Here is a 56,203-nt window from a genome sequence, read left to right as displayed (position 1 = left end):
GTCGGCACCGACCTGGTCGGCGCCGGCATCCGCGCGGACCTGGACGCGCACGGGCTGCTCGGCCCGGGGGTGATCTCCGGCGAGGGCTCCTCGATGGGCGTCGTCCTGGTCGGCCCCGACGGCCGCCGCATGGGCTACCCGTACCTGGCGCCCGTCAACGACGTCGACTACCCGTTCGACGTGCTCGCCGGGCAGTGCCGGGACGCCGACCTGCTGGTGCTGACGAACGCGAAGTTCGTCCGCCCGCTGGTGGCCCGCGCGGGCGGCCTGGGCATCCCGATCGCGGTGGACGCCCACCTGATCGCGGACCCGGGGGACCCGTACAACGAGCCGTGGCTGCGGGCCGCGCGCGTGCTGTTCTGCAGTCACGAGCGCCTCCCGGTGCCACCGGAGCGCTGGATCGCCGAGATCTTCGGGCGGTATCCGCGCTGCGCGCTCGTCGGCGTGGGGCTGGGGGCGCGCGGCGCCATGCTGGGCCTGCGGGACGGGCGGCTGATCACGGTCCAGGCGGTCGCGCCGCGCGGCGTGCTCAACACCTCGGGCGCCGGTGACGGGCTGTTCGCCACGTTCCTGCATCTGTGGGTGAGCACCGAGGATCCCGTACGGGCGCTGCAGGGCGCGGTGCTCAACGCGGGCTGGAAGGTCGGCGACCGCACCCCGGCGGGCGCCTCCCTCACCCCGGCCGAGCTTCGTGCGATCCCGCCACCCCCGACTATCGTGGGGTTGTGGTGACATAACTACACAAAGGGGTTTTAACGGGATAAATCGGGTACGCGAAGTAGATGGGGGAAGGAGGGACCAATGTCTGTCCACCAGAGAGAGTCTCAGTCCACCGCGTCCACCGCCGAGCTCGTGCAGCAGGCGTCCGACCAGGTATCCCGCCTGATCAAGGATGAGATGCGCCTGGCCAGGGCCGAAGTGGTGGGTAAGGGGCGGCAGGCGCGGACGGGTGCCGCCCTGTTCGGCGGCACCGGTGTCATGGCGCTGCTCGGCGCGGGGGCGCTGGTAGCCTGCGCGATCATCGCCCTGGCGATCCCGTGGCCGGCCTGGCTGGCCGCCCTGGTCGTCGGCGCCGCCCTGCTGATCATCGCGGGGATCATGGGCGCCATCGGCAGGAACCGCGTCAAGGGGGCCATGCCGCCCAAGCCGACGCAGGCGGTGAACGGCGTCAAGAGCGACATCGACGCGGTCCGCTCCGGCGTCACCGAAGGGAGGGCGCATCGATGACCCGTCCGCACCGGACAGCGTCCGAGGACGTCGCGGCCATCGCGGAAGACGCCGAGCGGACCCGGGAGGAACTCGGCCGGACGGTGGCCGCCCTCGCCGCCAAGACCGACGTCAAAGGCAGAGCCAAGACCAGCGTCATGGCCAAGGCCCAGACGGCCAAGTCCGGGGCTCACCGGGTCGCGGACAAGGCCGGCCGGCACCCCGGCGCCGTCTTCGCGACCCTGGCCATGCTCGGGGGCGCGCTGGTCCGGGCCCTTTTCAAGCGCAGGAGACCGCAGCCCCGCGGTCGCATGTTCGGCGGGCGCCGCCGCGGCGCCATGCCCATGTCCATGCGCTCGCGGCGCCGCCGGACCAGGGGCGCGAGAGGCATGATGGCGCGCTTGATGACCGGGATCATGGGCAGATCCACGAACAAGACCATGATGGGCCGAATGCGCGCTCCCATGGGCAAGTCCATGATGGGGCGAATGCGTGCTCCCATGGGCAAGACCATGATGGGCAGAACCATGGGCAGAGCGCGTACTCCCATCGGAAAGACGATGATGAGCGGAACCATGGGCAGAGCGCGCACGCCCATCGGCAAGGCGATGGGCAAGACCATGGGATCGCCCGTCCGATATCCAGGCAGGATGACGCGCTGAGCCGCGTCATTCCAGCTGGGCGAGCAGCCGGTCCAGCCGGGTGGTGGCGGAACCCATTCCGTTCAGCACCTGGCGGGCCCGGTTGAGGAGTTCGCGCGCGTCTTCGGGCCGCCCGTGGCGCAGGGCGAGTTCGCCCAGCGTCTGGAGCGCGAACGCCTCGCCCGAGGCGGAGCCAAGCTCGCGCATCACCTGGAGTCCCCGGTTGATGTCCGGCTCGCTCCCCTGGACGCGCCCCAGCAGGATGAGCGCCCGGGTCCGGTTGTACCGATCGGACTCGGCCGCCTCATACGCCGCCGCCAGGTACGGCACCGCCTCCTCGGCCCGGCCACTCTCCACCAGCGCCCGGCCCAGATCGCATCGGGCCAGCGCCACCCGCCTGACCTCACCAGCCGCCTGGTACCCCTCGAGCGCCTCGGCGAACAGCCTGATCGCGGCCTCCGGCCGATCCCGATCCAGTTCCAGCCAGCCCAGCCGCCGATACCCGCCGGCCACCCGGTACGCGTTGCCCAGCCCTCGCCAGATCTCCAGCGCCCGCCCGAAATCCTCGGCGGCCTCGTCCCACCGCCCGAGCGCGCGTAGCGAAACCCCGGTCCTGTTCAACATCTTGGCCTCGCCGATCGGATCCCCGGCGGCCCGCGCGGCGGCCAGCCCGAGCCGATCCACCTCCAGCCGCTCGGCGTAGAAACCGCGATGCAGGAACAGCGGCCACAACGCGTCCACCAGCTGCCAGGCGGTCTCGTGCCAGCCCCGCTCGAACGCGACCTGCGCCGCCGCGCGCAGGTTGCGGAACTCCCGATCCATCCAGTCCAGCCCGCCCGCCGCGTCGGCGAACTCCATCGCCCCCGCCGCCACCGGAATCCGCCGGTACGGCGCCGCCGCGTCACTGGCCGCCCTGGCGGTGTCCAGAAACCAGCCCACCGCCCGCCGCACGCTCTCCTCCCGCGCGGTCGCGGAATCCTCCAGCTCGGCCGTCTCCCGCGCGTGCAGCCGGACCAGATCGTGAAACCGGTACTCCCCGCCGGGCAAGTCGTCGAGGAGATTCGCGTCGGCCAGCACCCCCAGCAGCCGCCGGCTCTCCTCCGCCGGCAGCCCGGCCGCCGCGGCCGCCGCCGCGCCGCCGAAACTCGCCCCGGGAAACAATCCGAGCAGCCGGTACAGCCGCGCCGCGTCCGGCGCCAGATTCTGGTACGACAACGTCAGCGCGGCCCGGATCGTCATATCGTCCTCCACAGAAAGCGCGCTGAGCCGTCGGCTCTCCTGCGCGAGAGCCGCCACCATCTCGGTCAGCGGCCAGTGCGGCCGGGTGGCCAGCCGGGCGGCGGCCACCGATACGGCGAGCGGCACCCCGGCGCACAGATCCACCAGCTCGGTGGCCGCGTCCAGTTCATCGCCCACCCGATCGTCGCCGAGCGTGTGCCGGAGCAGGTCGAGCGCCGCGTCCACGCCGAGGCGTTCCACCTGGAGTCCGCGCGCGCCGCCCACCACCAGACCGGCCAGCCGCCACCTGCTGGTCACCAAGACCATCCCGTTCCCGGAGGCGGGCAGCAGTGGACGCACTTGCGCCGCCGAGATCGCGTCGTCCAGCACCACGACGATCCGCCGCCCGTTCACCAGTGACTGGTAGAGCGCGGCCCGCTCGGCCAGGCCGCCCGGAATCCGGTCCGGTGCGATACCGAACGCGCGAATGAACAAACCCAGGACTTCGGCCGGTTCGACTGGTGGATCGGTGGCGTGCCCGCGTAGATCGGCGTACAGCTGGCCGTCCGGGAAATGGTCGTGATTCCGGTGCGCCCAAGTCAGGCTGAGGGTTGATTTCCCGACCCCCGCCGGGCCGCTCACGACCACCACGACGGGGGACCCGGACGCGGATCGGCGGGTGTTCACCCGATCCAGAAAGGCGAGCGTTTCCCGCCGGTCGATCAGGAGCCTGGCGGGCGGTAACTGACGTGGCGTGGGCAACGGAATGGACGTCTGGTGAATGTGAATACCGCCGGTCACGTTCCGCGCCTGGACCGCAGGCCCATGCACGGTACCGTCCAGGCTGTTGACGTGCTCGCTATGGGGATCTCTGCTCATCACCATGCAGGAGAAATTAATTCGTGCCGTTCGATTGCTTATCACAGAAATCCTGCCCGGCTGACTTTCCTCCCCTGATAGTAAGGATCTGTAGAGCCTGAGATCCTTTTCAGTGGTGCGGGTCCACTTTCGCTGAGAAGGTGAACCAGTTCGGCGACGTAACAATGACAGCTATGTTTCCCAGGTGATGTTCGCTCGTCAGCGTGGCATTCACCCCAGCCTTTTTGACAAGATCGGGGGTGATCTCCTCCACGCAGCACTGTGGGGTGGCGCCACCACATCACTGGATCCGCAGTGGCAGGGTTCCCCGATGCAGGCGGAAGCCGTCCAGCTCGTCGGGCTCCACCGCGAGCCGCAGCCGGCGAAGGTGGCGGGCGATGCGGTCGAACATGATGCGAGCCTCGAGACGACCTAAGGATGCGCCCAGGCAGAAGTGGATTCCGTGGCCGAAGGCGATGTGCCGATGGACGTCTGAGCGATGGATGTCGAACACGTCCGGATCGGAGAAGACCGAGGGGTCCCTGTTCGCGCCCCACAGTGACAGGCCGACGCGCTCGAACGCCGGGATCGTGCCGCCTGCGATGCCGATCTCGCGGAAGGTGAAGCGAGGCGGGACGATCTCGACCGGCCCGCGGAAGCGCAGCGTCTCCTCGACGACCGCGCTCGCCAAGGACGGGTCGGCGAGTAGATCCTGCCACTGCTCAGGATGCGTGAGCAGGAGCCGGATGCCGTTGACGAGGACGTCGACGGTGGTCTCCTGACCGGCGATGAGCAGGAGCTGCACCATGGCGACGAGCTCGTCGCGATCGAGAGCGTCGCCTTGCGCCTCCAGGGCGACGAGCTCGGAGAGCAGGTCGTCCTCCGGGACCGCTCGCCGGCGCTCGGCCAGCTCGTCGATGTAGGCGGCGAACGCCAACGTGGCCGCGGAATCATGGTCGGCCGCGGAGACGATGGTCGCCGACCACTCGCGGAACCGGGCGCGGTCCTCCTCGGGGACCCCCACGAGCTGGGCGATGACGTTGACCGGCAACGGATCGGCCAGGTCGGCCACTCCGTCGAACGTGCCCAGCTCGAGAGCACGGGCGACCAATCGGTCCGCGACGTCGGCGATCCACGGCTCCAGCCGCGCGACCGTACGGGCCGTGAAGGCCTTGCTGACGAGCCCGCGCAGCCGGGTGTGGTCAGGTGGATCGAGATCGATGAGCTGGCGCGCCGCGATTCGTTCCGCCTCACTCCGCTGGTGTGCGAGCGGCAGGTCCTGGGCCTGATGCTTGCGCACTTCGTGACCGATCGCCGGGTGCTGCAAGCCGTCGAGGACATCGGCATGGCGTGCCACGACCCAGAGCCGGTTGCCGGCCGGGTCGACCTGCGGGACGGGCCGGCCGGCGACCCGCACGCGCGCATAGAACGCGTGCGGGTCGCGGCGCGTGTCAGGCTCCCACAGCTCCGACAGCCTGAACTCGATAGTCACGTGCCACCTTCGGTGTGGTCGTGGATCCGCAAAGCCCTCCGGCCGATCAGCCGCAGGCCGCGGCCGCGTACTGCTTGACGACTTCGGACGTCACGCTTCTCCCGTCGACGGTTCCGGTGACGCGGATCGTGGCCTCTCCCGCGGCGACCTGTGGGGCGCGGACCGCGAAGGACTGGTACGCGTACTTGCCCGGAGCGACGTTGGCGAAGGAGCGCGAGCCGTAGGGCGTCTCCATCACGACGTCCACGGGCCCGTCGTGATCGTTCGTCACCCGCACCGCCACGTAGGCCGAATTGCCGATGCATCGACCCTCGGCGGTGACCGTGACCGGCACCTCCGCGTCCGGAGCCAGCTCGGCCCGCGCGCTTACGGCGGCCGCCACCACCGCGTCCTTCTGCGCGCTGGTCAGGCGCCCCGCCGCCACGAACGCCTCGGCCGTCTGGGTGACCCTGGCGACGAACGCGTTGTGGGTCGCGAACGGCGCGTTGTCCCAGACCACGTCGAGGAACGTCAGACCGTCGGTGCCGGGCGACGGAACACCGCTGACCGGGACGTCGTAGCTGGGCAGCCCGTCGTTGCGTTTCACGTTGGGAACGCCGGAGTCGATGCTCCCGAAGACGATCCGCGGCTCCACCCGGCGGAAGTACGCGGAGTGGGCCTGGGCGTCCCCGACGTACCACGGGCGCAGGGAGAACCCATGCGTCGTGAAGAGCGGGTCTCCTGCCGCGCTCGCACCGGCCGCCGTGATGGCCGCCCGCGAGTAGTCGCCGTCCCGCTTGAGGTACCGGTAGAGCGTCAGCTCGCGGTAGCTGCCGCCGCCGGGGTTGCCGACGATCGGCATGAGCAGCGGTCCCCACATGATGGACTGGGTGTCCGGCCGGTCGATGGCGCGCTCGATCCGGATGCTGAACGGCATCGAGACCTCGATGACGTCCCCGGGGCGCCAGGTGCGGCTCAGCGTCACGTAGGTGCCCGGCGCCGGGGTCTGCATCGGTGCCACGGCTCCGTTGATCCGCACGGTGAAGCCGTTCCGGACCCATCCGGGAACCCGCAGCTTGATGTCGAGGCTGCCGCTGCCATTGACGATGAGCTTTGTGCCGGCCTGGCGTGGGAAGTTCGTCTCCTGGGTCACGGCGAAGTCCTTCTCCGCCCAGGTCACGGTCGACGGCACGAAGAGGTTGACCCAGAGGCTGGAACCGTCGGCGGACTTGAAGTAGACGGCGTCCTGGTACTTCGTGTGGATCTCCAGCCCGGTTCCGCCACAGCAGGTGCCGGTGTTGCCATAGGACTTGCTCGCGCCCGGTGTCAGGGGCTGGAAATAGGTGACCTGCGGGTTGCTCGTGGTGGTCGCGTCGGCTCGCGATCCGGCGAGCTGATTGAAGAGGGCTCGCTCGTAGTAGTCCATGTAGGCCGGGTCCTGCGTATGGAAGAAGAGGTTGCGAGCCAGTTTGGACACGTTGTAGATGGAGCATGTCTCCGCGCCGCCCTGGGCGATCGCGTTGGCGATGTTGTCCCGGTTCTGGAACATCTCGATGTTGTTGTTGGAACCCGGGTAGTTTCCGCCGGTGCCCCCATGCGAGAACATGCGGTGCGGGACGACCATGCCGAAGAAGTTCTTCGCCGCCTTGAGGTAGTCCTGATCGCCGGTCTGCTCGAAGATCCGCATGTAGCCGCTGAAGTTGGGCACGTGCTGGTTGACGTGCAGCCGGGTCGGACGACGCCGGCCGATGGCGGCAGGGTCGGTCACCACGAGGATGTCCCGGTTCTCGACGCAGGCGCCGAAGAGGGACTCCCGGTTGTCGAAGCACTTCGCCGTCTCGAGGTGCTTGGCGTCACCGGTCAACGCGTAGATCTCGGGGAACACCTCGTTGGCGCCGCCGTACTCACCGGCGATGTAGGTGTCCCACATGAAGTTGAGGTTGTCCCTGGTGATGGGTCCCGGGTATTGCGGGTGGTTCTTGTCGCCGAGAGTCAGGGCGAGGTGCGCCCAATCCGCCATCTTGGTGACGACTTCGCGAGCCTTCTCGTTGCCGGTCAGGTAGTAGGCGTCCAGCAGACCCCGCATGATCTTGTGCTGGGTGTACCAGGGTGCCCAGACGTTCGTGCTGAGGTTGCCGCCATAGACGGCGAACCGAGGCGGCCCCAACCGGATCACGGCGTCCTCCGGGATGGCCCCGAGATAGCCGGGATAGACGGGCGTCCAAAGAGCCCCGGTGTTCCCCGCGACGGCGACGATGCCGGCGTCGCGGTGATTGGGTGAGGAGTCGAGCGCGGTCGCTCCGCCTTCCTCGTCGAAGCGGTACCAGGCGATGTTCCCGCCTCCCGTGGATCCCGCGGCGGAACTCTGGAGGGACTGGATCTCCGCCTGGCTAAGGGCTCGGTCGAAGATGTGGAACTCGTCGATGGTCGCGTTGAGCATCGCGTCGCCGTACTGGGATCGGCCGATCCAGACGTTGCCAGGGACGCCGAGGTTGGTCGGGTTGAGCGTCATGGCGGTGTTCGTACCGACTGGTGAACCGTTGACGTACAGCGTCCCGACAGGGCCCGAGAGGGTGACGGCGAGGTGCACCCACTGCCCGGTCGGCACGGCTGACGTGCCATTGATCTGCTGCTCCTGACCGCTGCCGCCGACGGTGATGGCGAACCGGGGCGGATTTCCGGTCACACCCGCGCGGGCGGTCAGGAACATGTTGACGGCTGTGCTCTGACCGAAGTCGAAGACTCTGCTCCAGTTCTGCGCCGCGGCGAGGTTGACCCAGGTCGCGATCGTGAAGTTGGTGAGCTGGGACACCGCCTCCTGGGGGAGACGGATGTGCTCCGCGTTGCTGCCGCCGTTGAGGCGCAGACCGTTGCCGAAGCGTCCCGCGACCCGGCCGATGACGGGCTCCTCGGGCTCCTCACCCCCGCCGGGAGCACCCATCCGCGCGGTGATGGCGGCCTGGCACGCGGCGAGTTCGTCGACCATCCAGTCGAGCTTGGTCTTGTAGACCTGCTGGCCCTGGTCCGCGTATGCCTGCGCGAGGGCGCTCATGTAGTGGCCGGCCCAGTGCCCGCTCAGCAGCCCGCCGTCCTCCCAGCCACCGGGCACCTGCAAGCCAGCGGGGTTCGGCCGGCCGGCCTGGTTGTTGAAGAGCATGAGGAAGCGGCGTTCGTCGAACGCCTGCAGGAACGCCTTCATCCGGTCGCGCTTCTCCTGCAGCAGACCGGCGTGCAAGCTGACCTCGCGCAGCCAGAACGGCCTGATCGCGGTGTTGCTTCCTGCGCCGACGTACGGGATCCCGGCCAAAGACTCAGCAACCGCGGGGGCTGTGGTCTCCGCTGCGGCCGCCGGAATGGTCTTGGCTGTCGCGGCTAACGCCACCCCGATGGCTGATGCGCGCACGAATGTGCGGCGGCTCACTCCTGGCTTCTCGGACGCTGTCATGGCCCGTCTTCCCTTCGCTTGCAAGCTTGGCTCTCGCATGAACGCGTGATCTCGAATCGTCGCGGAATGTTTGCGTTAACACGACCGGCTGGTGCTGCTCCCTTCCCGCATCGTTTCTGGGTGTGACAGGTCGTGCCTTCTGGCAACGCGCTTCGGACAGGACATTGCCGAAGCGTGGATCATGTGCCGCGTGGCTCCCGACACGGCAACTGCAGCCGCGTGAAGCCGCTCATCCGAGGGGACATCTGATGAGATTGTTAGCGTTCACATGACATCGCCGACCAGAGCTGTCAGTCGAACTGTTACCAATATGTTACGAGCGTATTGCGAATCTGGATGCGGGTTCCGCACCTGCTGGGGTTGTACATGAGCCCGCTGGGTGGGCTTGACCTGCGGGTAGGCGTGATCAGCGATGGCATGCCGTGTCTCTGGGGTCGCCGGGCCAGTGGGTGCGCCGGGCCGGCCTGGTGCGCCGGGGGCGGTTCGCCGCATGGGCCGATGGGTGCGATGCGCCGCCTGGTCGCGCGCAGCAGCCGATGCACCGCCTCGCACCGGCACCCCGGCGCACAGATCCACGCCCGTTCACCAGTGACTGGTAGAGCGCGGCCCGCTCGGCCAGGTCGCCCGGAATCCGGTCCGGTGCGATACCGAACGCGCGAATGAACAAACCCAGGACTTCGGCCGGATCGACCGGGGGATCGGTGGCGTGCCCGCATAAATCCGTGTACAGCTGGCTGTCCGGGAATGGTCGCGATTTCCTCATCACCATGCAGTAGGAAATTTATTCATACCGCTCGACCGCTTATCACAGAAATCCCGCCCAGCTGACTTTCCTGCCCCCGATGGTAAGGATCTGTAGAGCTGCGATCCCTTACTAGTAGTGTGGTGGACTTTCGGCTGAGAAGGCGGACCAGTTCGAGCGCTGGCAAATGTTCAGCCGAGTTTCTCAGGAGATGTTCGATCGTCGGAGTGGCATTCACCCCCGGCCTTCTTGAACACGGTCGGCGTGCGCCCTAAAGCCGTGGGACCTGCGTGACGGTGGGGTCGGGCGGAGCCCGGAACGAATCAAAGGGAGGGGGTGGGAGAACTCCGGTTTGGCTGCCGCCTCGTTCGGGGCGACCACGGTGCCGACGGGGCCGGGCGGAGCCCGAGAAATCAAAGGGAGGGCGGGTGGGAGAACTCCGCAACAACATATACGTGAGGAGAGCCCAAGGCCGATCTCACGCTCCGCATGCCCGGCTTCCAGCACCTCGCCGACTACTGCGATCGGGATTGGAGAGCGCTCTCCCTCCGTACGCTAGAGTTCATCACATGAGGGAAGATCGCCTGGTTTCGCCCACTCTGGAGGACGTCGCCAGGGCCGCGGGCGTCTCGCGGGCAACCGTGTCCCGCGTGATCAACGGCATCCGGAACGTGGACCCCGAAATCCAGGAAACCGTCCGCCAGGCCGTCGCCGCCGTCGGCTACGCACCCAACCGCGCCGCCCGCTCCCTGGTCACCGGCAAGACCGGCTCGATCGCCCTGGTCGTCTCCGGCGCGGGCCACTTCTTCGCCCGCGTCTTCACCGACCCCTTCTTCGGCCGCGTCGTCAGCGGCATCTCCGGCCACCTCCGCCCGCTAGGCGTGCACCTGGTCCTCATGCTCGCCGAAGCCGCCGACGCCCGCGCCCAGGTCATCGACTACCTCCGCCAAGGCCACGTCGACGGCGCCATCCTCGTCTCCACCCACGCAGAAGACCCGCTCCCCGCCCAGCTCGTCGAGTCGGGCCCGCCCGTCGTCCTGTTCGCCCGCCCCGCCCAGCCCCTCAGGATCAGCTACGTCGACGTCGCCCACAGCGCCGGCGCCCGCCTCGCCGCCGACCACCTGATCGCCCGCGGCTGCGAACGCGTCGCCACCATCTCCGGCCCCCTCGACGTTCCCGCCAGCCTGGAACGCCTCTCCGGCTTCCGCGAGGCCATGGCCCGCCACGGCCACGCCTACATCCCCAGCGTCGAAGGCAATTTCACCCAGGAATCCGGCGAACAGGCCATGGAACGCCTCCTCGCCGACCACCCCGACATCGACGGTCTCTTCGCCGGCAACGACCTGATGGCCCAGGGCGCCCTCCTCGTCGCCCAGTCCCACGGCCTCCGCGTCCCCCACGACCTCGCCGTCGTCGGCTTCGACGACAGCAGCGCCGCCCTCGCCTGCCGCCCACCCCTCACCACGGTCCGCCACCCCGTCGAAGACATGTCCGCCGAAATGTCCCGCCTCCTACTCGCCCACATCGAAGACCCCGACCGCCGCGTAACCTCAGTAATCTTCGAACCCGACCTGGTCATCCGCCAATCCGCTTAACGACCCCACCCCTCAATTCGACCGGCTCATTCCAAGCACGACCCTCCACGCACCTACCGCGTCGTCGCTTGCTCCCGCACCGGCTGGCTCTTTCCGAGCGCGGTGGACCACGCGCTTGCCGCGCCGCCGTCTGCTCCCGCATCGGCTGGCTCATTCTGGGCAGGGTGGGCCGCATGCCTAACTTGCCATCGTCCCCCTCGGCTGGCCCTTCTTGGCGCCGGGACGGTGAGGACTGAAGTGGGCGTGATCGGCGCCGGATAACGGCGAGAAACTGGGGACGCTTCGTTAGGTTTTGGCGTCCAGGATGCGGACGTTGTGTGCGCCGCGGAGGGTGGCGATTCTCGACGCTTCGGCTTCGAGGGGTTCCTGGGGGAGCGGTTCGAACGCGGTGACGGTCACGTCGAGGGTGTTCTTGCCGGCCGTCTTGGCCCGCCAGACCCCGGCGATCTCGCCGTTCAGCAGGACGGCGCCGGGATTGCCGAGCATGCGCCAGATCTCCGCGTGACGGGATTTATCCGGCACGAGGAGGGTGCGGTCCCGGGCCTGGAGGTAAGGGTCGGACGGGGGCAGGAGGCGCAGGAGCCGGGGACGGCGGGTCGCGTCCAGCAGCAGGTCGACCTGGTCGGCGGGAAGCCACGCGCGGCGGCCGTCCACCCGGATCTCCGCTAAGTCCTTCGGCCACATCCGTTTGACCTCGGTCGGCGTGGTCCCCATGAACTTGGCGGCCTCGGCGGGGGTGGCCGGGCCTAGGAGCTTCAGATAGGCCGTGATGACCGAATCGGCCGCCACCGAGTGCGCGGGCACGTCGCGCCGCCCGGGAATCGGGGCCAGCGTGGTGGCCGAACCTTTGGGCGCGAGCCGTACGCCACCGGCCAGGCCCACCTGCTGGAACAGGGCACCCGAGATGTGCTGGGCGTTGCAGCCGCGGCACCAGTAGGTCACGCCCTCCGGGACCAGGGCGCTCACCGCCGTGCTGACCTCGCCCTTCGTCATCGGCCGGGTGACCACCTCGTGCATCGCCTTGGCCGCCGCGCGGAACGCGGTCAGTCCCAGTTTCGCCCCCTCGCGGATCTGCGTGGTGGCGATCCGCGCCGTCGCGTCGGCGTCGCTGACCGGCCAGAGCGCGGCCGCCAGCGCGGGCAGGTCGGCCGTCCGGTGCAGGTGCGGCGCGCCGCGGGTCGACCAGACCAGGGTGAGCGCGTCGTCATCCGGATCCGCCGTGGTCCGCGCCGACACGGCCAGGCGCGCCGAACCATACGGCGTGTCCTGCACCCCCAGGTCGAGTACGGCCAGGCGGGCGGGCGGGAGATCAGGGCGGTCGAGCTGCTGGGCCGCGACGCGGTAGGCGAGGACCTGTAGTCGATCCACGTTCATATCTCAGACCTTAGCCGTCCGGGGTAGGGCCAGGGGTTGGGCTTGCATGAGGCGAGTGACTTCGTCTGCTGCATCATGACGGGCGCGGGCTTTCCCGGCCCGGGACAGCCGACGTGCCCGTGTCCGAGGCCATGGCCGACCTCGTGGCTGATCAGGTATTCCCGGTAGGAGGCGAGATCGCGCCCGTAGTTCGGCGTCCCCTCCGCCCAGCGAATCGCGTTGATCACCGCGCGGCTGCCGTTCCAGCAGGACAGCTCGCCGAAGGTGCGCAACGGCCGGCACAGCGCGTCGGTCGTACGCGGGCTGGACAGCGCCACCCTGACCTGGACGGGACCGGACGCCACCCGCTTGAACCGCCCCCACCCGCGATGGTCGTTCAGGATGCGATGCACCTCGTCGGCGAACTCCCCGGCCTCGAACGGCAGGCCTTTCTCCACTTCGACCAGGTAGCGGATCTCTTTCCCGCGTCCCTTGCGCGCCTTCCCGCTCCCTGCCGCGACCGAGTAGTGGCCTTTGCCCCGTTGCGGCACCTTCACCCGTGCCGGCTGCACCCGCCCGTTCACGACCAGCCTCTCGGGCTTCGCCGCTTTCGCCGTCGGTTTCGGTGCCGGTTTCGGCTTCGTCGTCGGTGTGATCGCCGGGGCGAGCATGGTGGGGATGGAGGCCTTCGCCAGCACCGCTGGCTTCGTCGGCGGCCCCGCTTGGGCCAGTACGGCGCCGCCGACCACCCCGATGACAACGATCCCCGCCGCCGCCAGCAGGAAACGATGATCCACGAGCTCTCTCCCACCACACGAACCGACACCGGGGACCCTGATCATACGGGAAAACGATCACACGATTAGGCCATCACGCTGGCGTTTCGTACTTTCTCGCCAGTCTGACTACCTACCTTTCTCGAAAAACCACCGCGAGTCCGACATTTCCGAACTACAGTCCATTGTTATCGGGCGGTTATGGAGGCAGTGTTGCTGGAACGTTCCCACGACGACACCATCACGCAGGACTTGTTATCCGTCGTCACCAGGGAACTTGGTTACCGGGAGAAGCCCGGCCAGCACACCAAGTTCGGTGCCTGGTACGCGGACCTCACCAAAGACCCGCAATACCGGAACGCTCCCTGGTGCGACATGTTCATCGCCTGGGCGGCCGACCAGGCCGGTGTCAGCGACTACGTCGGCGAGTTCGCGTGGACTCCCTCCCACGCCCGCTGGTTCGAACAGCACCAGGCCTGGACCGACCAGCCCGAACCCGGCGCCCTGGTCTTCTTCGACTGGTCAGGCGGCGACAACATCAAAGGCATAGACCACGTCGGAATAGTCGAAAAGGTCGAAAACGGAAAAATATACACAATCGAGGCGAATGTCGACCGTGTCTGGCTGAAGCGCAAGGTCCGCGACGAATCCAAGGTCGTCGGCTACGGCCTCCCCCGCAAAGTCCGCGAAACCCTCACCACATCCCCCACCACCGTCGACCTCCGCCCCGAAGCGGTCACCGCCGTCGCCAACCCCACCCGCGGCCTCGACCCCACCGCCACGATCGCCACCGCCGTCCTGGCTCTGGCCCTCGCCGCCTCCGTCATAGCCACCGGCCTCCACGTCCGCCGCTTCGCCACCTCAACCGGCCGCCACCGCCGCAAACGCCCCACCCCCACCGACACCTGACCGGCAGCTCGCTCTCCGCCCGCCACCTGACGGCCAGCACACCTTCCGCGCAACTCACCGGGCCGCTCGGCCTGCTCGCGGTGCTGGCCGGCGTGGCGATAATCGTTCAGCGGTACCGGCGCGCAACGGCGTCGCCACTCGGGTGGCCGACTTACTTTCTGCGCGTCACCTGACAGCCGGTTCACCTTCTGCGCGTCATTTGACATGAAGTTGAGGTGGGCGTGGGCGAGCCGGGCGTTCCGCAGGCTCGACTCGACGGCGGGGGTGAGCCCGGTGAGGACGTCGCCGGGGTTGTCCCTGGTGATGGGTCCTGGGTATTCCGGGTGGCTTACCTTCTGCGCGCTACTTGAGCACTGGCTCGCCCTCTGTCCGTCACTTGCCCGGCAACTCACCCCTGCCGCCCCTTCGTTGAAGGCGCGGATCCGCACTTCGCACTGGTGATAGCGCCGCGCGCCGGACCGTGCCTTCGACCGGGACGGCTGCCGACATGCGGATACGTGCTGAACGCTCTATCCGTCCGCCGCCCACCCATGAGTACGCATGAGAACAGCGGCCACCCTGACGAACCGCTCCCGATCGAGAATCGCGCCCTCACGCCGGATGTCGCCCTCATCCAGCTCGAATATCCGATCCAGCCGCAAGAACGACGGCCGCACCTCGCGATCCCACGTCCCCGCGCCCAGCGCCAGCCACTCGTCCCCGCCGCCGCCCTTGCTGGACAACATCATCCCCAGCAACCGCCGCCCATGCCGCCCCACGACCAGCAGCGGCCGATCCTTCCCTCGCCCCGGATCCTCCTCGTAGGGCACCCACGCCCAAACGATCTCCCCAGGATCCGCCATTCCATCCAAATCCGGCGAATATTCCAACGAGGCCATCCGATCCACCCGATGAACCTCACGAACCGCCCCCCGAGCCGGCCGGGGATCCTCACCTAGATCACGCACAACCAAACCTTACCCACCCGAATCCCACCAACCACCACAACAACCCCAGAACTCACATCGGCCCACCCGCCCCCGCGGACTCCGCCCCACCCCAGGCCGTGTGCTAGGTCACTCCCGAACAACTCGGCCCGCCACCCTCGGCTCCGCGCCCGGCAGAATCGACGGCGCCCGTTCTTTGATGTCGGCATCGTGGGTGAGTCCGCCTCCACGTCCAGGAGAAACGACGCATGGTGCCAACGATCAGCCGGTCAAGCCGCCGGTCACGGCACCAACGCCGAGATCTTCTTGGGCACGCACATCCGCCATGCCTCGATCACCAGCTCGCGAGCCTCCTCCTCGTCCAACGCCCCCAACCAGGCCTGAACCCACCGATAACGCTCATCAGACGGCCGAGGCATGAAGAACTTCTCCGGCTCAGCCTTGATCAGCGCAGCCCGCTCCTCCTTTGGAAACCCAAACCCCATCGACGTCTCATCCGGCGAAATAGCCACATAAACGATCGACCCCACCCGGAACTTCACCCGATCCCGGATCAGATGCTCCGTAGTCCGAGGCAGCCCCAACGCAACCGCCCTGATCAGCTCAACAGTCACCATGCCCGGGATCGTAACCACCACCACCGACAATTCCGCGCCCAGCTCACTTCACCCGGTCTCGTAGCGGTAGCCGTATCTGGTGCTGGCATAGGATCGCGCGCGGCGGCGGACGTCGACCACGGAGGTAGGACGGCGTGACGGTGTGGCACGAACCACAGCACGAGCCGATCACATGGGACATGTTCCTTGATATCGATCCGAACATTCAGCGTGATCTTGAGATCGTGGACGGCTTCGTCGTCCCGCGTGAGCAACGGAGTCGAGAGCACCAGAAGGTGGCAACGCGGCTGTCTTCGGCCTTGGAGAAGGCAGCGATTGCCGAGGTGCGGCGTTCAGGCCGGGACAAGAGTTACGAGACCAACACCGAAGTAGATGTTTTGCTCTGGGATGTGCCCCCCACCGCACGCAAGCCTGATGTGGTCCTTCATCGCTGCCTGCCCGAGTTCGAGCAACTCGCAGCCGAACACGTGGTCATTGTGGTCGAGGTGCTTTCAACCTGGTCAGCACGCCGTGATCGTGTCCACAAGATGGGCGATTACGCCGATGCTGGCATTCCGCACTACTGGATTGTGGACTTCGACAAGATCGGGGCCGTCTCGATCGATAGGTATGTGCTGGCGGGTCGCAACAGTCCGTACACACATATCGGTACGACCCATCGGGACATGGGTCCAATCGCCGTGAACATCACGGCTCCCTTCCCCATTGAGGTGCTCTGGGCGGATCTGGAAGTCGCGCCGCAGCTCTGAGCGGCATGCGGGATCAGGTGGTTCGTACCCAGTGTGGGTCGTCGTAGAGGACTACGTCGGTGCCTTGGAGGAGGCGGGCGGGGGCGGAGAGGAGGGCCAGTTCGCCTTGGGACTGGAGGTGGAGGAGGAGGTCGCGGACTCGGGGGCCTACGGGGAGGCGGCCTGGGGGGAGGCCCAGGTGGGTGCGGACCTTGTCGGATAGGTCGGAGAGGCGGAAGGGGTGGTGGGGGAGGAGGGTGCGGATCAGGGGGAGGGTGATGACGCGTTCGGCTTCGGCGTGGGCGAGTTCCCAGACGAGTTGGGGGCCTCGGCGGCCGGTGGCGGCGCAGGCCGTGCAGGGGCGGGTGTAGCCGGGGACGGGTTCCTGGCGGGTGGTGCCGAAGCAGGTGGTGCAGAGGTTGAGCTCCATGGCGTGGAGTTCGGCGGAGGTCTCGTCGGGGAGCGAGAGGCCGCAGGCGCAGGTGAAGGCACGGGCGGGGAAGCCGGGAGAGCCAGGGTCATCAGGGGTGTCCCCTGGGAGCCACTGGGCTGATATTTGGTGATTCGTCATCGCATCGCACTTTAGCTGTCGCCAGGCCGCGCGAAGGCCGTCATAGTGAGACCACGAAAGCTGGAAATTTCCGGATTTGCTCTGGGGTGGGAGCGGTCATGGTCGTGGTCGGCACGTGGAATCTGGAGAACCTCTACCGGGCGGGCGGGGAGTCCGGGCCCCGGGACGAGGCCGCGTACGAGGCGAAACTCAAAGCGCTCGCCGGGACGATCACGCAGATCGGGCCGGACGTGCTGGGCGTGCAGGAGGTCGGCGAGCCGGAGGCGCTGCTGGACCTGGTCGGGCTGCTCGAAGGGGAGTGGCACGTCGAGCTCTCCCAGCACCCGGACGCCCGCGGCATCCGGGTCGGCTTCATCAGCAGGCTCCCGCTGACCGTCCTGCACGACGTCACCACGTTCCCGCGCCCGCTCCAAGCCGTGCAGAGCACCGACGGCGGCGGCACCGTGAACAACACCAGCCGGGGCGTCCTCGCCGTCCAGGCGGGCGCCGACCTGGTCGTGGTCGCCGCCCACCTCAAGTCCAAACTGCTCTCCTTCCCCGGCGGCCGGTTCAGCCCCCGGGACGAGGGCGAACGCGCCCGCGTCGGCGCGTACGCCCTGATGCGCCGCACCGCGGAAGCCGTCACGTTACGCGGCCTGGCCGACCAGATCCTGGCCGGCGAGGGCACGAGCCGCTCACTGGTCGTCCTGGGCGACCTGAACGACGAGCCCGAGGCCGCCACCACGCAGATCCTGCTGGGCCCGCCAGGATCGGAGATCGGCACGCCGGGCGAGCGGGTGCCCGATCGGGGCGACGCCTGGCGGCTGTGGAATCTCGCGCCGCGCATCCCCGAGGCGGAACGCTTCTCCCGGGTCTACCACGGCCGCCGCGAACTGATCGACCACATCCTGATCAGCCGCGCCCTGCTCGGCAAGGTCCAGGCGGTGCGCTCGATCATCGACCACGGCCTGCCCTCCGTCGGCGACCTGCCGTCGGCGCGCCGCGACACGCCGGATTCCGACCATGCCCCCATCACCGTGACGCTCTCCTTGTGACACCATCTTTGGTATGCGCAAATCGGGGTGGTTGGCAGCGGGATTGGTGGCGGCGGGGGCCGCCTGGGCGATGCGGGACATTCCCGCCGCGCTGGGCGCGAAACCCGCCGGGGAACGGGCCGAACGGGTGCGTCGTTCGCCCCAATTCGACGGTACGGCGTTCCGGAACTCGGACCCGACGACGGTGCCGCCCGCCGGCGAGACCAAGCCGATCATGCGCGACCTCATGGAAGGCCGCGAACAGCGCAAACCGCACGGCCCGATCCCGCTGGTGACCCCCTCCGTCAAGCCCCTGAGCAGCCTTGACGCCATCTGGTACGGCCACGCGTCCACCCTGATCGAAATCGAGGGCCGCCGGGTCCTGTTCGACCCGATGTGGAGCGATCGCTGCTCCCCGGCCGCGCATCTCGGGCCGCGCCGCCTGCACGAGCCCCCGGCCCGCCTCGACACCCTGCCCCAGGTGGACGCGATCGTGATCTCCCACGACCACTACGACCACCTCGACATGCAGACCATCCGCGCCCTGGTCGGCCTGCAGTCCGCCCCCTTTCTGGTCCCGCTCGGCGTCGGCGCCCACCTGGAGCGCTGGGGCGTGCCGCCATTCCGGATCGTCGAACTCGACTGGAACGAGTCGGTCACCATCGCGGGCCTGCACCTCACCGTCACCGAGGCCCGGCACTTCTCCGGCCGCGGGCTCCGCCGCAACGGCACCCTCTGGGGCTCCTGGGTGATCTCCGGCGCGACCCGCCGCGTCTTCTACACCGGTGACTCCGGCTATTTCCCGGGCTACGCCGACCTCGGCGAGAAGCACGGCCCGTTCGATCTCGCGCTCATCCAGATCGGCGCGTACAGCCCGAGCTGGCCCGACATTCACATGACTCCGGAAGAGGCCATCGCCGCCCATCTCGACCTGCGGGCGAAACTGCTGATCCCGGTGCACTGGTGCACGTTCGTCCTGGCCTTTCACCCCTGGGGCGAGCCGGTCGACCGGCTCTGGCGCGAGGCCAAGGCCAGGGGGGTACGGCTGGCCGTACCCAAACCCGGAGAGCGCGTCGCGGTGGATCAGCCGCCGCTGGTGGACGGCTGGTGGCAATCGATCTCGTAGAACCCCAGTACGATTGCCGGGCACATGACGTCTGGTAGGGGGAGAGCGCGTGGCGGAGAAGGTCATCCTGATTGATGATCTCGATCAGTCCGAAGGCGAGGATGTGGTCCGGCGGGAGTTCCAGCTCCTGCAGCGCACGTTCGCGATCGATCTGTCGGAGGCGAACAGCGCGCGGCTGGCCGAGGCGGTCAGCCTGATCGAACTGGCGCTGGAGCGGGGCCGCGAGGTCAAGCAGGCGACCAGGGCGCGGAAGGCGGCCGAGCCGCAGCGGCTGCGCGGGCACACCAACAGCGATGTCCGGGCGTGGGCCCGGGAGCAGGGCATCGACGTGCCCGCCCGGGGCACGCCCCCGGATGAGGTGATCGACAAGTTCCTCGCGGCGCACCCGGAGCCCGGGGACGACTGACGTGCGGATCGATCTGCACGCCCACAGCACCGCCTCGGACGGGACGGAGAGTCCCGCCGAGGTGGTCCGCCGTGCCCGCGCGGCCGGTCTTGACGTCCTGGCCCTCACTGACCACGACGGCGTCGCCGGCCACCCGGAGGCGATCGAGGCCCTGCCCGACGGGCTGACCCTGGTTCCCGGCATGGAGCTGTCGTGCCGCCGGGACGGGATGAGCATCCACATGCTGGCCTACCTGTTCGATCCCGGCCATCCCGAGCTGGCGGCCGAACTGGAGCTGATCCGGGCCGCCCGCGACGACCGGGCCGCCGCCATGGTGGCCAGGATCGCCGAGCTCGGCGTGCCGATCACGCTCGACATGGTCGCGGCCATCGCCGCCGGCGGCGTGATCGGCCGCCCGCACATCGCCCGCGCCATGCTGGCGGTCGGCGCCGTCGCGACCGTCGCGGAGGCGTTCACCCCCGCCTGGATCGGCTCGGGCGGGCGCGCCCACGTTTCCCGCTACGCCCTCGACCCCGTTCGGGCGGTACGGCTCACGCTCGCCGCCGGGGGAGCGGCGGTCCTCGCGCACCCCCGCTCCGCCAAGCGCGGCCGCACCGTGCCCGCCGACTGGATCGCCGAGCTGGCCGCCGCCGGTCTGGCCGGAATCGAGATCGACCATCGCGACCACACCCCCGAGGCCCGCGCCGAACTCCGCGCCCTCGCCGCCGACCTGGATCTGATCGTCACCGGCGCCAGCGACGACCACGGCGACCTGACCGGCCACCGCCTCGGCTGCGAGACGACCAGCCCGGAGCAGTACGAGCGCCTTCTCGCGAGCGCCGCGGCCCGCACCCCGATCACCGGCTCCCTCAGCGAACCCGCCTGAGCGCCCGTTCGACGAACGTCGCCTGGTGAGCGCGGCGGCACACCTACCGGTTACGGCTCTCTCGCCGAGCCCGCCTTCAGAACAGGGACAGGGCGAATTCGTTGGTCAGGCGGTGCCAGAGCCTAGGCTGGCGGAGCATCCCGTGGCCTTCGCCTGGAATGTCCACCATCTGGACCTCGGTGGCGACCTCGCGGGCGCGCCGGGCGTAGGCGTGCGTCTCGCCGGGCTTCGTGGTCCGGTCGGCCGATCCGTGCACGAGGAGTACGCGGCGGCCTGCCAGCTGGGCGACGGGTTCCCCCTCCGGCACCCAGGGAGCCAGCGCGGCCACGCCGACCACGTTCGGGTCGCCGGCCACGCGCAGAGCCGTACGGCCGCCCATGGAGTGGCCGACCAGGATGACGGGCACGTCGTGCGCCCGCCGCAGCTTGGCCAGCACCTCGGTGATGTCGGTCACCGGCGAGGCGTCGGGGCCGTTCCAGCCGCGCACCCGGTAGCGCGCCCGCCAGACGGCCAGGCCGCGGTCGGCGCCCGCCCGGGTCAGCGCCCAGGCGAACGGGATCATCCGGAGCACCGCGAGCTGCCGCGCGCTGGTCGCCGTGCGCCCGACCTCCTGCCCGCCGTGCAACACCAGGGCCACCGCTTTGACCGCGCCATGGGCGGGGATGACGTGGACGACGGGCTCACGCATCGCGGCCGCCCCGGCGCGGCAGCCACAGGGTCAGCAGCCGGGCTCGCGGCGCCACCCGGGCGGCCAGGCTGAACAGCGCCTCGGTCCGGGACCGGTCGGCGTCCAAGTGGGTGAACAGGTTGACCCCCAGGTAGAAAGTGATCGCCGCGTACGCCAGGTCGCGCGGCGGCAGCGGTTTCGCGAGCGCGGAACCCCCGATCACCCGGCCTCGACCTCCGCCAGTTCCTCCAGGTTCCGCACCGACGCTACCGCGTCCCGATAGGTGGTCATGCGCGATCCAGTGACGGTGGACGCGTTCGGGGGAGGGTCTCCCATCAGGGAAGGGTGAGGATCCGGGGGCCGTCGTCGGTGATGGCGATCGTGTGCTCGATGTGGACGGCGCGGGTGCCGTCCGAGCTGCGCAGGGCCCAGCCGTCGCCGGCGGTGTAGTAGTGGTCGGAGCCGCCGGACAGGAACATCGGCTCGAGGGCCAGGGTGAGGCCCGGGCGCAGGACCAGGCCGCGGCGCGGGCGGCCCTCGTTGTGGACGAACGGGGGCTCGTGCATGTGGCGGCCGATGCCGTGGCCGCCGAAGCCGTCGGGGATGCCGTATCCGGCGGCGCGGCCCACCTGGCCGATGGCGTGTTCGATGTCGCCCAGCCGGTTGCCGGGGACGGCCATCTTCAGCGCCGCCTCCATCGCCTCCCAGGCCACGTCGATCAGGCGCTGGTCCTGGCCGGAGGCCACCTCGCCGACCAGGGTGCTGAACGCGGCGTCGCCCGCCCAGCCGTCCAGGTACGCCCCGAAGTCGATGGTCAGCAGATCGCCCTCGCGGACCCGGTAGCGGTCCGGGATGCCGTGCACGATCACGTCGTTCACCGACGCGCAGATCACGGCCGGGAATGGGGTCGGCGCGAAGTCCGGCTTGTAGCGCAGGAACGCCGATGTGGCCTTGCTCTCCGCCAGGATCGTGACGGCGATCTCGTTCAGTTCCGTCAGCCGTACGCCCGGGGCGACCGCGGCCTTCATGGCGGCCAGCGCGCGCCCGACGACCCGCCCCGCCTCCCGCATGGCGTCCAGCTCGCCACTCGTCTTGATCTCGACCATGATTCCTCCTACCGGTTCCTCCAATAGTTATACCGGTATTGTTATCACGGTTGCTAGGATGCGTGCATGGTGCGACCTTCGCTCTCCGAACTGGACCACGAACGCGGCCACCGCCTGGGCCGCCTCCTGCGTGAAGCCAGGGGGGAGCGCAGCATGCCGGAGGTCGCGGCTGCCGCGGGCCTCTCCCCGGAAACCCTCCGCAAAATCGAGACAGGCCGCGTCCCCACCCCGGCCTTCTTCACCATCGCCGCCCTAGGCCAGGCCCTGGGCATCTCCCTGGACGTCCTCGCCCAGGCATGCGCGGAACAACACGCCGCCTGAACCGCGCTTTAGAAGGTGAGCGTCCATCCTTCGCGTCCGGCTTGTTCTTTGGTGTACGAGACGCCGTGAACCTTGAGACCGGCGGGGTCGAGCAAGGTGATGGCTCCGCCGTTGTTGCCGAGTTGTAGACCGGCTGTCACCGGGAGGCGGAGAGTCTCGCCGGGTCCGAGGGAGCCCGCCAGGGGAAGGGTGCGTTTGGCCTGGTCGGCGAGGTGCCAGCCGGCGAGGCTGGTCGGTCCGGGTGAGGCGTTGAGGAGGGTGACGGTCTCCGCTTCCGGGGCGGGGCCGACGGGGTTGACCAGCGCGGCGACGATCCGCAACGGCAGGTCTCCCGGGGCAGGCCGGGCCGGGGCGGTGCCGATGGTGTGACCGGTGGTGTCGTCGGTGTGCCAGGCCTGGGACTGGAAGGCCAGGAAGATCGCGATCCATCGGTCCTCGCCGGGGAGGTGGATGAGGAGTCCGCCGTCCTGCCAGACGCCGTCGTCCCGGCGGAAACGCTCGCTGTTGCCCTGGTTCATGTGCACGTCGTGCACCCCGTTGCCCGGCAGGAAGCCGAAGACCTTGTCGCGAGTGGACGCTTCCGGCCCCCATCGTTCGCCGAAGACGTACACCCCCGCCGCGGCGTCATTGATGGCGCGCTGGACGTAGTGGTCGAGCTTGTCGGCGAGGTCGTTGTCGCTTCCGGGCAGCTCAGGCGGCAGGGCGCGCATGAGTGCGGGATCGAACAGGTTGCCCCGGATATAGTCCAGCGCTCCCTGCCCCGGGCTGGACGCCAGCGCCGTCCATCCGCTCCCGGCGGCGGGCAGCAGCCCGGTCAGGGGATGGGTGAAGTTCTCGTCAGCGAGATACAGCAGCTCGGAGGGCGCCTGCTGCGACTGCACGTTGACCGCGGCCCGGTAGTCGGTGCCCGCGTTATCCCGCAGATGGATCTGGTAGTGCGGAGTGTCGGTGGTTCCTTCACGACGCCGATCCACCGGACGACCGGCGAGTACACCGTAGGAGCGCAACGGCATTGGGATGAAGTCCAATCAGCACAGGGGAGCCAGGACCCGGCTCCAAACCGAATCGCGCATGAAATCGAAAGCGTGGGGCATCCGGCCGCGACGTCGATCCCCCCGGGCCGGAACTCGCTTCCGCCGCTCAGAGAATAACCTCAACGATGGTCACGCACGCGCGCTTGACCCAGCCGTGCACCTCGGGCAAGTCATCACGTCCTATCGCGCCGGGCGAGGATCACCGTGGAGGCCTCTGGCGAGAACGCGAACCAGCGACGATTCGGATTCGCGGCGCACTGATACCGGCGTCCCGGCGGGTGGGCACCTCTGCCGCCCGCCGGGGCTGTTTCACGTTGGCCCACGACCGCGAGCTTCGGCATCGCGGACAGCAGGCAGGTCCTGGATTTCAGCGGTTTCGTCGGCCCGGGTCGTTGAGGCCCGCGCGGCGGAGGGCTTCGGCCATGGAGCCGCCGCCGGAGCCGGAGTCGCGGCCGGAGCCGCCGCGGTTCTGGCGGGATTGGCCGCCGCCCTGCTGTTTGCCGCCCGCTTTGCCCTGGCGAGGTTCGCCGCGCGGGGACGGCACGGATTTCGCCGCGTCGTCCTCCAGGCGCAATGTCAGGGAGATGCGTTTGCGGGGGATGTCCACGTCGAGCACCTTGACCCGGACGATGTCGCCCGGTTTCACCACATCGCGCGGATCCTTCACGAAATTTGATGACATGGCCGAGACGTGGACCAAGCCGTCCTGGTGGACGCCGACGTCCACGAACGCGCCGAAGGCGGCGACGTTGGTGACGACGCCTTCCAGGATCAGGCCGGGCTTGAGGTCGCTGATCTTGTCGATGCCGTCCTTGAAGGTGGCCGTCTTGAAGGCGGGGCGAGGGTCGCGGCCGGGCTTTTCGAGTTCCTTGAGGATGTCGGTCACCGTCGGGAGGCCGAAGGTGTCGTCGACGAAGTCGGCGGGGTTGAGTTTCCTGAGTTTGGCGCTGTCGCCGATCAGGGATTTGAGGTCGCCGCCCGCCAGGATCCGGCGCACCACCGGATACGCCTCCGGGTGCACGCTGGAGGCGTCGAGCGGATCGTCTCCGCCGGGGATGCGCAGGAAGCCCGCGCACTGCTCGAAGGCCTTGGGCCCCAGCCGGGCCACGTCCTTCAACGCCCGCCGCGACCGGAACGGGCCGTTGGCGTCCCGGTGCAGCACGATGTTCTCGGCCAGCCCGGACCCGATCCCGGACACCCGCGTCAGCAGGGGAGCGGAGGCCGTGTTCACGTCCACGCCGACCGCGTTCACGCAGTCCTCCACCACCGCGTCCAGCGACCGCGACAACTTCAGCTCCGACAGGTCGTGCTGATACTGCCCCACGCCGATCGACTTGGGATCGATCTTCACCAGCTCGGCCAGCGGATCCTGCAGCCGCCGCGCGATCGACACCGCGCCCCGCAGCGACACGTCCAGCTCGGGCAACTCCTGCGAAGCGTACGAAGAAGCCGAATAGACCGAAGCCCCCGCCTCCGACACCACGATCTTCGTCAGGCCGGGCATCAGCTTCAGCAGGTCGCCCGCGAGCTTGTCGGTCTCCCGCGACGCGGTCCCGTTGCCGATCGCGATCAGCTCGACCGAGTGCTTGCGCGCGAGCGCCCCGAGCACGGCGATCGACTGGTCCCACTGCCGCCGCGGCTCGTGCGGGTAGATCGTCGCGGTCTCGACCACCTTGCCGGTCGCGTCGACCACGGCCACCTTCACCCCCGTACGCAACCCGGGGTCGAGCCCCATCGTCGGCCGGGTCCCCGCCGGAGCGGCCAGCAGCAGGTCGCGCAGGTTGGCCGCGAACACCCGCACGGCCTCCTCCTCGGCCGCCTGCCACAGCCGCGTCCGCAGGTCGATCCCCAGATGCACGAGCACCCGCGTCCGCCAGGCCCACCGCACCGTGTCCACCAGCCAGCGATCCCCCGCCCGGCCCTGGTCCGCGATCCCGAACCGCCGCGCGATCCGCCGCTCGAACGTGCTCGGCCCCTCCTGCGGCTCCTCCGGCTCCAGGGTCAGCGAGAGGATCTCCTCCTTCTCACCCCGGAACATGGCCAGGATGCGATGCGAGGGCAGCTTGGTGAACGGCTCGCCGAACGCGAAGTAGTCCGAGAACTTGGCGCCGGCTTCCTCCTTGCCCTCCTTGACCTGCGCCAGCAGCCGCCCGCGCGACCACATGCTCTCGCGCAGCTCGCCGATCAGGTCCGCGTCCTCCCCGAACCGCTCGATGAGAATGGCCCGCGCCCCTTCGAGGGCGGCCGCCGCGTCGGCCACCGCCTCCCCGACATAGGCGGCCGCGGTGGCCGCCGGATCCAGGGTCGGATCCCCGAGCAGCTGGTCGGCCAGCGGCTCAAGACCGGCCTCCCGCGCGATCTGCGCCTTGGTCCGCCGCTTCGGCTTGTAGGGCAGGTAGATGTCCTCCAGCCGCGCCTTGGAGTCGGCCGCCATGATCTGCGCTTCCAGCGCGTCGTCCAGCTTGCCCTGCGACCGGATCGACTCCAGGATCGCGCTCCGGCGCTCCTCCAGCTCCCGCAGATAGCGCAGCCGCTCCTCCAGCGACCGCAACTGCGCGTCGTCGAGCATCTCGGTCGCTTCCTTGCGATACCGCGCGATGAACGGCACGGTCGCCCCGCCATCGAGCAGCTCCACGGCCGCGGCCACCTGCCGCTCCCGCACACCGAGCTCCTCGGCGATCCGCTGGTTGATCGAAGTCGTCACCCGGCTATTCTGCCCGACCCCGCACGCCCTCGCCGCCTCCCTGTGGACAACGAGCGGAAGGCCCGCCGGAGAGGGGGTTCTCCGGCGGGCCAGGTATGGGCGATCAGAGGTTCGCCCGGGTCGCGGTCAGGCCAGGCCGTTCTTCATGGCCGTGATCAGTTCGCCGTTGGAGGTGTCGCCGGTGAGTTCCCAGAAGAACGCGCCGCCGAGTCCCTGATCCTTGGAGTAGGTCATCTTGCCGCCGATGGTGCCCGGCGTGTCGTAGCTCCACCAGTTGCTGCCGCACTTCGCGTACGACGTGCCGGCGATCGTCCCGGTGGGCGGGCAGGTGTTCTTGAGGACCTTGTAGTCCTCGTTGCCCGCCTCGTACGTGCCGGGCGCCGGGCCGGTGGCCGTACCACCCGGAGTGGCCTGGGTGACGCCGGTCCAGCCGCGGCCGTAGAAACCGATGCCGAGGAGCAGCTTGCTGGACGGAATGCCCTTGCTCTTCAGCTTCTGGATGGCCGCGTCGGAGTAGAAGCCCGCCTGCGGGATGCCCGTGTAGGACGTCAGCGGCGAGTGCGGAGCGGTCGGGCCCTGCGGGGCGAAGGCGCCGAAGTAGTCGTAGGTCATGACGTTGTACCAGTCGAGGTACTGGGCGGCGCCGCCGTAGTCGGCCGCGTCGATCTTGCCGCCGTTGGTGCCGTCGGCGGTGATCGCGGCGGTGACCAGGTTGCCGGAGCCGAACCGGTTGCGCAGCGCCTGCATCACGTTGCGGAAGGACGCGAAGCCGCTGGTGTCACAGGACAGGCCGCAGGCGTTCGGGTACTCCCAGTCGATGTCGATGCCGTCGAAGACGTCCGCCCAGCGCGGGTCCTCCACCAGGTTGTAGCAGGAGTTGGCGAAGGCGGTCGGGTTGGCCGCGGCCTGGCCGAAGCCGCCGGACCAGGTCCAGCCGCCGAACGAGAAGAGGATCTTGATGTTCGGGTACTGCGCCTTCAGCTTGCGCAGCTGGTTGAAGCTGCCGCGCAGCGCGCCCGCGTCCCAGGTGTCGGCGACGCCGTCCACGCTCTCGGCCGCGCTGTAGAACCGGTCGTAGTCGGCGTAGGTGTCGCCGAGGACGCACTGACCGTTGGTCACGTTGCCGAAGGCGTAGTTGATGTGGGTCAGCTTGGCCGCCGAGCCGCTGGTGACGATGTTCTTGACGTGGTAAGCGCGCTGGTAGACGCCCCACTGCACGAAGTAGCCGAGCAGCTTCTTGCCGCCACCCCCGCCACCGGTGGTGGTCGCGGTCACCGAGTTGCTCAGGCCGGACTGGTTGTTGGCCGCGTCGCGCGCCCGTACCTGGTAGGTGTAGCTGGTGTTGGCCGCCCGTCCGGTGTCGGTGTAGGTCGTCCCGGTCACCGTGGTGACGAGCGTGCCGCCACGGTAGATCAGGTATCCGGTGACGCCCACGTTGTCGGTGGAGGCGTTCCAGGCCAGCGAGACGCTGTTGCTGGTCACACCGGTGCTGCGCAGGTTGCCGGGTACGGACGGCGCGGTCGTGTCGCCCCCGCCACCGGTGGTGGTCGCGGTCACCGAGTTGCTCAGGCCGGACTGGTTGTTGGCCGCGTCGCGCGCCCGTACCTGGTAGGTGTAGCTGGTGTTGGCCGCCCGTCCGGTGTCGGTGTAGGTCGTCCCGGTCACCGTGGTGACGAGCGTGCCGCCACGGTAGATCAGGTATCCGGTGACGCCCACGTTGTCGGTGGAGGCGTTCCAGGCCAGCGAGACGCTGTTGCTGGTCACACCGGTGGTGCGCAGGTTGCCGGGCACGGAGGGTGCGGTCGTGTCGCCGCCACCGCCGCCGCCGGTCACCGCGATCGCCGACACGGTCGCGTAGTTGGCCCCGCCGTTCATGTTGAACTGCACGTTCAGCTGGCCGTCGCTGACCGTCGTGTTGTACGTCCGGTCGCAGGCGTTCAACGCCCCGCAGGAGGCGAACACGTCGAAGCCGGTGGCCACCACCGTGTTCTCGATCCGGATGTCGAACTTGCGCTGCCCGGCGGCGTTGGCCCAGTCCTCGACCATCTTCAGGGTGACCGTGTACGTGCCGTTGGCGACGTCGAACTTGTAGCCGCCCCAGCCGTTGAACAGCTGATAGTTCTGGTAGAGGGCGTCGTCGGTGGTGCCCCCGATGGCGCTGCCGGTCGAGCCGGAGCCGTAGGAGGTCTCATACCCCCAGGTGCCGCTGGTGTACGCCTTGTCGGCGAGCCAGGCGTTGCCGCCGCCGTCGGTGAAGGCCCCGCCGTTGGCGTTGGCCCGCAGCGGTACGGTCACCGCGCCGAACGCGGCGTTTGGGGAGAGGAGAAGAGGAAGAAGCAGTGCCCCCACTGCCAGTAACAGGGTGTAAACGGTCCTGGATCTCATATCTGTGCTGCTCCACGTCCATGGGGGGATCGGGATGTCGACGGGACGCGTGTGCGCGGCCGACCGGGCTCGGACGGGCACTCCGGGGGAAACGCTCAGCGGGCATGTTCCTGGGCGGGCGGCGATCGCTGCATGACGCACGGTTCCTAGCTGCGGGTTCCAAGGAAACTATTAGGAAGCTTTCCTTTTAATTGGAGCGAACGTAACCCGCCTGCCGTTTCGTCGTCAATAACCAGCCTGGAGCGAGCGCCAGATGGGCTCGGGCAGCACCCGGGCGGCCTCGGCCAGATCGATGCCCGGCACCCCCGCCAGCCAGCGCCGGGTCACCTCGGCGAGCGGCCCGATCAGCAGCATCTCGATCAGCGGAATCGGCAGGTCGGCCACGGTTCCGGCGGCGATGTGCGGGCGCAGCCAGGCGATCAGGCGGTCGATCTGCGGCGCTTTGCGCTCGGCGATCACGGCGGAGTGCCCGGCCGTGTTGGGGGCGGCGTGGATGAAACGGGCGCGCGCCGGGCTGGTCCCGGCGAAGGCCAGGTACGCGCGGACGATCGCGCGCACTCCCGTCCGCGGCGTGCGGGTGCGCTCCAGGGCGTCGATCAGCGCGTCCAGCAGCAGGGCCATGCATTCGGTGTACAGCGCCGCCGCGAGCCCGTCGAAGCTGCCGAAATGGTGGTAAAGGCTGCCCACACTGACGCCGCTGCGGGTGATCACCCCGCGCAGGGTGAAATCACCCTCCGTGAACGCGATCAGGGCCGTGTCCAGCAGTCGCCGGACGGTCTCCTCGCTCCTGCGCTGCCTCATCCGGCCCCGGTGAGCGCGGCGGCCTGCGCCCAGACCCGCCTGGCGAGGTCCTCGTCCAGCTCGATCGGGATCTCCTGGTTCACGTTGAAGAACCGGCCGGTGCCCTTGTCCTCGAGCGCGAGCCGTACGACCGGCTCCGCGCCCTGCTCAGGAGTCAGCCAGAACCGCTTGGCCACTTTGAGCAGCAGACCGACCGGGCCGCCCCGGTCGCCCAGACCTGTCCGGATCACCCCCGGGTGCACGGCGTCGATCGTCACCCCGGCATCCTCCCATCGCCTGGCGAACAGCGGGAGCATGAGCACGTTGCAGAGCTTGGTGTCCGCGTAGGTGCGGATCGGGTGGAAGTCCAGGCCTTGCGGGGTGCGGGCGGGGTCTGCCTTGCCTTTGGCGTACAGGCCCGCGCTGACCTGCACCACCCGGGCCAGGAGGTCCTCCAGCAGGTGGTTGAGCAGGAACGGCGCGAGGTGGTTGACCGCGAACGACTCCTCCACGCCGTCGGCGGTGAGCACCCGGCGGCTCGGCCACAGGCCCGCGTTGTGCACCAGCACCTCGATCCTGGGACAGATCCGGCGCAGCTCCTCGGCCGCGATCCGGACTCCCGCGAACGTGGTGAGGTCGCCCACGACCAGATCCACCTCCCCGGGCAGCGCCCGGATCGCCGCCGCGCCGCGTTCCCGGTCCCGGGAGACCAGCACCACCCGCTCCCCGGCCCGCGACAGCCGCTCGCACACCGCGTATCCGATCCCCCGGTTGCCCCCGGTCACCACCACAGTCATGCCGGCAGCATATTTAGAGCAAATCTCTAGAGCAAGTCTCTAAATTAAGGTCAATACCCCGTCGACTGCCGCCAGCGCGAGGGTCTTGTATCCGACCGAGTCGAACAGCACGACGATCCGGTCGTGCTCGCGGCTCAGCACCACGCCACGACCCCAGCGCACGTGCTGGACCTTGGCGTGCACCGGAAAAGGACCCGCGCCGGGTTCGGGCCGCAGATCGTCCCGGCAGGTGTCGCAGTGACCGCAGCCCCCCTGGTACGGCTCGCCGAAGTAGCCCAGCAGGAACCGGCGGCGGCAGCCGGTCGTCTCCGCGTAGCCGCGCATCATGTCGATCCTGGACTCGTCCACGCGGTGCCGGGTCTCATCGAGCCGGGCCGCTTCGGCGGCGGCCCGCTTTGGCGGCGGACCGCCTGGGACGTGGCGGAGATCGCCGGAGGCGGTGACCGTAAGGGCGTTCACCCGTTCGAGCAGGTTGACCAGGGCCGTCAGCCGGGAGGCGCCGATGTCGAGCAGGGCGCGCAGTTCGCCGGCGGGGACGGTGCCGCCGTGTTCCCGTACCAGGGTGGCGACCCGGAGCAGCAGGTCGGCGTCGACGCGGCCGCCGGTCAGGAACCGGCGCAGCCCGAGATCCTCCGGGCGGTAGAACAGCACGGCCGACGCGGCGTCGCCGTCCCGCCCCGCCCGGCCGATCTCCTGGTAGTACGCGTCGGGCGACTCGGGCGGACTGGCGTGCAGCACATACCGCACATCGTGGCGGTCGATTCCCATGCCGAAAGCCGAGGTGGCCACCACGGTGTCGACCGCACCCGCCGAGAACAACTCGTGCACGCGCGTCCGCTCGGCCGACCGCATCCCCGCGTGGTACGGCTCCGCCCGCCGCCCGAGTGCGGCGATCGCCCCGGCGTACTCCTCGGCCTCACGGCGGCTGGCCACGTACACCAGCCCCAGGCCCTCCCGCGTCGCGGCGTGCTCGATCAGCGCCTTGCGTTTGTCGCCGTCCTTCGCGAAGCGCCGGACCGCCAGGTGGATGTTGGGCCGATCGAACCCCCGGACGATCTCCTTAGGCCGTTTCAGCCCCAACGATCGGATGATCTCCTCGCGCACGTTCGGCGCCGCCGTGGCCGTGAGCGCCACCACGGGAGGGTGGCCGAGCAGTTCGATCGCCTTCCCCAGGCGGAGATAGTCCGGGCGGAAGTCGTGCCCCCAGGAGGAGACGCAGTGCGCCTCGTCCACGGCGATCAGGGATGGTTTCACCTTGGCGAGCCGGGCCACCACCTCGGGCTTGGCCAGCTGCTCGGGGGAGAGGAACACGAACTCGGCCCGCCCGGCCGTGACCAGATCAAGACCCGCCGCCACCGGCGAGGTCGAATTGACCGCCACCGCCCCGCCCGCGTCGGCCTTCAGCAGGCTCGCCACCTGATCCCGCTGCAGCGCGATGAGCGGCGAGACCACCACCGTAGGCCCGTCCAGCAGCAGGGCCGGCACCTGGTAAACCGCCGACTTCCCACCCCCGGTGGGCATCACCAGCAGCACATCCCGCCCGCCCAGCACCTGCTCCATGGCCTCCTGCTGCCCGGGCCGCAGCTCCCGCCACCCGAACCGCTTGCGGGACACCTTCCGTAACCGCCGCCCTCGTGACCCGAACCGCCCGGCCAGCCTCGCCCACACGCCCATACGACCTCCATCTGGTGGCCGGACATTACCCGCGACGTGACCTTAAAACGCGAATATCACGGCAGGCGGAAAGCTGACCGCATGACCGCCAGATCGGCCTCGATCCGGGCCGCGGTCGCGCTGAGGGCGGGGAGCAGCGCCGCGCGCGTGCTCTCCGGGGTCCCGCGGGCGACGTGGGCGGCCACATTGATCGCCGCGATCACCCGGCCACCGGCGTCACGCACCGGTACGGCGAGCGAACGCAGCCCTTCCTCCAGCTCCTCATCCACCAGCGCGTACCCTCGGGCGGCCACCTCGGCCAGCACCGCGTCCAGGTCGGTACGGCTCCGCCGGGTAAGCGGCCGCGGGGGAGTCCGCGCGAGCAAACCGGCCTGCTCGCCAGAACTGAGATCGGCGAGCAAAACCCGCCCCATGGACGTCGCATACGCCGGAAGACGACTCCCAACCGTGATATCAACACTCATAATCCGATAAGCCGGAACCCGGGCGACATACCGGATATCGGTGCCGTCCAGGACGGCCATCGACACCGATTCGCGTACCTGCTCCATCAACCCCGCCAGATGGGGCAGGACCACCTCGCCGAACCCCATCGACGACAGCCGCGCGTAGCCCAGCTCCAGCACCCGGGGCCGCGCCGCGAACCGCCTCCCCTCCTGCCCGGCGTACCCCAGATCGGCCAGCGTGAGCAGCGCCCGCCGCGCGGTGGCCCGGGGCAGCCCGGTGGCCTCGGCCACCTCCGACAAGGTCAGGCCGCCGCGCGCCCGCCCCAGGCTCGCCAGCACTCCGAGCCCGCGCGCCAGCGACTGCAGGAACTCCGCCCCCACCTCCTCCTTCACCCGCCTGGACGAGTCGGCCGCCCCAGCGTGCGGCCGCGCCTCGGCAGGGCGGTGATCGAGGACGGGCGTCTCCGCCCGCAACCGCGGCAGCACGTGCCCGGCCAGCGAGCCGATCGAGTGCCTGCTGGTGTGACTCACCACGCTGATCGCGCACACCGGCCGCCCGCGCCCGTCCCGCACCGGAACCGCGACCGCGATCAGGCCCGGCTCGATGAGCTGATCGTCCTCCGCCCAGCCGTCCCCCGCCGCCCGCGCCCGGCGGCGGAAGTCGTCCTCGGCGCCCGGATCGCGCGGCACAGCCATGGCCAGGCCGCCCGCACACCGCCAGCGCGCCCAGTCCCCGGCCGTCCAGCCCGCCGCGAACAGGGCGCCGGGAGCGCAGCGTTCCGCCGGAAGCAGGTCGCCGATCCGGAACGCCAGCGACATGGTCCGCCGCCGGGTGATCTGCGTCACGAACCGCACCCCGGCCCCGTCCGGCACCGCCACCGAGACCGACTCGTCGAACTCGTCGGCCAGGCGTTCGGCCAGCGGCTCCAGCGCCTCCGGGATGCCGCTTCCGGCCAGGTACGCGTTGCCCAGCTCCATCAGGCGCGGCGCGAGCCGTACCGACCGATCGGACTCCCGGACGTAACCCAGCCGGACCAGGGTCGCCAGCACCCGGTCCACCGTCGAGCGGGCCAGGCCGGTACGGCGGGTCAGATCACTGGGCCGGATGGCGTCCACATCCGCCATGTCGGCCATCTCGGACATGGCCCGCAGGACCGCCAGCCCGCGCTCCAGCGGGCCGACCCGGCCCTCGTGCGTCATTGACATGTGTCCTGTCCCAGGGGGAGACTCCTGTCGGTCATCAATTATGAACATTAGTTCATCAGGCGAACAGAAGGGGACATGGCGGAAATCCTGAGCTTGCGGGAGGCGGTCGCCGCCCTCGTCCGCCCCGGGGACACGGTGGCGATGGAGGGGTTCACGCATCTGATCCCGTTCGCCGCCGCGCACGAGGTGATCCGGCAGGGCGTCACCGACCTGACCCTGGTCCGGATGACCCCCGACGTGATCTACGACCAGCTGATCGGCATGGGCGCGGCCCGCAAGCTGGTCTTCTCCTGGGGCGGCAACCCGGGCGTCGGCTCGCTGCATCGCTTCCGCGACGCGGTCGAGAACGGCTGGCCGCGGCCGCTCGAACTCGACGAGCACAGCCACGCCGGGATGGCCAACCGCTACGTCGCCGGGGCGTCGAGGCTGCCGTTCGCGGTGCTGCGCGGCTATCGCGGCAGCGACCTGCCGGGCCGCTCGCCGACCATCTCGACCGTGCGCTGCCCGTTCACCGGGGAGGAACTGGCGGCCGTGGCCGCCGTCAACCCCGACGTGACCGTGATCCACGCGCAGCGGGCCGACCGGGCCGGGAACGTGCAGCTGTGGGGGCTGGTCGGGGTGCAGAAGGAGGCCGCGCTGGCCGCCGAGCGGGTGCTGGTGACGGTCGAGGAGGTCGTGGACGCGCTCGATCCCCGGCCCGGCGCGGTCGTGCTGCCGTCCTGGTCGGTGCACGCGATCGCGGTCGCCCCGAACGGCGCGCACCCGTCGTACACAGCGGGATACACCGTCCGCGACAACGACTTCTACCAGGCCTGGGATCCCATCTCCAGGGATCGGGACACCTTCCTGGCCTGGATGCGCGCGCACGTCCTGGAGGCGGCGTGAGCTGGACCTCCGACGAGCTGATGACCGTCAACGCGGCCCGCGCGCTGGCCGGGGCGCGCACCTGCTTCGTCGGCATCGGCCTGCCCAGCGCCGCCGCCAACCTGGCCCGCCGGACCATCGAGCCCGGCCTCGTACTGATCTACGAGTCCGGCACGCTCGGCTCCAAGCCGTCCCGGCTGCCGCTGTCCATCGGCGACGGCGAGCTGGCCGACACCGCCGACGCGGTCGTCTCGGTCCCGGAGATCTTCAACTACTGGCTCCAGGCCGGGCGCATCGACGTCGGCTTCCTCGGCGCCGCCCAGGTCGACCGTTACGCCAACATCAACACCACCGTGATCGACCGGGGCCCCGGCCGTCCCGAGGGCCGCCTGCCCGGCGCCGGGGGAGCCCCGGAGATCGCGGCCAGTTGCGGGAAGGTCCTGATGGTGCTGCGCCACTCGCGCCGCAACCTGGTCGAACGGCTGGACTTCGTCACCACCGTCGGCCACGGCTCAGGGCCGGGGGATCGCGCCAGGCTCGGCCTGCCCGGCGCGGGCCCCGTCGCGGTCATCACCGACCTCGGCGTGCTGCGGCCCGACCCGGACACGGCCGAGCTCGTCCTGACCGAACTGCATCCGGGCGTGTCGGTGGAGCAGGTGTGCGACGCCACCGGCTGGAAACTCCGCGTCGCGCCCGACGTCGGCGTGACTGGGCCGCCGACCTCCATGGAACTCGCCGCACTCCGTGAACTATCCGATCGAGGAGCCTCAGATGCCTGACACCCAGGCCGATATCGACCGCGAGATCGCCGATATCAGCACCGCCGTGGCGAAGGCGGTCGCCGGGGGTGAGCCGGAGCCCGAGCACCCCTTGCGCGACTACAAGCCCTACCGCAGCACCGTGCTCCGCCACCCGCACCAGCCGCTGATCCTCACCGAGCAGGCCGACACCGAACTCCGCGGCCCGGTCTTCGGCGTCACCGACGTGACCGAGCTCGACCGCGACCTCACCCGCCACGGCCTGGGCGAGCCGCTCGGCGAGCGCATCACCCTCACCGGCCGGGTCCTCGACCGCGACGGCAGGCCGGTGCGCCGCCAGCTGGTGGAGGTCTGGCAGGCCAACGCCGCCGGCCGCTACGCCCACCACCGCGACCAGCACCCCGCCCCCCTGGACCCCAACTTCACCGGCACCGGCCGCTGCCTCACCGACGACGAGGGCCGCTACTCCTTCACCACCATCAAGCCCGGCGCCTACCCCTGGCGCAACCACCTCAACGCGTGGCGGCCCGCCCACATCCACTTCTCCATATTCGGTACGGCTTTCGCCCAGCGGCTGGTCACCCAGATGTACTTCCCCAACGACCCGCTCTTCCGCTACGACCCGATTTTCAACTCGGTGCCCAGCGAGGCCGCCCGGCAGCGCATGATCGCCACGTACGATCATGATCTGTCCATTCCGGAATTGTCCCTCGGATACCGGTGGGACATCGTGCTCGACGGCCCTGCGGCGACGTGGATGGAGGAAGGCCGATGAAGCCGACGCCCTCGCAGACGGTGGGTCCCTTCTTCGGGTACGCGTTGCCGCAGGCGGGCGGGGGAGACCTGGCCCCGGCCGGGCACCCGGACGCCGTGGTGATACGCGGTTTCGTGTACGACGGCGCGGGGGATCCCGTGCCGGACGCGCTCCTGGAGTTCTGGCAGGCCGATCCCTCCGGCGGGCTCGACGGCCAGCCCGGCTCGATGCGGCGCGATCACGTGGACGGGTCGTTCCCCGGGCGGGACGGCGTGCGGTTCACCGGCTTCGCCCGGGTGGCGACCGACGCCGACGGGCACTGGGCGATACGGACGTTTCCGCCGGGAGCCACCGGGCCCGGGCGGGTTCCGTATATTTCGGTGTGCGTGTTCGCGCGCGGGTTGCTGCGGCATCTGTACACCCGGATCTATTTTGAGGACAGCACGGCCGACCCGCTGCTGGCCTCGCTCGAACCCGGCCGCCGCGCCACCCTGGTGGCCGTGGCGGAACCCGGCGGCGCACACCGTATCGACATTCACCTCCAAGGTGATCGGGAGACGGTCTTTCTTGAATTCCGATGATTTTTCGCCTGACGCCGGACTTATCGCTCCGATCTGGGCGGGCTCCCCGGCGGAGGCCGCCACCGGCGACCTCGCCTTCCTGCGCGCCCTGCTGGACGCGGAGGTCGCCCTGGCCCGGGCCCAGGCGGCGGAGGGGCTGATCCCGGAGGGCGCGGTCAAGGACGTCATGGCGGCCGCCGACGCGCTGGCCCGGGAGGGCACGCGGACCCTCGCGCTGCTCGCGAGATCCGGCGGAAATCCAGTGATTCCCCTAGTCAAAGCCCTCACCCAGCGCGCGCCCGACGCCCACCTGGGGGCGACAAGCCAGGACATCATGGACACCGCGTTCATGCTGGTGGCCGAACGCGTCCGCGACACGATCACCGCCGACCTCGATCGGGTGGCCGTCGCGCTGGCCCGCCTCGCGGCCGCCCATCGGGACACGCCGATGGCGGGCCGTACCCTGACCCAGCACGCCGTGCCGACCACCTTCGGGCTGAAGGCGGCGGGCTGGCGGGATCTGGTGCTGGACGCCCGCGACCGCCTGACCGCCGTGGTCCTCCCCGCCCAGCTGGGCGGGGCCGCCGGGACGATGGCCGCGTTCGAGGCGTTCATCCCCCGCGTGGACGAGCGGCGGCTGCTCGCCGGATTCGCCAGGGAACTCGGCCTGGCCGAGCCGAGGCTGCCCTGGCACACGCTGCGCACCCCCGTCGTGGATCTCGGCTCCGCGCTCGCGTTCACCGCCGGGGCGCTCGGCAAGATGGCCGGGGACGTCCTGGTCCTGTCCAGGACCGAGATCGCCGAAGTGGCCGAAGGCGCCGGCGGCGGCTCCTCGGCGCTGCCGCACAAGAGCAACCCCGTCGGCGCGACCCTGATCGCCGCCGCCGCCCGCACCACGCCGTCCCTCCTCGCCATCCTGTACGGCTCGCTCGCCGCCGAGGACGAACGCCCCTCCGGGGCCTGGCACGCCGAATGGTCCCCGCTGCGCGACCTGCTCCGCCACGCCGGAGGCTCGGCCGCCCACGCCGCCACCCTCGCGGAGGGCCTCCGGGTGGACCCCGCCCGCATGCGCGTCAATCTCGACCTGACCCGCGGCATGCTCGTCGCCGAACGCCTCAGCGCCGCCCTGACCCCCACACTGGGCCGCCGCGAGGCCCGCGCCCTCATGGAACGCGCCTCCCGCCGGGTCATCGCCGAGGGCGTCACCCTCCGGCAGGCCATCCTCGGGGAGCTCGCCCCGGGCGACCTGAACATCACCGACCTGGACGAACTCTGCGACCCGGCCACCTATCTCGGTTCGGCCCCGGCCTTGACGGACCGGGCGCTCACCCGGCGACCCGCGGGCGATCACGATGTCTGACCGGGCGGTGCTCAATCATCGAATCGACGGTCCCGCCGATGCTCCGGTCCTGATGCTCGGTCCTTCACTCGGGACTTCGCTGGCCGTGTGGGAGCCGCAGGTCCCCGCGCTGGCACGCCATTTCACCATCGTCCGTTTCGACCTTCCCGGGCACGGGGGATCTCCGGTCGAAGCGCTCTCGTCGATGGACGAACTCGCGGGGAGAGTGCTCGACCTGGCGGACTCGCTCGGTGCCGGACGATTCCACTACGCGGGGATCTCCCTTGGCGGAGCGATCGGAGCCTGGCTGGCGGTGCGTCACCCGGATCGGGTCGAATCGCTGGCCATGGTGTGCTCGGCCGCTCGATTCGGGGAACCGGACGGCTGGCGGGAGCGGGCAGCCCTCGTCCGTACCCAGGGGACGGCTCCGCTCGTGGAGGTGGCGCTCGGCCGGTGGTTCACGGCGGCGGGAGCGCGCACACCTGCGGCCCAGCGGTTGGCCGCCGATCTGGCCGCCGCCGACCCCGAGGGCTACGCGGCCTGCTGCGACGCCCTCTCCGGCTACGATCTGCGCGCGGAGCTGACCAGGATCACCGCGCCCACCCTGATCGTCGCCGGGCGGGAGGACCCCGCCACCCCGCCCGCCGTCGCCCGCGAACTCGCCGACGGCATCCCCGGCGCCACCCTGGTGGAGATCGCCCACGCCGCCCACCTGGCCGGCGTCGAACGCCCGGAACCCGTGCTGGCCGCCCTGCGCAGCCACCTGCCCGCGCCGGATGGGATGAGCGTGCGGCGGGCCGTACTCGGCGATGAGCACGTGGACCGGGCCATCGCCGGCACCACCGACTTCACCGCCGACTTCCAGGACTTCATCACCCGCTACGCCTGGGGCGAGATCTGGACCCGCCCGGGCCTGGATCGGCGCACCCGCAGCTGCGTCACGCTCACCGCGCTGGTCGCGGGCGGCCACCTGGACGAGCTGGCCATGCACGTGCGCGCCGCGCTCCGCAACGGCCTCACCCCGGACGAGATCAAGGAAGTCCTGCTGCAGACCGCCGTCTACTGCGGCGTGCCCGCGGCCAACGCCGCCTTCGCCGTCGCGCAGCGCACCCTTGGGAGGACCTGATGTTCGCCACCGTCGCCATCGTCGGAGCCGGTCCGGCCGGGCTGCTGCTGGCCAGGATGCTGCACAACGCCGGAATCGACTCGATCGTCCTGGAACACCGGGATCGCGCGTACGTGGAACATCGCCAGCGGGCCGGCATGCTGGAACAGGGCACGGTCGACGCGCTCCGCGCCTGCGGGGCCGCCGGGCGGCTGGACCGCGAGGGCCTGGTCCACCACGGTATCGAACTGCGCTTCGACCGCCAGAGCCACCACCTCGACTTCCCGGCCCTGACCGGCGGCCGCAGCGTGATGATCTACGCCCAGACCGAGATCGTGAAGGACCTGGTCGCGCTCCAGCTCGCCGAGGGCGGCCCGCTGCTCTTCGAAGCCGAGGCGATCTCCATCGAGGACGACATGCTCACCTTCGTCCGCGACGGCGTCGAGGAGAAACTGGGCTTCGACTTCGTCGTCGGCTGCGACGGCTTCCACGGCATCTCCCGCGCCGCGATCCCCGGCGCCCGCGTGTACGAACGGGACTACCCCTACTCCTGGCTGGGCATCCTCGCCGACGTCCCCCCGTCCTGCGAGGAACTCATCTACGCCCACTCCGACCGCGGCTTCGCCCTGCACAGCATGCGTTCCCCCACGGTCAGCCGCCTCTACCTCCAGGTCCCCAACGACACCGACCCCGACGACTGGCCCGACGACCGCATCTGGGACGAGCTGGACGCCCGCTTCGCGATCGACGCCGACTGGAAGCTGATGCGCGGCCCGATCACCCAGAAGTCCGTCACCCCCATGCGCAGCTTCGTCACCGAACCCATGCGCCACGGCCGCCTCTTCCTGGCCGGAGACGCCGCCCACATCGTGCCCCCTACCGGCGCCAAAGGCCTCAACCTGGCGATCGCCGACGTCGTCACCCTCGCCAGAGCCCTCCAGCACTGGTTCACCACCGGCTCCCCCGACCTCCTCAACACCTACTCCGACGCCTGCCTCCGCCGCGTCTGGCGCGCCGAACACTTCTCCTATTTCATGACAACCCTCCTCCACCGCGCCCCCGACCAGACCCCCTTCGACACCCGCCTCCAGCTCTCCCAGCTCCACCGCATCGCCGACTCCCGCCACGCCGCCGCCGAACTGGCGGAGAACTACGCGGGCCTGCCCTAACAGCCGTCGTACTCGGGTGGACCGGTCGTGCTGGCGGGCGGTCGCCGTCCGTGAGGATGAAGTCTTTGTCGCCGAGTACGACGCGTAGGCGGCCGTTGAGGACGTACAGCCAGTGGTAGCCCTCGTGCGATCGGGGATCGGGTTCGCGACCGTCGGTCAGGCCGGCGGGGAGGATGTGCTTGAACGCCTGCATGATCTCGGTCAACATCTTCCGCACCCGGGGCGGCTCCCTCGGCGTCGCGGTCTTCGGCTCGCTGTTCATCCGCGCCATCCAGTCCCACGTACCCGACGTCAAGGACGCCTACCTCAACGTGGTCACCGACGGCACCCACCATCTTCTCGCAGACGCCGTGCCGCGCCCTCAGGTGCTCGCGCACGGGGATCGGGTGGGCGCGCATCGGTAAAGCGTTGGCCTGTGTTTGGTCTGATATGGGTGGCTTGGCGTGTGGTTACTCTCCCCATGACTATCCTTGACAACATCCTGACCTGGGCTTTTACAAGGAGGAGGGTTGTGTTGGGGAGCGGGTGGGCCTCGTTTCTGCCGCATTCGGTTCGGGCGCGTACCACGCTTGGCGTCGGGTTGCTGGCGTTGGTCTTCCTCACCGTGATCGGTGTCAGCCTTGACTTCCTGATCCTGGACAGGGTCCGGGATCACGCTTTCCATGAGACCCAGCGAGCCTCCACCGAGTGGATCGGGTCCTTCGAGCCGGGCAGGATACCGTCGTCGACGACGCCGGCCAGCGTCGACCTGCTTCAGCTCGTCGACTCCCGTGGCCAGGTGGTCGCCGCCAGCGAGGCGGCGGCGGGCCTGCCGCCCCTGAGCACGCTGCGGCCCCCGGCCGACGACCGGATCCAGGGCGGTACGGCGTGCTCCCCGCAAGGCGGGTGCATCCTGTTCACCGCCAGCCGGCTCCTCCCGCAGACCAACCGCCTGCTTGGGCAGGGTGAGCCTTCGTTCGTGTACGTCGGCATGCGCGAACCGGCCATCCTGGCCTCCCATGGCCTGGAGGTCGGCACCGCCGCCGGAGTTCTCCTGGTCGCCTCCCTCGTCACGTGGGGAAACTGGCAATTCTCGACTCGGATGATGAGCCGCGTGGAGGCGATCCGGGAGCGAATGTCGGAGATCACGGTGAGTGACCTGAGCCTGCGGGTGCCGCAGCCGCCGGGGTGCGACGAGTTCGCGCGCCTCGCTTTCACCGTCAACCAGACGCTGGCCCGCCTGGAGGAGTCGGTGGAACTGCAACGCCGATTCGCCTCCACCACGTCCCACGAGCTCAGGAACCCGCTCGCCGGCCTGCATGCCCAGCTGGAAGAGGCGGTCCTCTATCCCGGTGACGTAGACCCCCGCGAAACCGTGCACAAGGCGTTGTCGGTCACCGACCGGCTGGTGGCGATCGTCGACGACCTGCTGGTGTTGTCCCGTCTCCGCGCCGACGACCCCGCCGCGCACGAGCCGATCGACCTCAGCGCCCTGATCGCGCAGGAGACGGCGACGTTGACGGACGGCGTGCCGGTGCACGTCCACATCGACCGTGAGGTGAAGGTCTCGGGCAGCCGCATCCAGCTGATCCGGATCCTGAGCAACCTCCTGGCCAACGCCCGGCGGCACGCCGACACCGAAGTCGAGGTCACCGCCGAGCGTACGGACGGCCAGGCGGTGGTGACGGTGACCGATGACGGCGACGGCATCGCGCCCCAGGACCGCGAACGCGTCTTCGAACGCTTCGTCAGGCTCGACGCCGCCCGGCGCCGCGAGCCCGGAGGCAGCGGACTCGGCCTGGCCATCTCCCGGGACATCGCGCAGGCGCACAACGGAACTCTGCTGATCGAGGACACGCCGCGGGGTGCGCGATTCGTGCTCCGGCTGCCGTTGATGGACACGGCCGATGGGCCCGCGACGTAGTCCTTAAGGCAGCAGCGCGCAGAGCAGGCGGTCGTTGCCGCGTTGCCACAGGGTGCCGATCTCGGTGAACCCGGCGGCTCGCAGGGCGTTCACGTGGGTGGAGAGCAGGCCGGATTCCGAGCCGTGGTGGCCCGCGGAGGCTTTGCGGCGGTCGCGGTCGAGGTTGAGGGCTTCGAGTTCGGGATCGGCGGCCACGGCGGCCCACCAGGACGCCCAGTCCTCCGGGGGATCCGCGGCGAACAGGCGTTCGGCGGCGCGGGTTCCGAGCGCCACTTCGAGAGCGTCCAGCCGGGCGTCGGCCACCGCGAGGTGGTCGCCGTTGAGGAACATGCCACCTGGGCGGAGCGCCCCGGCCAGCTCCGCGTAGACGTTCTTCAGCTGGTCTCCCGGGATCCAGTGCAGGGCGGTGGTGCTGACGGCCACATCGGCGGGGCGGGGGAGGCCGAGCGCCTCGGTCCAGCCGGGGACGCGCAGGTCCCGATCCACGAAGCGCAGGCCGGGGAGGCCGTCGTATTCGGCGCGGCCTAGGGCCAGCAGGAGCGGGTCGGTGTCGACGGCGATCACGGTCGCGTCCGGGAGGCGGTTCAGGAGGCGGGCGCTCAGGGAGCCGGGGCCGCAGCCGAGGTCGATCACGACGGGGTCGGGGCGTCCGGTTTCGACGGCGTCGATGAGCGCGGTGAAGCGCTCCTCGCGGTCGGGGAGGTAGCCCTCCTGCTGGCGGTCCCAGCGTTCGATCCAGGCGTGGGCATGATCGTGGCTCAGCATCGCGACTCCCCTTGTCACTGTCGTCTATCATTTCGACAGTCACACGCTAGACAAAGAGGATGTAACTGGTCAAGTGAATTTCAACAGTCACTCGGACATGGTCGTGGCCATCGCGGTGGCCTTGGTGAACGTACTCACCCCGGGGGAACGGCGCGGCAGGCCGTACCAGGTTCCGGAGGGAGAGCAGCGGCGCGAGGCCGTGGCCGAGGCGGTGCGGGCGCGGCGGGAGGTCACCGACGAGGAGGCGGCGGAGCTCGCGGGCTACGCGCCGGACCTGCGCGTGGTCTTCGAGGCCGTGGCCGCGGGTGATCTGGATCACGCCGCCGGGACGCTCAACCGGCTGCTCGTCGACACCCGGGCCAGGCCGCACCTGTCCCACCACGACGGCGAACCCTGGCATGTGCACTTCCACGGCACCGATGGAACCTTCGGCGGCGACTACGCCGCGTCCTGCGCGACCGGCCTGGCCATCGTGCTGGGCAGCGAGCTGCACGACCGCCTCGGCGTCTGCACGGCCGACCGGTGCGACCGCGTCTATGTGGACGTGTCCCGCAACGGCACCCGCCGGTTCTGTTCCACCGCGTGCCAGAACCGGGTGAAAACCGCCGCCTTCCGGGCTCGAACGTGAGATCGCGCCGGTATCAAGGAGAGATAACGGCGGGATGAACGGTTATATGCAGGCGGTAACGTCGCCTTCATGCGACTAGGTGTCCTCGACGTCGGATCCAACACGGTGCACCTGCTGGTGATGGACGCGCACCAGGGGGCCCGGCCGCTGCCCGCGTACTCCCACAAGGTCGAGCTGCGGCTCGCCGAGCATCTCGACGGTGATCGGCTGTCGGCGCAGGGCGCCGAGCAGCTGCACGGCTTCGTCCGGGAGGCGATGCGCATCGCCGAGGACAAGGGCGTGGAGGATCTCGTCGCCTTCGCCACCTCCGCCGTCCGGGACGCGGTGAACGGCGAGGAGGTGCTCAACCAGATCAAGGACGAGACCCGGGTCGACATCCAGGTCCTGTCCGGTGCCGACGAGGCCCGCCTCACGTTCCTGGCCGTGCGCCGCTGGTTCGGCTGGTCCTCGGGGCGGCTGCTGGTCATCGACATCGGCGGCGGCTCGCTCGAGATCGCCTCCGGCATCGACGAGCAGCCCGACACCGCCGTCTCGCTGCCGCTCGGCGCGGGCCGCCTGACCCGCGACTGGTTCACCGCCGACCCGCCCCCCGCCGACGAGGTACGCGCGCTGCGCCGCCACATCCGCGCCGAGATCGGCCGCACCGTCGGCGGCGTCATCCGGTACGGCAGGCCCGACCACACCGTCGCCACCTCCAAGACCTTCCGCCAGCTGGCCAGGATCGCCGGCGCCGCCCCCTCCAGCGAGGGCCCCTACACCAAACGTTCGCTCACCCACGAGGCCGTCACCAGCTGGACCGGCCGCCTGGCCGAGATGAGCTCGGCCAAGCGCAACTCCCTCCCCGGCGTCTCCGTCGGCCGCGCCCCCCAGCTGCTGGCGGGCGCGCTGGTCGCCGACGCCACCATGGACCTGTTCGACCTGCCCGCCTTAGAGCTCTGCCCGTGGGCCCTGCGCGAGGGTGTGATCCTGCGCCGCCTGGACGTGCTGCCGTCCGGATCGGGCGTAAGGCTGTGACCTGGCCACTAGGTAAGGCATTTATCCATTCATAGCGGGCAAGCGCTCCTGTGACCTAGATCATGGAGGGCGAATGGCCGAGTTCGCAGGCGTGCTGTTGTCACTGGCGGTCGTCTTCGCGCTGGTGGCAATCGCGTTACTGCTGATCTCGATCCTGTTCCTGACCGGCCTGGCGATCTTCGCGGCCAGCATCTCCATAAACCGGATATCAAGCATGAAACAAGGCCGGGTGGGGACATTGTGATCCATGGGGGGAAAGGTTGATCGCGGCATCTGGGTGATCATCGGAGCGCTCATGCTCACCCTCCTCCTGGCCGCCCTCGACCAGACCATCGTCTCCACCGCGCTGCCCACCATCGTCAGCGAGTTCGGCGGCCTCAACCACCTGTCCTGGGTGGTCACCGCCTACCTGCTGGCCGCGACCGTCTCCGCACCGCTCTGGGGCAAACTCGGCGACCAGTACGGCCGCAAGAGGCTCTTCCAGCTCGCGATCGCGATCTTCCTGGGCGCCTCCGCGCTCTGCGGCCTGGCCCAGGACCTGGCCCAGCTGATCTTCTTCAGGGCGCTCCAGGGCCTGGGCGGCGGCGGCCTGATGGCGCTGGCCATGGCCATCATCGGCGACGTGGTCGCCCCGCGCGACCGAGGCCGCTACCAGGGCCTGTTCGGCGGGGTCTTCGCCTTCGCCAGCGTGGTCGGCCCGCTCATCGGCGGCCTGTTCGTGGACCACCTCTCCTGGCGCTGGGTCTTCTACGTCAACCTGCCCATCGGCCTGGTCGCGCTGGCGGCGATCACCGCCACCCTGCCCGGGCGGCCGGACCGCACCGCGCACAGCATCGACTTCCGCGGTGCCGCCGTGCTCACCGCCGCCGTCACCTGCATCGTGATGATCACCACCTGGGGCGGCACCCAGCAGAGCTGGGACTCCCCGGTGATCCTCGTCCTGGCCGCCGCCGCGGTCGCGCTGCTGGCGCTGTTCCTGCGCGTCGAGCGCCAGGCCGCAGAGCCGGTCCTGCCGCCGCACCTGTTCCGGATCGGCGTTTTCACCGTCTGCTCCGCGCTCGGCTTCATCGCCGGCTTCGCCATGATGGGATCGCTGGCCTACCTGCCGCTCTTCCTCCAGGTCGTGCACGGCGTCTCGGCCACCACCTCCGGCCTCTACCTGCTGCCCCTGATGATCGGCATGCTCGGCATGTCCATCACCACCGGCCAGCTGATCAGCAGGACCGGCCACTACCGGAGCTTCCCCATCCTCGGCATGGCCGTCGCCACCGCCGGCATGCTGCTGCTGCACACGGTGGACGAGCACACCTCGCTGGTGCTCTGCGGCCTCTACTTCTTCGTGCTCGGCGCGGGCCTGGGCCTGGTCATGCAGGTGCTGGTGATCGCCGTACAGAACATCATCGACTACCGCAACCTCGGCGTCGCGACCTCCTCGGTCATCTTCTTCCGCTCCATCGGCGGCTCCTTCGGCGTCTCCGTCTTCGGCTCCATCTTCGCCAGCCAGCTGGCCGGCCACATCACCACCGCGCTGCGCGGCCAGCGCCTGCCGCTCGACTTCGACCCCACGCTCATCCAGGGCGACCCCCAGGTCCTCGCTCGGCTGCCGACCGAGGCCGCCGCCCGGATCCTGCACGCCTTCTCCGAGTCGATCACCGCGATCTTCCTGTACGCCGCCCCCATCACCCTCCTCGGCTTCGCCGTCGCCTGGTTCCTGCGCCAGGTCCCCCTGCGCACCAGCATCAGCACGGCGTGCTCCGACCTGGGCGACGGGTACGGCCGCCCCCGCGCCGACTCCTCCCAGGCCGAGATCGAGCGCGCCCTCAGCCGCCTGATGCGCCACGACCCCGCCGCGGTCTCCCTCTACACCGACCTGGCCCGCCGGGCCGGATACAGCTTCTCCGCCGGAACCACCTGGGCGCTCTGCCGGGTCGCCCGCGAGGGCAGGATCAACCGCGCCGTCCTTGCCGAACGCGCCGGATACACCGCCGAGCAGGGCATCCCGTACCTCCAGCCGCTGGTCGACCGCGGCCTGATCGAGCGCGCCGAGCCGCAGCTGGTGATCACCGGCCCCGGCCTGAAGGCGGCCCAGCGCATCATCGGCGTACGGCGGGCCGCGCTGGCCCGCCACCTGGACGGCTGGGACCCCGACGCCAACCCCCAGCTCACCGACCTGCTCACCCGCCTCGCCACCGAGATCGTCGGCTGCGACTCCGAAGCCCCCGGCTAACTCTTGACATCTCCGCCGATTTGATTGAATCTTCAATTGGCCTCGACGGGGAGGCGTTTCCGCCTGCCGGGAGGCCCACCGCCAGCCCCCCCAGGCGAAAGAGACCTGACATGAGCGAATGGGACGCCACCAGCGTCGAAGGCAAAGACACCATCCTGCGGGTGGTACGCGAGGAGGCCGAGCGATTCTTCGCTCTCGCGGAACCCGAGGAGGCCTGGGAAGCCCCCACCGCCTGCGCGGGCTGGCACGTCAGGGACGTCGTCGCCCACCTCGTCGACACCACCGAGGGCTACTTCGCCGCCTTCGACGTGGCCCGTGCCGGGGCACAGGCCGACGATCCGTACGGGCTGCCCGCGATGGGCGCCCGCGTCAACGAGCAGGCGATCTCGTTCCGCAACACCACACAGAAGGAACTGCTCGACCGGGCTCGCACCGACTTCGAGAAGATGCAGCGCATCCTGACCGACCTCAGCCCCGAGGACTGGACCGGGTTCCTCGTGGTTCATCCATACATGGGCCCCGTGCCCGCCTACTTCTACGCCGCCGGGCAGCTGATGGACTTCGGCGTGCACTCCTGGGACATCCGCGAGGGCACCGGCCGCAACCACGCCATGTCCGGCGACGCCGCCGACCTGCTGGTGCCGTTCATGCTGGTCCTCTGGCAGTACACGATCAAGGCCGACGCCGACCTGACATCGTTCTCGGTGGGCCTGCGCATCGGCGGCCGCAACGGCGGCGACTTCCGCGTGGACATCGGCCCTGAGGGCATGGCGTACGCCCCTGGGGACGTCAGCGACCTCCCCGCGGTGATCGAGTTCGACGCGGCCAGCATGGTCCTCACCACATTCGGCCGGGGAAACTTCGGCACGATCCGCGGCGACCTGAACCTGGCAAATCGCTTCCTCAACCTGTTCTTCCGCATCTAGCGCTGACCTGCGGCTTCGTGACCTGCCGGTGTGACGCCTGGCAGGTCACTGAGCTGCGGAAACGTCGTTCGTATGGGAGCCGATCGCAACGGCCTGGGGTTTCTGTCGCCTTTCGGCGCTTCTTGGGCATTCGGTTCCCCCCCCCCCCCAGGATTTCGGCCCTCGTCGCCTCCGACTTACCGGTCACGGTGTTCCGAACCCTGACGGGAGTTCCACGTTCCGCATGCACAAGATGCGACCTCCGACGCGTCAATCCAAGTCGGCTCGATCCTTCTGGCGAAGATTTCTGGGACGATCTACGTGCGCAACCTAACCCAGCGGGAGCTTGTTTATATCGAGCATCACCCGACTTTGCTGGCGGAACCATCGCAAATCCTAGCTGCCCTGGAGAAGGCCCCAGAAATTGGCACGAGAAGCCTCGAACCGCCAGGTCACCAAGCACAGATGGCGACCGATTGAGGGCTCTTCGCAGAAGAGGGTGTAGTCGAGGTCTGTCGGTTTCCGAGGTCCGTCCGCACGGTTTCATGCTCGGCTGCACTCCTATCCGGGCGCGACGAGACGTGCGCCGGGGAACGAGCTATGCACCGTCGTTGCCATCGCGCAGGGAATGAATCATGCTTTGCAGGATCCGGAACGCGCCTGACTGCTCGGTCTCGGTCATGCCGGCCAGCATTCTGACCTCGACGGACCGGACCGCTACGCTCGCCTTCTCGAGCCTCCGTCGGCCGCGAGGCGTGAGCCGCGTGGGAAGAACCTTCCCGACGGGCGCCTCCGCGGGCCTGGTCACGTAGCCCTCTCGTTCCAGAGCCTGGAGCAGTACGTTCATCGACTGCCGTGTCACGAACGCGCGCCGCGCGAGCTCGGAGTTCGACAAGCCCGGCCGTTGAGCCAGCAGTTCGAGGCAGGAGTAGTGCGTCACGCTCATCCCGAGTGGCCGCAGCACCTCTTCCATGGCTGCGCGGAGGGCGCTCGAAGCCTCTTTCAGCAGGTAGCCCAGTGATTTGTCCAGGTCGATGCCGACACCGTTTTGACTCATGTCAGCATTCTGACATACATTGGTCTGTGTCAGAAATCTGACACGAAGTGAAGGAGCATCATCTTGCCCGCCATTGGCCCCGACTTCATCTCGCTGCAAGCGCGTGACCTCGACGCTTCGCAGGCGTTCTACGAGCAGTACCTCGGCCTCGTTCGCTCGCAGGCCGGGCCCCCACACGCCGTCGTCTTCGAGACGAAGCCGATCGCGTTCGCGCTCCGCGACGTCGTTCCCGGCACCGACCTCGCATCCGTTGCTCAGCCCGGCATCGGTGCCGCGATCTGGCTCCACGCCACAGACGTCCAGGCCATTCACGATGCTCTCGTCGCCGACGGTCACACCATCGTCTCCGCACCGATCGACGGCCCCTTCGGTCGGACATTCACCTTCGCCGACCCCGACGGCTACCAGATCACTCTCCATGACCGCGCCTGAGGCGAGCACCCTGGTTTTTGGGGCTACCGGGGCACTCGGTCGCCACGTCCTGGACGCGCTAGTCGCTCGGGGAATCAGTCCCGAAACGATCACCGCGGTCGGCCGGAATCAATTGCGCCTCGGGGAACTTGCTTCCGCCGGGTTCAGCACTGCTGCCGTCGATCTGTCGGATTCAGTCGGCGTCGCAGAACTGGTTGCCAGGCACTCTGACATTGTGTTGATCTCGGGCAGCGACCCGAATCGCCTTGCTCAGCACGAGTCGGTCATCGAGGCTGCGAAGAACGCGAATGTCCGACACGTCTACTACACCAGCGGAGTTCGAGCCGACGATGACCGGTTCGAGATCAATGCGGACCACAGGGCGACAGAGGAAGCTCTTACCGCTTCCGGTGTGACGTACACGATCCTGCGGAACACCTGGTACATCGAGAACTACATTCAGGCGCTGGCAGGCCCCCGCTTCACCGGCGTTCTCGCCGCGGCGACCGGTGACGCCGACGTTGCAGCAGCCAGCCGGAAGGACCTGGCTGAGGCATTGGCCGTCGTTGTCACCACAGATGGGCACGGCAATGTCACTTACAGCCTCTCCGGCGACACAAACTTCACCTACGCTGACATTGCCGAAGCGATGTCGGTCGTGCTGGAGCGAGAGGTCACTTACCAGCCTGTCACTCCCGAAGAGTTGCAGGTAGCGCTCATCAACTCGGGGATGGACGGCGAGCTGGCCGGCTTCTTGGTAAGTCTCGATGAAACCATCGCTGCCGGGGTTTTCGCTCGGGTCGGTGACGATCTTTCTCGACTCCTCGGCAGGCCAACGACCGGCCTTGTTGAGGGACTGACGGCAGAGTGAACAGTGGGGCCGGCGCGGGCGAGTCGGCAACCTCGGCTCGCGCCGTCCCTTCTCCCGATCGGCGATTCTGGATCAACACCGTCAGTCTGGATCACGTTGAAGCGGCCATCCAGGGAGGCTTCACGCAAGCGGACCACGGTGCTGACACGCGTCTTCGCCAGCCACGTCCTGGCGATGAGATGGTTTTTTACTCGCCGAGCACGAAACTTATGGGGAAGGTAAACCCGTCAGGCGGTTCACTGAACCTTTTTCATCCTTGGGCGACTCGGTGGTTTTGAAGGGCGGCAATAGCCTTGACCAGGTGACCGGCCTTGGACGGACTGCACCGTAGCTTCCGCAGGATGCGCCAGCTTTTGAGCTGGGCATTCGCGCGCTCACCGGGACCGCGGAGCTTGGCATGGGACCGATTGGCCCGCTTCTGTGATTCGGGCTTGTTCTTGCCCTTGTACGGGGTGATCACCGTCTCGGTTTCCGCCCCTTGGTATGCCTTATCGGCCAAGGTGATGATCCCGGCCTGGTCCAGTGCGCGCAGGATGCCCCAGATCCGGGCGGCGGTCAGGTCGTGTGTCTTGCCCGGCAACGCCCCCGACGTCCACACGATGGTGCCATCCGGGCTGGCGATGACCTGGATGTTCATGCCGTGTACCCGGTGCTTACCCGAGAAGTACGGGCGGTCGGCCTTCACCCGGTCGGTGCGGATGAGGGTGCCGTCCAGCACCAGCAGGTGCAGCCCGTCCTTCTTGGCCTTGCGTAACGCGGCGGGCAGCTTGGGCGAGCGCGCCGACAGGAGCGCGACGGTCTCCTCCACACGCCGCCACGCCAGGCGAGGTCAGCGGGGTGCCAACCCCACCACGGCGGCGTTGCCGTTGGCATCGATCTTGACGATGGCCGCCGTACGGTCGCCCGCTAGCTCGTCCTGCACCCGCGCGGCCTTGTCCTGCGAGAGGAACAGGCTGTCGATGCCGCACGACAGCCTCCCGTAGCCTGAGGACTCACAGGCGATGTAGGGGGCGCTCGCGGGTCGCTGCCGTACGATGCCCGCTCCCTTCCACAGGCGGTCGTCACGCACCAGTGGGACGTACACCCGGCCTGGCCGCTGGCCGTCGGCATTGGGCAGGCCGGGGTAGTTGAGCTGGGCGTACGCGCCGCGCAGCGGGTCGATCGGGTCGACCGGGCCGACGGCCAGCCGGTACTCCAAGCCGGTCACCCTCGCCGACAGTTGTGGGGCCACGGCCACCACGAGCAGCACGGCCTGGAGGACGAGGGCCGCGGCAACCAGCACCGGCCGCGACAAGAACACCGACCGGCTGTTCATCGGATCCTCTTCCCAGACGCCTTGGCGTCGGCACCGTTCATCGGGGCTCCTCCCAGACGCCCTGTGGTCAAATCGTCCATCTGGTGCTCGGCCGGACCCGTCATTGGGTGGCCTCCATCAGGCGGTGGCGTCCGTAGTTCACCAGGAAGCCCGTGCCGATGAACACCAGGCCGAGGACCAGGAACAGCGCCGCCCCAGTGAGCAGGGACTGGAAGACGGCGAAGCTCTGCACGGTGACGAAGATCACCAGCGCGGCGGTCACCAGGTAGACGAGGTAGGACAGATCACGCCGGGCTGCGACGACGGCGAACCAGGAGGCCGCCAGCACGTAGGTCAGCGTGCCGGTTACCGCCCGCGCCGTCTGCTCGGCGCTGAACCCGCCGGTGTACCCGTAGTCGCCCCGCGGGGTCCATGTCACCAGCAGCACCGCCACCCCGATCATGCCTGCGAGTGCGAGCGCCTCCCGCTTTCCGTCCCTGCCGGCCAGGAAGACGGCGGCGGCGATGGCGGCTCCCGCGGCGGCCAGTCCCGCCCACAGCCCCGGCGACCAGAACGCGCCGCCCGCGCCCACGCCGGGGAAGGCGGCAACGAACAGCCCGGAAAGCGCCAGCACCACCCCGGCCATCCGCCACGGCCCGGCAAAGCGGGCCAGGCGCCCGCCATCGTGGAGCGCCGCGACGGCGGACGCCACCGCGCCGGCGGCGAGCAGCCCGACGGCGATCGCGCCGGCGCCGCCGCTCTGCTCGCCGACGAGCCAGCCGTACCACGCTGATGCGATCACCAAGGCCATGACAAGCGGGCCCCAGGCTGCCGCAGCGTACGCGTACGCCAAGGCGCCGACCGCCCACACGCCGAGCAGGCTGGAGGTGTAGGCGGGGACCTGCAGGCTCTGCGCCGCCTGGAAGATCACCCCTCCCCCGGCGAGCACGGTGACCAGCCTGGCCGCCTGACGGCCGCCCTCTTGGGGTACGGTTTCGCCTGCAACGGCTGCGGCGATCCAGATCACCGTGATGCCCGCGAATCGGACCCATGGTGACATTTGGTCAAGGTTGGCCGAGACCAGCCAGATCAGCCCGACGCCGAGGAAGCCGCCGCCGAGCAGCAGCACCAGCCTCTCCAGGCTGAGCCTCCGGCCGGGGACGTATCCGGCCTCGATGCGCCGTGCCGTGCCTTCGTCGATGACGCCCCCGGCCTGCCATCGGGCCAGCTCATGACGTAGCCAGGCCAGGCGCCGAGCAGGAACCCGCTGCGGAGATTCCATCATGCTCTTCCTCCCTCGCCCCGCACGCGAAAATGTGCCTCTCAGGAGACGGACGACCCGCCAGGCCAGGGGGACAATCCGCCACCTCCGCGTTGTCGCTGATACAAGTCTTGCGCAATGCAGGAAACGAGTACTGAGTACGGATACTCAGTACGAACGCGTACTTCAGACCCATCCGGGGAGGACCAACTCGAAGGCGGACCATCAGCTGTGAAGCAGCGTGAACGCCTCGACATGGCGCGGACCTGCGGCGATGGTCTGTTGTCCGGATGAGGTCGTGGAGACCATGCAGCGGATCGACTCCGACTACAGGCACACCCACCCCAGCGACGGGCCGGCGTTCCTCCTGGCCGAGCGTCTCACCGAAATCACGCTGACGCCGGAGCCGCTGGAGGGGTCTACCTACCTATGCGGAGCCATCCCCGAACGGGGGTGAGCAGGATCCATCGTCTGTGATCCCCGCGGGCTAGCCGCAGCCGGTGGGTCACTCCGCTACAAGCTCCTGCGAGATTCACCGGGGGCACTGTTCTGCGCGGACCTGCTGTACCGGGCTATCAGGATGAAAAAGCTTCACTGCGTGGGCCACAATCACCGGCGACAAGCTTTACCAGGTTCGCTCGAGCACTAAGAGGATTTCTTCCGGGGTGTCGGGCTGTCCTCGCCCGTGGCCGTCCATTGCCGGCCGATGGTTGCGACGGACTTCGGCGGTGGCACCTGCGGCACCTCGTACCCGATGGCCTCGACCCGCTCCGCCTGGACCTTCGCTGTGGACACCCCGAACTGCTTGTCCCGCTCGGCGACCAGTTCCAGGTTCGACTGGCCGTCGCCGGTCAGGGACCACATCAGCAGCGGCTCGCCTAGCGGCAGCGGGGTCGTCGGGTCGGGCCAGGTGTGCCACGTCTTGCCCCAGGTGGTGAGCAGGTTTGTCATGAAGTCCATTTCTTCCTGGTGGTTCATGACCGGGGCGACCAGTCCGCCGCCGAGCACCTCGTAGGTGTGTGGGTGCCAGTATTTCTTCTCCTCGTCCGGGAGGGAGCGGAAAAGCTTGTCGGACACGATGTACTCGACGCCGAGCAGCTTCGCTCCCGGGCCGACCGAGTCGTACAGGAGGCACTGGTGCATTCCGTGGTCGCCTTCGCCCCGCATCCCGCAGTAGTGCATGGTGGTCACCTGGACCTCGGGGTTGTTCTTGGCAACGTGGAAGCCGCAGAAGAAGAGGTCATGATTACTGATCGGGCCCATGACCTTGTCGGCTTCTTGACGGTTCATCTGGTATTCCGTTCACTAAGTTTCAGTGTCTCTCAGTGTTCCGTCCATTGCTGGGCGGAGGTCCCCGTCTGGTCTGGGCGGTGCCCGGTGCGGGGTAGACGTTTCGCAGCCACCGGCCCCGGCAGGCGGGGTCTTATGGTCGGCTCCACGTCCGTTTGTCGTCTCCGGGCCACTCCCGGCGACGGTGTGCTTCACCAGGGAAGCCAGGTTGAGCGCCGCGTTCACGTCCCGGTCCAGGACCAAGCCGCAATCCGCGCAGGTGAAAGTGCGTTCGGAGAGGGCGAGTTTGGCTTTCACCGCGCCGCATCCGGAACAGGTCTTGCTGGAGGCGAACCAGCGGCCGGCCACCACCAGCCGGCCGCCCTTCCACTCGGTTTTGTAGGCGAGTCGGCGGCGGATCTCGGCGAACCCGGCGTCGGAGATCGCGCGGGCCAGCCGCCGGTTCTTCACCATCCCGGCGATGTTGAGGTCTTCGACCACGAGCGTGCCGTACTCGCCCGCCAGGCCGGTGGTGAGCTTGTGGATGGCATCGCGGCGCAGCGTGGCCACCCGGTGATGGATCCGGTTACGGGCGGCATTGGCCTTTCGCCACCGGCCGGACGGTTTCTGTCCGGTACGCCGGTCTGGGCCTTGTTTGCGGGAGACCGCCCGGGACAGGCGGCGGAGTTTGCGTGAGGCGGCGGCCAGGTGCCGGGGATTGGCGGTGGGCGGGCGGCCGTCGGAGTAGACGGCCAAGGTCTTGACGCCCAAGTCCACCCCAACCACCGCCTCCGGCCGGGACGCCGTCGTGGTGGCGCGTTCGACCTGGACGGAGAAGCAGACCAGCCAGCGCCCGGCCTCGAGCCGGACGGTGGCCGAGCGGATCTGTGCGGTGCCTGCCTCGACCCGGCGGGCCAGCTTGCGCGTGGACTCGTGGGTTTTGACCCGCCCGATTACCGGCAGCACCACGTGGGTGCGGCCGTGCAGGCGGATCGCTCCGGTGGTGAACCGCACCGACATCGCCTTCTTGCGTTTAGACCGGAATCGGGGAAAGCCCACCTTCGGGCCCTTACGAGTGCCTTTCCTGGACTCGTTCCAGTTCGTCAACGCGGTGGCGAGTCGGTCCAGACCGCAGGCGTAGGCCTCTTTGGAGTTCACCGCCCACCACGGCGCCACTTCCTGCTTGGCCCCGTTCCACGATTTGCGCAGCGAATACATCGACCAGGACAGGGACGGGGTCAGCTGAGCGGCGGGGATGCCGTAGGAGCGTTCGGCCTCCCGCTGGGCCAGATTGGCCTTGACCCGCGCCAGACCCCAGTTGAAGGCCAGGCGGGCGGCACCGCAGTGGGAGCGGAGCATACGCTCCTGGCGCGGGGTCGGGTCGAGCGCGTACCGGTAGGCGTGAACGACCTGCATCAACCCTCCCCAACTATGGCAAACCCATGTATACCCATGGTGAACAAGTGACTACAGTTTATCAGGGTGGTTGTGATTGGCGGCCATCTGAGCAGCGAAGAAAGACGCGTGCGCCCGTCTGGGGATCGCCTGGCGCACCCTCGAGAACCCGTGCAAACGCTCCGAGGTCCCGCAACCCGTCAAGGTGGGCGCCTGGCCCCGCCCTGCTCTGGTCCGCCGACCAACTCCACGCCAGGCGAGCCGGTCACCCCGCCACAGTCGGGAAGCCGAAACGGACTGATAAACGCTGGCGAACCGAGCAGCAGTTTGTACCCCGACCGGGGGTGATCTACCAGCCAAACCTGGTCAATCGAACAGCAGCCCGAAGAAGGCTCTGAACAATGCGACTTCGGCGACGACCAAGGCGATGAGCACGCAGACGAAGATGACTCCGACGTATTTCTCGGTGGGTTTGCGGCCCAGTCGACGTCGGGCGCTGGTGAGGACGTCGTTGACGAATCCGGAGAGGGAAGAGTGAGCCGTAGTAGAGAATCACCAGCGGGAACAGTACCCAGAATCGAGCGGTACCGCTGCCTTGACGAAATCTTCGCGGAACCTGACGAGCACACCGGCCATGCCGTACAACTCGTCAAGTTTCTCCATGTCCTCGGTCGTGGGGATGCGACGTCCGGTTTCCCATTGTTTGATCAGGCTTTCGCTTACATAGAACGCTTTGGCCAGTGCTAGGCGAGTCATGCCTTTCGCCTCGCGGGCGCGCCGTAATTCTCGTGTCAAGAACATGCGGGCGTTGCCGCCGTTGCTGGCCATCGCGCGTTACCTCTCGTTACATCTCGGCTCGCGGGGGTTTGTAAACGCTGGGTGCTCGTAATTCGCCTTTCTCCTATCATGCCGTGCTGTCAAGGTCGGGGGTACCCCCAGAGCAGGGCTGAATGCGTTCTCACATCGTGAGACCGAGAGCGATCAGTGGGTGTTCGAAGTTGTCGCGTGCCCATCGGGTTCCATCGGCGATGTTGGTGAAGTTGAGCAGGCGTAACGCGCCAATCGCGT

General features: G+C 69.0%; 52 protein-coding genes and 2 pseudogenes (1 of these 54 cut by a window edge). 28 read left to right on the top strand and 26 right to left on the bottom strand.

Translation table 11 applies throughout. The features are described from left to right. The 3 genes from ABGB08_RS13705 to ABGB08_RS13695 all read left to right on the top strand — a co-directional run. Positions 1 to 732, top strand: partial view of a carbohydrate kinase family protein gene (locus ABGB08_RS13705; protein ID WP_347590044.1) — the 3' portion only. 186 nt of this gene lie to the left of the window's left edge; only the last 732 of its 918 coding nucleotides appear in the window; its start codon lies off the left edge, out of view; it ends in the stop codon at positions 730 to 732. 69 nt (positions 733 to 801) lie between these two features. Then, entirely contained in the window at positions 802 to 1,227 is a 426-nt protein-coding gene (locus tag ABGB08_RS13700; protein WP_347590042.1) for a phage holin family protein, read from the top strand. Beyond that, positions 1,224 to 1,868: a DUF3618 domain-containing protein gene (locus tag ABGB08_RS13695; protein WP_347590040.1), complete on the top strand. Its 645-nt coding sequence runs from the start codon at positions 1,224 to 1,226 to the stop codon at positions 1,866 to 1,868. Before ABGB08_RS13700 ends, ABGB08_RS13695 begins: the two co-directional genes overlap by 4 nt. 6 nt (positions 1,869 to 1,874) lie before the next feature. On the opposite strand, the gene ABGB08_RS13690 is transcribed toward ABGB08_RS13695, so the two are convergent. The 3 genes from ABGB08_RS13690 to ABGB08_RS13680 all read right to left on the bottom strand — a co-directional run bounded on the left by ABGB08_RS13690 (position 1,875) and on the right by ABGB08_RS13680 (position 8,839). After that, positions 1,875 to 3,944: a tetratricopeptide repeat protein gene (locus ABGB08_RS13690; protein WP_347590038.1), complete on the bottom strand. Its 2,070-nt coding sequence runs from the start codon at positions 3,942 to 3,944 to the stop codon at positions 1,875 to 1,877. A 280-nt stretch (positions 3,945 to 4,224) separates the two neighbouring features. Then, entirely contained in the window at positions 4,225 to 5,415 is a 1,191-nt protein-coding gene (locus ABGB08_RS13685; RefSeq protein ID WP_347590036.1) for a cytochrome P450, read from the bottom strand. Between the two features lie 46 nt (positions 5,416 to 5,461). Beyond that, the gene (locus ABGB08_RS13680; RefSeq protein WP_347590034.1) at positions 5,462 to 8,839 is read right to left on the bottom strand and encodes a beta-L-arabinofuranosidase domain-containing protein; all 3,378 of its coding nucleotides are present in this window, start codon (positions 8,837 to 8,839) and stop codon (positions 5,462 to 5,464) included. Positions 8,840 to 10,150: 1,311 nt separating this feature from the next. On the opposite strand from ABGB08_RS13680, the gene ABGB08_RS13675 reads away from it, so the two are divergent. After that, entirely contained in the window at positions 10,151 to 11,176 is a 1,026-nt protein-coding gene (locus tag ABGB08_RS13675; RefSeq protein ID WP_347590032.1) for a LacI family DNA-binding transcriptional regulator, read from the top strand. A gap of 285 nt (positions 11,177 to 11,461) precedes the next feature. Here the strand turns inward: ABGB08_RS13675 and ABGB08_RS13670 are convergent, their stop codons facing one another. Together ABGB08_RS13670 and ABGB08_RS13665 are read right to left on the bottom strand one after the other, a co-directional pair. Continuing rightward, the gene (locus ABGB08_RS13670) at positions 11,462 to 12,550 is read right to left on the bottom strand and encodes a crosslink repair DNA glycosylase YcaQ family protein (protein WP_347590030.1); all 1,089 of its coding nucleotides are present in this window, start codon (positions 12,548 to 12,550) and stop codon (positions 11,462 to 11,464) included. Further along, positions 12,547 to 13,326, bottom strand: coding sequence for a DUF3152 domain-containing protein (locus ABGB08_RS13665; RefSeq protein WP_347590028.1), 780 nt, complete (start codon positions 13,324 to 13,326; stop codon positions 12,547 to 12,549). Before ABGB08_RS13665 ends, ABGB08_RS13670 begins: the two co-directional genes overlap by 4 nt. Positions 13,327 to 13,506: 180 nt before the next feature. Between ABGB08_RS13665 and ABGB08_RS13660 the strand changes: the two genes are divergently transcribed. Then, positions 13,507 to 14,214 (top strand): CHAP domain-containing protein, encoded by a 708-nt coding sequence (locus tag ABGB08_RS13660; RefSeq protein ID WP_347590026.1) that lies wholly within the window; start codon positions 13,507 to 13,509, stop codon positions 14,212 to 14,214. 509 nt (positions 14,215 to 14,723) lie between these two features. Here ABGB08_RS13660 and ABGB08_RS13655 read toward each other — a convergent pair. Then, positions 14,724 to 15,092 carry a type II toxin-antitoxin system PemK/MazF family toxin gene (locus ABGB08_RS13655; RefSeq protein WP_347590024.1) on the bottom strand — a complete coding sequence of 123 codons (369 nt, stop codon included), beginning with the start codon at positions 15,090 to 15,092 and terminating at the stop codon, positions 14,724 to 14,726. Positions 15,093 to 15,421: 329 nt separating this feature from the next. After that, positions 15,422 to 15,781, bottom strand: coding sequence for an MmcQ/YjbR family DNA-binding protein (locus ABGB08_RS13650; RefSeq protein WP_347590288.1), 360 nt, complete (start codon positions 15,779 to 15,781; stop codon positions 15,422 to 15,424). Positions 15,782 to 15,891: 110 nt separating this feature from the next. Here ABGB08_RS13650 and ABGB08_RS13645 point away from each other — a divergent pair, with 110 nt between their 5' ends. Then, positions 15,892 to 16,506, top strand: coding sequence for a Uma2 family endonuclease (locus ABGB08_RS13645; protein ID WP_347590022.1), 615 nt, complete (start codon positions 15,892 to 15,894; stop codon positions 16,504 to 16,506). A 13-nt stretch (positions 16,507 to 16,519) separates the two neighbouring features. Here the strand turns inward: ABGB08_RS13645 and ABGB08_RS13640 are convergent, their stop codons facing one another. Then, on the bottom strand, positions 16,520 to 17,056 hold the full coding sequence (locus ABGB08_RS13640) for a hypothetical protein (protein ID WP_347590020.1): 537 nt from the start codon (positions 17,054 to 17,056) through the stop codon (positions 16,520 to 16,522). 98 nt (positions 17,057 to 17,154) lie between these two features. Here ABGB08_RS13640 and ABGB08_RS13635 point away from each other — a divergent pair, with 98 nt between their 5' ends. Genes ABGB08_RS13635 through ABGB08_RS13620 form a run of 4 tightly spaced genes read left to right on the top strand, consistent with a single transcriptional unit; the run spans position 17,155 to position 20,466 of the window. Next, the gene (locus ABGB08_RS13635) at positions 17,155 to 18,090 is read left to right on the top strand and encodes an endonuclease/exonuclease/phosphatase family protein (RefSeq protein ID WP_347590018.1); all 936 of its coding nucleotides are present in this window, start codon (positions 17,155 to 17,157) and stop codon (positions 18,088 to 18,090) included. 13 nt (positions 18,091 to 18,103) lie between these two features. Beyond that, positions 18,104 to 19,195 (top strand): MBL fold metallo-hydrolase, encoded by a 1,092-nt coding sequence (locus tag ABGB08_RS13630; RefSeq protein ID WP_347590016.1) that lies wholly within the window; start codon positions 18,104 to 18,106, stop codon positions 19,193 to 19,195. 49 nt (positions 19,196 to 19,244) lie between these two features. Next, positions 19,245 to 19,601 (top strand): histone-like nucleoid-structuring protein Lsr2, encoded by a 357-nt coding sequence (locus ABGB08_RS13625; RefSeq protein ID WP_155360188.1) that lies wholly within the window; start codon positions 19,245 to 19,247, stop codon positions 19,599 to 19,601. Position 19,602: 1 nt separating this feature from the next. Beyond that, positions 19,603 to 20,466, top strand: coding sequence for a PHP domain-containing protein (locus ABGB08_RS13620; RefSeq protein WP_347590013.1), 864 nt, complete (start codon positions 19,603 to 19,605; stop codon positions 20,464 to 20,466). Between the two features lie 76 nt (positions 20,467 to 20,542). Here the strand turns inward: ABGB08_RS13620 and ABGB08_RS13615 are convergent, their stop codons facing one another. The 3 genes and pseudogenes from ABGB08_RS13615 to map all read right to left on the bottom strand — a co-directional run bounded on the left by ABGB08_RS13615 (position 20,543) and on the right by map (position 22,239). Then, a complete protein-coding gene (locus ABGB08_RS13615) occupies positions 20,543 to 21,154 on the bottom strand; it encodes an alpha/beta fold hydrolase (RefSeq protein ID WP_347590011.1) in 612 nt (203 codons plus the stop codon). Next, positions 21,147 to 21,359: pseudogene (locus ABGB08_RS13610) on the bottom strand (TetR/AcrR family transcriptional regulator); the annotation flags it as partial. The pseudogene ABGB08_RS13610 and the gene ABGB08_RS13615, both read right to left, overlap by 8 nt. 109 nt (positions 21,360 to 21,468) lie before the next feature. Then, the gene (map, locus tag ABGB08_RS13605) at positions 21,469 to 22,239 is read right to left on the bottom strand and encodes a type I methionyl aminopeptidase (protein WP_347590009.1); all 771 of its coding nucleotides are present in this window, start codon (positions 22,237 to 22,239) and stop codon (positions 21,469 to 21,471) included. 66 nt (positions 22,240 to 22,305) lie between these two features. Here map and ABGB08_RS13600 point away from each other — a divergent pair, with 66 nt between their 5' ends. Next, entirely contained in the window at positions 22,306 to 22,560 is a 255-nt protein-coding gene (locus ABGB08_RS13600; protein ID WP_155360184.1) for a helix-turn-helix transcriptional regulator, read from the top strand. 8 nt (positions 22,561 to 22,568) lie between these two features. Here ABGB08_RS13600 and ABGB08_RS13595 read toward each other — a convergent pair whose 3' ends face one another. From ABGB08_RS13595 to ABGB08_RS13565, 7 genes are all read right to left on the bottom strand, one after another. Next, a complete protein-coding gene (locus tag ABGB08_RS13595; protein ID WP_347590007.1) occupies positions 22,569 to 23,588 on the bottom strand; it encodes a DUF2278 family protein in 1,020 nt (339 codons plus the stop codon). A gap of 373 nt (positions 23,589 to 23,961) precedes the next feature. Beyond that, the gene (locus ABGB08_RS13590; protein ID WP_347590005.1) at positions 23,962 to 26,298 is read right to left on the bottom strand and encodes a Tex family protein; all 2,337 of its coding nucleotides are present in this window, start codon (positions 26,296 to 26,298) and stop codon (positions 23,962 to 23,964) included. Positions 26,299 to 26,424: 126 nt separating this feature from the next. Further along, positions 26,425 to 28,593, bottom strand: coding sequence for a glycosyl hydrolase family 18 protein (locus ABGB08_RS13585; RefSeq protein ID WP_347590003.1), 2,169 nt, complete (start codon positions 28,591 to 28,593; stop codon positions 26,425 to 26,427). A gap of 315 nt (positions 28,594 to 28,908) precedes the next feature. Beyond that, positions 28,909 to 29,484, bottom strand: a complete 576-nt coding sequence (locus ABGB08_RS13580) for a TetR/AcrR family transcriptional regulator (RefSeq protein ID WP_347590001.1) — start codon at positions 29,482 to 29,484, stop codon at positions 28,909 to 28,911. After that, the gene (locus ABGB08_RS13575; RefSeq protein WP_347589999.1) at positions 29,481 to 30,260 is read right to left on the bottom strand and encodes an SDR family NAD(P)-dependent oxidoreductase; all 780 of its coding nucleotides are present in this window, start codon (positions 30,258 to 30,260) and stop codon (positions 29,481 to 29,483) included. The genes ABGB08_RS13580 and ABGB08_RS13575 overlap by 4 nt, the downstream gene beginning before the upstream one ends. Positions 30,261 to 30,299: 39 nt before the next feature. Then, positions 30,300 to 31,934: a RecQ family ATP-dependent DNA helicase gene (locus tag ABGB08_RS13570; protein ID WP_347589997.1), complete on the bottom strand. Its 1,635-nt coding sequence runs from the start codon at positions 31,932 to 31,934 to the stop codon at positions 30,300 to 30,302. 56 nt (positions 31,935 to 31,990) lie between these two features. Further along, the gene (locus ABGB08_RS13565; RefSeq protein WP_347589995.1) at positions 31,991 to 33,580 is read right to left on the bottom strand and encodes an IclR family transcriptional regulator C-terminal domain-containing protein; all 1,590 of its coding nucleotides are present in this window, start codon (positions 33,578 to 33,580) and stop codon (positions 31,991 to 31,993) included. Positions 33,581 to 33,661: 81 nt separating this feature from the next. On the opposite strand from ABGB08_RS13565, the gene ABGB08_RS13560 reads away from it, so the two are divergent. From ABGB08_RS13560 to ABGB08_RS13520, 9 genes are all read left to right on the top strand, one after another. After that, positions 33,662 to 34,471 (top strand): CoA-transferase, encoded by an 810-nt coding sequence (locus ABGB08_RS13560; protein WP_347589993.1) that lies wholly within the window; start codon positions 33,662 to 33,664, stop codon positions 34,469 to 34,471. 20 nt (positions 34,472 to 34,491) lie between these two features. Beyond that, the gene (locus ABGB08_RS13555) at positions 34,492 to 35,229 is read left to right on the top strand and encodes a CoA-transferase (RefSeq protein ID WP_347590286.1); all 738 of its coding nucleotides are present in this window, start codon (positions 34,492 to 34,494) and stop codon (positions 35,227 to 35,229) included. Further along, entirely contained in the window at positions 35,222 to 35,983 is a 762-nt protein-coding gene (gene pcaH / locus ABGB08_RS13550) for a protocatechuate 3,4-dioxygenase subunit beta (protein WP_347589991.1), read from the top strand. Before ABGB08_RS13555 ends, pcaH begins: the two co-directional genes overlap by 8 nt. After that, positions 35,980 to 36,543, top strand: a complete 564-nt coding sequence (gene pcaG / locus ABGB08_RS13545) for a protocatechuate 3,4-dioxygenase subunit alpha (protein WP_347589989.1) — start codon at positions 35,980 to 35,982, stop codon at positions 36,541 to 36,543. The genes pcaH and pcaG overlap by 4 nt, the downstream gene beginning before the upstream one ends. Next, on the top strand, positions 36,530 to 37,882 hold the full coding sequence (pcaB, locus tag ABGB08_RS13540; protein ID WP_347589987.1) for a 3-carboxy-cis,cis-muconate cycloisomerase: 1,353 nt from the start codon (positions 36,530 to 36,532) through the stop codon (positions 37,880 to 37,882). Before pcaG ends, pcaB begins: the two co-directional genes overlap by 14 nt. Next, complete coding sequence (gene pcaD / locus ABGB08_RS13535; protein ID WP_347589985.1) at positions 37,875 to 38,987, top strand: 3-oxoadipate enol-lactonase; 1,113 nt, start codon at positions 37,875 to 37,877, stop codon at positions 38,985 to 38,987. The genes pcaB and pcaD overlap by 8 nt, the downstream gene beginning before the upstream one ends. Further along, the gene (locus ABGB08_RS13530) at positions 38,987 to 40,135 is read left to right on the top strand and encodes a 4-hydroxybenzoate 3-monooxygenase (protein WP_347589983.1); all 1,149 of its coding nucleotides are present in this window, start codon (positions 38,987 to 38,989) and stop codon (positions 40,133 to 40,135) included. Before pcaD ends, ABGB08_RS13530 begins: the two co-directional genes overlap by 1 nt. 179 nt (positions 40,136 to 40,314) lie before the next feature. Continuing rightward, entirely contained in the window at positions 40,315 to 40,539 is a 225-nt protein-coding gene (locus ABGB08_RS13525) for a hypothetical protein (RefSeq protein ID WP_347589981.1), read from the top strand. Positions 40,540 to 40,646: 107 nt separating this feature from the next. Continuing rightward, positions 40,647 to 42,038 (top strand): HAMP domain-containing sensor histidine kinase, encoded by a 1,392-nt coding sequence (locus tag ABGB08_RS13520; RefSeq protein WP_347589979.1) that lies wholly within the window; start codon positions 40,647 to 40,649, stop codon positions 42,036 to 42,038. Positions 42,039 to 42,041: 3 nt separating this feature from the next. On the opposite strand, the gene ABGB08_RS13515 is transcribed toward ABGB08_RS13520, so the two are convergent. Further along, on the bottom strand, positions 42,042 to 42,803 hold the full coding sequence (locus ABGB08_RS13515; RefSeq protein ID WP_347589977.1) for a class I SAM-dependent methyltransferase: 762 nt from the start codon (positions 42,801 to 42,803) through the stop codon (positions 42,042 to 42,044). Positions 42,804 to 42,876: 73 nt separating this feature from the next. On the opposite strand from ABGB08_RS13515, the gene ABGB08_RS13510 reads away from it, so the two are divergent. From ABGB08_RS13510 to ABGB08_RS13490, 5 genes are all read left to right on the top strand, one after another. Further along, complete coding sequence (locus tag ABGB08_RS13510) at positions 42,877 to 43,431, top strand: CGNR zinc finger domain-containing protein (protein ID WP_347589975.1); 555 nt, start codon at positions 42,877 to 42,879, stop codon at positions 43,429 to 43,431. A gap of 69 nt (positions 43,432 to 43,500) precedes the next feature. Further along, positions 43,501 to 44,445, top strand: coding sequence for a Ppx/GppA phosphatase family protein (locus ABGB08_RS13505; protein ID WP_347589973.1), 945 nt, complete (start codon positions 43,501 to 43,503; stop codon positions 44,443 to 44,445). Positions 44,446 to 44,518: 73 nt separating this feature from the next. Continuing rightward, the gene (locus tag ABGB08_RS13500) at positions 44,519 to 44,689 is read left to right on the top strand and encodes a hypothetical protein (protein ID WP_347589971.1); all 171 of its coding nucleotides are present in this window, start codon (positions 44,519 to 44,521) and stop codon (positions 44,687 to 44,689) included. 3 nt (positions 44,690 to 44,692) lie between these two features. Then, positions 44,693 to 46,672 (top strand): MDR family MFS transporter, encoded by a 1,980-nt coding sequence (locus ABGB08_RS13495; protein WP_347589969.1) that lies wholly within the window; start codon positions 44,693 to 44,695, stop codon positions 46,670 to 46,672. 110 nt (positions 46,673 to 46,782) lie between these two features. Further along, positions 46,783 to 47,598 carry a maleylpyruvate isomerase family mycothiol-dependent enzyme gene (locus ABGB08_RS13490; protein WP_347589967.1) on the top strand — a complete coding sequence of 272 codons (816 nt, stop codon included), beginning with the start codon at positions 46,783 to 46,785 and terminating at the stop codon, positions 47,596 to 47,598. A 577-nt stretch (positions 47,599 to 48,175) separates the two neighbouring features. Here ABGB08_RS13490 and ABGB08_RS13485 read toward each other — a convergent pair. After that, a complete protein-coding gene (locus tag ABGB08_RS13485; RefSeq protein ID WP_347589965.1) occupies positions 48,176 to 48,634 on the bottom strand; it encodes a MarR family transcriptional regulator in 459 nt (152 codons plus the stop codon). 63 nt (positions 48,635 to 48,697) lie between these two features. Here ABGB08_RS13485 and ABGB08_RS13480 point away from each other — a divergent pair, with 63 nt between their 5' ends. Both ABGB08_RS13480 and ABGB08_RS13475 read left to right on the top strand, forming a co-directional pair. Next, positions 48,698 to 49,066 carry a VOC family protein gene (locus ABGB08_RS13480; protein ID WP_155360162.1) on the top strand — a complete coding sequence of 123 codons (369 nt, stop codon included), beginning with the start codon at positions 48,698 to 48,700 and terminating at the stop codon, positions 49,064 to 49,066. Then, complete coding sequence (locus tag ABGB08_RS13475) at positions 49,053 to 49,916, top strand: NAD(P)H-binding protein (protein WP_347589963.1); 864 nt, start codon at positions 49,053 to 49,055, stop codon at positions 49,914 to 49,916. Before ABGB08_RS13480 ends, ABGB08_RS13475 begins: the two co-directional genes overlap by 14 nt. Positions 49,917 to 50,166: 250 nt before the next feature. Here ABGB08_RS13475 and ABGB08_RS13470 read toward each other — a convergent pair. The 3 genes and pseudogenes from ABGB08_RS13470 to ABGB08_RS13460 form a co-directional block, all read right to left on the bottom strand. After that, a pseudogene (locus ABGB08_RS13470) lies at positions 50,167 to 50,733 on the bottom strand (transposase family protein); the annotation flags it as partial. Positions 50,734 to 50,745: 12 nt separating this feature from the next. Further along, entirely contained in the window at positions 50,746 to 51,231 is a 486-nt protein-coding gene (locus ABGB08_RS13465; RefSeq protein WP_347589961.1) for a GDYXXLXY domain-containing protein, read from the bottom strand. 100 nt (positions 51,232 to 51,331) lie between these two features. Beyond that, positions 51,332 to 52,495, bottom strand: a complete 1,164-nt coding sequence (locus tag ABGB08_RS13460) for a DUF2157 domain-containing protein (protein WP_347589959.1) — start codon at positions 52,493 to 52,495, stop codon at positions 51,332 to 51,334. Positions 52,496 to 52,769: 274 nt separating this feature from the next. On the opposite strand from ABGB08_RS13460, the gene ABGB08_RS13455 reads away from it, so the two are divergent. Continuing rightward, on the top strand, positions 52,770 to 52,928 hold the full coding sequence (locus ABGB08_RS13455; protein ID WP_347589957.1) for a DUF6461 domain-containing protein: 159 nt from the start codon (positions 52,770 to 52,772) through the stop codon (positions 52,926 to 52,928). Between the two features lie 188 nt (positions 52,929 to 53,116). On the opposite strand, the gene ABGB08_RS13450 is transcribed toward ABGB08_RS13455, so the two are convergent. The 3 genes from ABGB08_RS13450 to ABGB08_RS13440 form a co-directional block, all read right to left on the bottom strand. Further along, positions 53,117 to 53,761 (bottom strand): DUF1264 domain-containing protein, encoded by a 645-nt coding sequence (locus ABGB08_RS13450; RefSeq protein ID WP_347589955.1) that lies wholly within the window; start codon positions 53,759 to 53,761, stop codon positions 53,117 to 53,119. A 15-nt stretch (positions 53,762 to 53,776) separates the two neighbouring features. After that, a complete protein-coding gene (tnpB, locus tag ABGB08_RS13445) occupies positions 53,777 to 55,156 on the bottom strand; it encodes an IS607 family element RNA-guided endonuclease TnpB (protein ID WP_347589953.1) in 1,380 nt (459 codons plus the stop codon). Between the two features lie 531 nt (positions 55,157 to 55,687). Then, positions 55,688 to 55,963 (bottom strand): helix-turn-helix transcriptional regulator, encoded by a 276-nt coding sequence (locus ABGB08_RS13440; protein ID WP_347589951.1) that lies wholly within the window; start codon positions 55,961 to 55,963, stop codon positions 55,688 to 55,690. Positions 55,964 to 56,203: the final 240 nt, after the last annotated feature.

The organism is Acrocarpospora sp. B8E8, assembly GCF_039871605.1.
Lineage (GTDB): Bacteria > Actinomycetota > Actinomycetes > Streptosporangiales > Streptosporangiaceae > Acrocarpospora > Acrocarpospora macrocephala.
Note: the sequence above shows the minus strand (reverse complement) of the source record. Positions and strands in the feature narration are given on the sequence as shown.

Coding starts and splice junctions, on each gene's coding strand:
- ABGB08_RS13700 (WP_347590042.1), top strand. CDS start 802: ATGTCTGTCCACCAGAGAGAGTCTCAGTCCACCGCGTCCACCGCCGAG.
- ABGB08_RS13695 (WP_347590040.1), top strand. CDS start 1,224: ATGACCCGTCCGCACCGGACAGCGTCCGAGGACGTCGCGGCCATCGCG.
- ABGB08_RS13690 (WP_347590038.1), bottom strand. CDS start 3,944: ATGAGCAGAGATCCCCATAGCGAGCACGTCAACAGCCTGGACGGTACC.
- ABGB08_RS13680 (WP_347590034.1), bottom strand. CDS start 8,839: ATGACAGCGTCCGAGAAGCCAGGAGTGAGCCGCCGCACATTCGTGCGC.
- ABGB08_RS13675 (WP_347590032.1), top strand. CDS start 10,151: ATGAGGGAAGATCGCCTGGTTTCGCCCACTCTGGAGGACGTCGCCAGG.
- ABGB08_RS13670 (WP_347590030.1), bottom strand. CDS start 12,550: ATGAACGTGGATCGACTACAGGTCCTCGCCTACCGCGTCGCGGCCCAG.
- ABGB08_RS13660 (WP_347590026.1), top strand. CDS start 13,507: ATGGAGGCAGTGTTGCTGGAACGTTCCCACGACGACACCATCACGCAG.
- ABGB08_RS13655 (WP_347590024.1), bottom strand. CDS start 15,092: ATGGCCTCGTTGGAATATTCGCCGGATTTGGATGGAATGGCGGATCCT.
- ABGB08_RS13640 (WP_347590020.1), bottom strand. CDS start 17,056: ATGACGAATCACCAAATATCAGCCCAGTGGCTCCCAGGGGACACCCCT.
- ABGB08_RS13635 (WP_347590018.1), top strand. CDS start 17,155: ATGGTCGTGGTCGGCACGTGGAATCTGGAGAACCTCTACCGGGCGGGC.
- ABGB08_RS13630 (WP_347590016.1), top strand. CDS start 18,104: ATGCGCAAATCGGGGTGGTTGGCAGCGGGATTGGTGGCGGCGGGGGCC.
- ABGB08_RS13615 (WP_347590011.1), bottom strand. CDS start 21,154: ATGCGTGAGCCCGTCGTCCACGTCATCCCCGCCCATGGCGCGGTCAAA.
- map (WP_347590009.1), bottom strand. CDS start 22,239: ATGGTCGAGATCAAGACGAGTGGCGAGCTGGACGCCATGCGGGAGGCG.
- ABGB08_RS13600 (WP_155360184.1), top strand. CDS start 22,306: ATGGTGCGACCTTCGCTCTCCGAACTGGACCACGAACGCGGCCACCGC.
- ABGB08_RS13580 (WP_347590001.1), bottom strand. CDS start 29,484: ATGAGGCAGCGCAGGAGCGAGGAGACCGTCCGGCGACTGCTGGACACG.
- ABGB08_RS13575 (WP_347589999.1), bottom strand. CDS start 30,260: ATGACTGTGGTGGTGACCGGGGGCAACCGGGGGATCGGATACGCGGTG.
- ABGB08_RS13570 (WP_347589997.1), bottom strand. CDS start 31,934: ATGGGCGTGTGGGCGAGGCTGGCCGGGCGGTTCGGGTCACGAGGGCGG.
- ABGB08_RS13565 (WP_347589995.1), bottom strand. CDS start 33,580: ATGACGCACGAGGGCCGGGTCGGCCCGCTGGAGCGCGGGCTGGCGGTC.
- ABGB08_RS13560 (WP_347589993.1), top strand. CDS start 33,662: ATGGCGGAAATCCTGAGCTTGCGGGAGGCGGTCGCCGCCCTCGTCCGC.
- ABGB08_RS13555 (WP_347590286.1), top strand. CDS start 34,492: ATGACCGTCAACGCGGCCCGCGCGCTGGCCGGGGCGCGCACCTGCTTC.
- pcaH (WP_347589991.1), top strand. CDS start 35,222: ATGCCTGACACCCAGGCCGATATCGACCGCGAGATCGCCGATATCAGC.
- pcaG (WP_347589989.1), top strand. CDS start 35,980: ATGAAGCCGACGCCCTCGCAGACGGTGGGTCCCTTCTTCGGGTACGCG.
- pcaD (WP_347589985.1), top strand. CDS start 37,875: ATGTCTGACCGGGCGGTGCTCAATCATCGAATCGACGGTCCCGCCGAT.
- ABGB08_RS13530 (WP_347589983.1), top strand. CDS start 38,987: ATGTTCGCCACCGTCGCCATCGTCGGAGCCGGTCCGGCCGGGCTGCTG.
- ABGB08_RS13515 (WP_347589977.1), bottom strand. CDS start 42,803: ATGCTGAGCCACGATCATGCCCACGCCTGGATCGAACGCTGGGACCGC.
- ABGB08_RS13505 (WP_347589973.1), top strand. CDS start 43,501: ATGCGACTAGGTGTCCTCGACGTCGGATCCAACACGGTGCACCTGCTG.
- ABGB08_RS13500 (WP_347589971.1), top strand. CDS start 44,519: ATGGCCGAGTTCGCAGGCGTGCTGTTGTCACTGGCGGTCGTCTTCGCG.
- ABGB08_RS13495 (WP_347589969.1), top strand. CDS start 44,693: ATGGGGGGAAAGGTTGATCGCGGCATCTGGGTGATCATCGGAGCGCTC.
- ABGB08_RS13490 (WP_347589967.1), top strand. CDS start 46,783: ATGAGCGAATGGGACGCCACCAGCGTCGAAGGCAAAGACACCATCCTG.
- ABGB08_RS13485 (WP_347589965.1), bottom strand. CDS start 48,634: ATGAGTCAAAACGGTGTCGGCATCGACCTGGACAAATCACTGGGCTAC.
- ABGB08_RS13475 (WP_347589963.1), top strand. CDS start 49,053: ATGACCGCGCCTGAGGCGAGCACCCTGGTTTTTGGGGCTACCGGGGCA.
- ABGB08_RS13465 (WP_347589961.1), bottom strand. CDS start 51,231: ATGAACAGCCGGTCGGTGTTCTTGTCGCGGCCGGTGCTGGTTGCCGCG.
- ABGB08_RS13460 (WP_347589959.1), bottom strand. CDS start 52,495: ATGATGGAATCTCCGCAGCGGGTTCCTGCTCGGCGCCTGGCCTGGCTA.
- ABGB08_RS13450 (WP_347589955.1), bottom strand. CDS start 53,761: ATGAACCGTCAAGAAGCCGACAAGGTCATGGGCCCGATCAGTAATCAT.
- tnpB (WP_347589953.1), bottom strand. CDS start 55,156: ATGCAGGTCGTTCACGCCTACCGGTACGCGCTCGACCCGACCCCGCGC.
- ABGB08_RS13440 (WP_347589951.1), bottom strand. CDS start 55,963: ATGGCCAGCAACGGCGGCAACGCCCGCATGTTCTTGACACGAGAATTA.